This is a genomic window from Bacillus sp. LJBV19 (assembly GCF_017797845.1).
GTDB lineage: Bacteria > Bacillota > Bacilli > Bacillales > Bacillaceae > Bacillus > Bacillus velezensis.
The window spans coordinates 2,790,755-2,847,642 of sequence record NZ_CP072563.1 but is presented as its reverse complement, the minus strand read 5'-3'; the positions used below and the strand labels follow the sequence as shown (position 1 = coordinate 2,847,642).

Annotated in this window: 60 protein-coding genes and 1 pseudogene (2 of these 61 running past the window's edge); 43 read left to right on the top strand and 18 right to left on the bottom strand. The window is 45.7% G+C overall.

The annotated features are described in order from the left end of the window. Positions 1–692, bottom strand: the 5' portion of a protein-coding gene (locus J6600_RS13725) for a TrmB family transcriptional regulator (protein ID WP_007408765.1). It extends 115 nt beyond the left edge of the window; the window shows 692 of its 807 coding nt (coding positions 1–692); it begins with the start codon at positions 690–692; the stop codon falls past the left edge of the window. 222 nt (positions 693–914) lie between these two features. Between J6600_RS13725 and J6600_RS13720 the strand changes: the two genes are divergently transcribed. The 4 genes and pseudogenes from J6600_RS13720 to J6600_RS13710 all read left to right on the top strand — a co-directional run bounded on the left by J6600_RS13720 (position 915) and on the right by J6600_RS13710 (position 3,220). Continuing rightward, positions 915–1,784, top strand: a complete 870-nt coding sequence (locus J6600_RS13720) for a cation diffusion facilitator family transporter (RefSeq protein WP_151140043.1) — start codon at positions 915–917, stop codon at positions 1,782–1,784. 160 nt (positions 1,785–1,944) lie between these two features. Continuing rightward, positions 1,945–1,995 (top strand): annotated as a pseudogene (locus J6600_RS19835) (hypothetical protein); the annotation flags it as partial. A 47-nt stretch (positions 1,996–2,042) separates the two neighbouring features. Beyond that, a complete protein-coding gene (locus J6600_RS13715) occupies positions 2,043–2,288 on the top strand; it encodes a hypothetical protein (RefSeq protein ID WP_209387506.1) in 246 nt (81 codons plus the stop codon). 179 nt (positions 2,289–2,467) lie between these two features. Continuing rightward, positions 2,468–3,220 (top strand): SGNH/GDSL hydrolase family protein, encoded by a 753-nt coding sequence (locus J6600_RS13710; RefSeq protein ID WP_044801552.1) that lies wholly within the window; start codon positions 2,468–2,470, stop codon positions 3,218–3,220. A gap of 15 nt (positions 3,221–3,235) precedes the next feature. Here the strand turns inward: J6600_RS13710 and J6600_RS19710 are convergent, their stop codons facing one another. The 4 genes from J6600_RS19710 to J6600_RS19830 all read right to left on the bottom strand — a co-directional run bounded on the left by J6600_RS19710 (position 3,236) and on the right by J6600_RS19830 (position 4,489). Beyond that, positions 3,236–3,364, bottom strand: coding sequence for a hypothetical protein (locus J6600_RS19710; RefSeq protein ID WP_007408761.1), 129 nt, complete (start codon positions 3,362–3,364; stop codon positions 3,236–3,238). Positions 3,365–3,505: 141 nt separating this feature from the next. Then, complete coding sequence (locus tag J6600_RS13705; protein ID WP_065180600.1) at positions 3,506–4,015, bottom strand: type 1 glutamine amidotransferase domain-containing protein; 510 nt, start codon at positions 4,013–4,015, stop codon at positions 3,506–3,508. Between the two features lie 169 nt (positions 4,016–4,184). Further along, positions 4,185–4,412, bottom strand: a complete 228-nt coding sequence (locus tag J6600_RS13700; RefSeq protein WP_021494455.1) for a hypothetical protein — start codon at positions 4,410–4,412, stop codon at positions 4,185–4,187. 5 nt (positions 4,413–4,417) lie between these two features. Beyond that, positions 4,418–4,489 (bottom strand): SWIM zinc finger family protein, encoded by a 72-nt coding sequence (locus J6600_RS19830; protein ID WP_223204447.1) that lies wholly within the window; start codon positions 4,487–4,489, stop codon positions 4,418–4,420. 159 nt (positions 4,490–4,648) lie between these two features. Here J6600_RS19830 and hmpA point away from each other — a divergent pair, with 159 nt between their 5' ends. The 4 genes from hmpA (at position 4,649) to J6600_RS19610 (ending at position 7,930) form a co-directional block, all read left to right on the top strand. Further along, on the top strand, positions 4,649–5,839 hold the full coding sequence (hmpA, locus tag J6600_RS13690; protein WP_209387505.1) for an NO-inducible flavohemoprotein: 1,191 nt from the start codon (positions 4,649–4,651) through the stop codon (positions 5,837–5,839). Between the two features lie 387 nt (positions 5,840–6,226). Then, positions 6,227–6,346 carry an XtrA/YqaO family protein gene (locus tag J6600_RS19615; RefSeq protein ID WP_245207589.1) on the top strand — a complete coding sequence of 40 codons (120 nt, stop codon included), beginning with the start codon at positions 6,227–6,229 and terminating at the stop codon, positions 6,344–6,346. Between the two features lie 598 nt (positions 6,347–6,944). Continuing rightward, positions 6,945–7,445: a DUF4944 domain-containing protein gene (locus J6600_RS13680; protein ID WP_095272620.1), complete on the top strand. Its 501-nt coding sequence runs from the start codon at positions 6,945–6,947 to the stop codon at positions 7,443–7,445. 284 nt (positions 7,446–7,729) lie between these two features. Then, complete coding sequence (locus tag J6600_RS19610) at positions 7,730–7,930, top strand: hypothetical protein (protein ID WP_228285646.1); 201 nt, start codon at positions 7,730–7,732, stop codon at positions 7,928–7,930. A gap of 318 nt (positions 7,931–8,248) precedes the next feature. Here J6600_RS19610 and J6600_RS13670 read toward each other — a convergent pair whose 3' ends face one another. Both J6600_RS13670 and J6600_RS13665 read right to left on the bottom strand, forming a co-directional pair. Then, complete coding sequence (locus tag J6600_RS13670) at positions 8,249–8,665, bottom strand: type II toxin-antitoxin system HicB family antitoxin (RefSeq protein ID WP_061862483.1); 417 nt, start codon at positions 8,663–8,665, stop codon at positions 8,249–8,251. Between the two features lie 43 nt (positions 8,666–8,708). Then, on the bottom strand, positions 8,709–8,861 hold the full coding sequence (locus J6600_RS13665) for a type II toxin-antitoxin system HicA family toxin (protein ID WP_193392848.1): 153 nt from the start codon (positions 8,859–8,861) through the stop codon (positions 8,709–8,711). Between the two features lie 185 nt (positions 8,862–9,046). On the opposite strand from J6600_RS13665, the gene J6600_RS13660 reads away from it, so the two are divergent. The 4 genes from J6600_RS13660 (at position 9,047) to J6600_RS13645 (ending at position 12,834) form a co-directional block, all read left to right on the top strand. After that, a complete protein-coding gene (locus J6600_RS13660; protein ID WP_061860791.1) occupies positions 9,047–9,253 on the top strand; it encodes a DUF4177 domain-containing protein in 207 nt (68 codons plus the stop codon). 47 nt (positions 9,254–9,300) lie between these two features. Then, a complete protein-coding gene (locus J6600_RS13655) occupies positions 9,301–9,639 on the top strand; it encodes a hypothetical protein (protein WP_061860790.1) in 339 nt (112 codons plus the stop codon). A gap of 107 nt (positions 9,640–9,746) precedes the next feature. Next, positions 9,747–11,102, top strand: coding sequence for a PIN-like domain-containing protein (locus J6600_RS13650; RefSeq protein WP_061862482.1), 1,356 nt, complete (start codon positions 9,747–9,749; stop codon positions 11,100–11,102). 1,174 nt (positions 11,103–12,276) lie between these two features. Continuing rightward, positions 12,277–12,834, top strand: coding sequence for an SMI1/KNR4 family protein (locus J6600_RS13645; RefSeq protein WP_167408947.1), 558 nt, complete (start codon positions 12,277–12,279; stop codon positions 12,832–12,834). Between the two features lie 137 nt (positions 12,835–12,971). Here J6600_RS13645 and J6600_RS13640 read toward each other — a convergent pair whose 3' ends face one another. Both J6600_RS13640 and rpsD read right to left on the bottom strand, forming a co-directional pair. Beyond that, positions 12,972–14,342: an aldehyde dehydrogenase gene (locus J6600_RS13640; RefSeq protein WP_209387504.1), complete on the bottom strand. Its 1,371-nt coding sequence runs from the start codon at positions 14,340–14,342 to the stop codon at positions 12,972–12,974. A gap of 255 nt (positions 14,343–14,597) precedes the next feature. Then, on the bottom strand, positions 14,598–15,200 hold the full coding sequence (gene rpsD, locus J6600_RS13635) for a 30S ribosomal protein S4 (RefSeq protein ID WP_003152406.1): 603 nt from the start codon (positions 15,198–15,200) through the stop codon (positions 14,598–14,600). Positions 15,201–15,490: 290 nt separating this feature from the next. Between rpsD and J6600_RS13630 the strand changes: the two genes are divergently transcribed. Further along, positions 15,491–17,239, top strand: a complete 1,749-nt coding sequence (locus J6600_RS13630; protein ID WP_209387503.1) for a sensor domain-containing diguanylate cyclase — start codon at positions 15,491–15,493, stop codon at positions 17,237–17,239. A gap of 34 nt (positions 17,240–17,273) precedes the next feature. On the opposite strand, the gene J6600_RS13625 is transcribed toward J6600_RS13630, so the two are convergent. Continuing rightward, complete coding sequence (locus tag J6600_RS13625) at positions 17,274–17,756, bottom strand: GAF domain-containing protein (RefSeq protein ID WP_007408037.1); 483 nt, start codon at positions 17,754–17,756, stop codon at positions 17,274–17,276. A gap of 125 nt (positions 17,757–17,881) precedes the next feature. On the opposite strand from J6600_RS13625, the gene refZ reads away from it, so the two are divergent. After that, positions 17,882–18,505, top strand: a complete 624-nt coding sequence (gene refZ, locus J6600_RS13620) for a forespore capture DNA-binding protein RefZ (protein WP_007408038.1) — start codon at positions 17,882–17,884, stop codon at positions 18,503–18,505. On the opposite strand, the gene hisJ is transcribed toward refZ, so the two are convergent. Then, on the bottom strand, positions 18,495–19,307 hold the full coding sequence (gene hisJ, locus J6600_RS13615; RefSeq protein ID WP_032871696.1) for a histidinol-phosphatase HisJ: 813 nt from the start codon (positions 19,305–19,307) through the stop codon (positions 18,495–18,497). The genes refZ and hisJ overlap by 11 nt on opposite strands. A 195-nt stretch (positions 19,308–19,502) precedes the next feature. Between hisJ and ezrA the strand changes: the two genes are divergently transcribed. Further along, a complete protein-coding gene (gene ezrA / locus J6600_RS13610) occupies positions 19,503–21,194 on the top strand; it encodes a septation ring formation regulator EzrA (protein WP_209387502.1) in 1,692 nt (563 codons plus the stop codon). A gap of 113 nt (positions 21,195–21,307) precedes the next feature. Here ezrA and brnQ read toward each other — a convergent pair whose 3' ends face one another. Further along, on the bottom strand, positions 21,308–22,648 hold the full coding sequence (brnQ, locus tag J6600_RS13605; protein WP_015240382.1) for a branched-chain amino acid transport system II carrier protein: 1,341 nt from the start codon (positions 22,646–22,648) through the stop codon (positions 21,308–21,310). A 193-nt stretch (positions 22,649–22,841) separates the two neighbouring features. Here brnQ and J6600_RS13600 point away from each other — a divergent pair, with 193 nt between their 5' ends. The 5 genes from J6600_RS13600 (at position 22,842) to J6600_RS13580 (ending at position 28,891) form a co-directional block, all read left to right on the top strand. Then, positions 22,842–23,987 carry a cysteine desulfurase family protein gene (locus tag J6600_RS13600; protein WP_022552830.1) on the top strand — a complete coding sequence of 382 codons (1,146 nt, stop codon included), beginning with the start codon at positions 22,842–22,844 and terminating at the stop codon, positions 23,985–23,987. A 3-nt stretch (positions 23,988–23,990) separates the two neighbouring features. Beyond that, entirely contained in the window at positions 23,991–25,196 is a 1,206-nt protein-coding gene (gene thiI / locus J6600_RS13595) for a tRNA uracil 4-sulfurtransferase ThiI (RefSeq protein ID WP_007408042.1), read from the top strand. A gap of 80 nt (positions 25,197–25,276) precedes the next feature. Beyond that, a complete protein-coding gene (locus tag J6600_RS13590) occupies positions 25,277–25,498 on the top strand; it encodes an alpha/beta-type small acid-soluble spore protein (RefSeq protein WP_007408043.1) in 222 nt (73 codons plus the stop codon). 148 nt (positions 25,499–25,646) lie between these two features. Beyond that, positions 25,647–27,233 (top strand): acyl-CoA synthetase MbcS, encoded by a 1,587-nt coding sequence (mbcS, locus tag J6600_RS13585; protein ID WP_209387501.1) that lies wholly within the window; start codon positions 25,647–25,649, stop codon positions 27,231–27,233. A gap of 23 nt (positions 27,234–27,256) precedes the next feature. Then, a complete protein-coding gene (locus tag J6600_RS13580; protein WP_209387500.1) occupies positions 27,257–28,891 on the top strand; it encodes an amidohydrolase in 1,635 nt (544 codons plus the stop codon). On the opposite strand, the gene J6600_RS13575 is transcribed toward J6600_RS13580, so the two are convergent. After that, positions 28,800–29,633: an NAD kinase gene (locus tag J6600_RS13575; RefSeq protein ID WP_209387499.1), complete on the bottom strand. Its 834-nt coding sequence runs from the start codon at positions 29,631–29,633 to the stop codon at positions 28,800–28,802. The two genes, J6600_RS13580 and J6600_RS13575, sit on opposite strands and share 92 nt — an antisense overlap. Before the next feature lie 181 nt (positions 29,634–29,814). Between J6600_RS13575 and sppA the strand changes: the two genes are divergently transcribed. The 14 genes from sppA (at position 29,815) to J6600_RS13510 (ending at position 42,369) form a co-directional block, all read left to right on the top strand. Further along, on the top strand, positions 29,815–30,822 hold the full coding sequence (gene sppA / locus J6600_RS13570; protein WP_003152419.1) for a signal peptide peptidase SppA: 1,008 nt from the start codon (positions 29,815–29,817) through the stop codon (positions 30,820–30,822). A gap of 13 nt (positions 30,823–30,835) precedes the next feature. Beyond that, positions 30,836–31,327, top strand: coding sequence for an RDD family protein (locus J6600_RS13565; protein WP_022552833.1), 492 nt, complete (start codon positions 30,836–30,838; stop codon positions 31,325–31,327). A gap of 77 nt (positions 31,328–31,404) precedes the next feature. Beyond that, positions 31,405–32,094, top strand: coding sequence for a DUF2953 domain-containing protein (locus tag J6600_RS13560; protein WP_022552834.1), 690 nt, complete (start codon positions 31,405–31,407; stop codon positions 32,092–32,094). 12 nt (positions 32,095–32,106) lie between these two features. Further along, entirely contained in the window at positions 32,107–32,547 is a 441-nt protein-coding gene (gene ytfJ, locus J6600_RS13555; protein WP_003152423.1) for a GerW family sporulation protein, read from the top strand. 115 nt (positions 32,548–32,662) lie between these two features. Then, a complete protein-coding gene (gene tpx, locus J6600_RS13550) occupies positions 32,663–33,166 on the top strand; it encodes a thiol peroxidase (protein WP_007613091.1) in 504 nt (167 codons plus the stop codon). A 61-nt stretch (positions 33,167–33,227) separates the two neighbouring features. Then, entirely contained in the window at positions 33,228–34,214 is a 987-nt protein-coding gene (locus J6600_RS13545) for a class I SAM-dependent methyltransferase (protein WP_025649720.1), read from the top strand. A gap of 310 nt (positions 34,215–34,524) precedes the next feature. Continuing rightward, positions 34,525–35,712, top strand: a complete 1,188-nt coding sequence (locus J6600_RS13540) for an acetate kinase (protein WP_007408053.1) — start codon at positions 34,525–34,527, stop codon at positions 35,710–35,712. Positions 35,713–35,811: 99 nt separating this feature from the next. Beyond that, the gene (locus J6600_RS13535; RefSeq protein ID WP_007408054.1) at positions 35,812–36,324 is read left to right on the top strand and encodes a MogA/MoaB family molybdenum cofactor biosynthesis protein; all 513 of its coding nucleotides are present in this window, start codon (positions 35,812–35,814) and stop codon (positions 36,322–36,324) included. Between the two features lie 151 nt (positions 36,325–36,475). Next, entirely contained in the window at positions 36,476–37,687 is a 1,212-nt protein-coding gene (locus J6600_RS13530) for an argininosuccinate synthase (protein WP_003152428.1), read from the top strand. Beyond that, positions 37,684–39,060: an argininosuccinate lyase gene (argH, locus tag J6600_RS13525; RefSeq protein WP_007613085.1), complete on the top strand. Its 1,377-nt coding sequence runs from the start codon at positions 37,684–37,686 to the stop codon at positions 39,058–39,060. Before J6600_RS13530 ends, argH begins: the two co-directional genes overlap by 4 nt. 73 nt (positions 39,061–39,133) lie before the next feature. Beyond that, positions 39,134–39,262, top strand: coding sequence for a hypothetical protein (locus J6600_RS19705; RefSeq protein ID WP_007408056.1), 129 nt, complete (start codon positions 39,134–39,136; stop codon positions 39,260–39,262). A gap of 137 nt (positions 39,263–39,399) precedes the next feature. Further along, positions 39,400–40,167: an SDR family oxidoreductase gene (locus J6600_RS13520; RefSeq protein ID WP_017418355.1), complete on the top strand. Its 768-nt coding sequence runs from the start codon at positions 39,400–39,402 to the stop codon at positions 40,165–40,167. 60 nt (positions 40,168–40,227) lie between these two features. Further along, positions 40,228–40,914 (top strand): metal-dependent hydrolase, encoded by a 687-nt coding sequence (locus J6600_RS13515; RefSeq protein ID WP_053284944.1) that lies wholly within the window; start codon positions 40,228–40,230, stop codon positions 40,912–40,914. Positions 40,915–41,052: 138 nt separating this feature from the next. Next, positions 41,053–42,369, top strand: coding sequence for a CBS domain-containing protein (locus J6600_RS13510; protein WP_007408058.1), 1,317 nt, complete (start codon positions 41,053–41,055; stop codon positions 42,367–42,369). 28 nt (positions 42,370–42,397) lie between these two features. On the opposite strand, the gene J6600_RS13505 is transcribed toward J6600_RS13510, so the two are convergent. Next, positions 42,398–42,700, bottom strand: coding sequence for a YtpI family protein (locus tag J6600_RS13505; RefSeq protein ID WP_014418625.1), 303 nt, complete (start codon positions 42,698–42,700; stop codon positions 42,398–42,400). Between the two features lie 116 nt (positions 42,701–42,816). On the opposite strand from J6600_RS13505, the gene J6600_RS13500 reads away from it, so the two are divergent. Beyond that, on the top strand, positions 42,817–43,758 hold the full coding sequence (locus J6600_RS13500) for a DHH family phosphoesterase (protein WP_014418624.1): 942 nt from the start codon (positions 42,817–42,819) through the stop codon (positions 43,756–43,758). 17 nt (positions 43,759–43,775) lie between these two features. Here J6600_RS13500 and J6600_RS13495 read toward each other — a convergent pair whose 3' ends face one another. From J6600_RS13495 to ytrH, 3 genes are all read right to left on the bottom strand, one after another. Next, positions 43,776–43,967 (bottom strand): YtzJ family protein, encoded by a 192-nt coding sequence (locus J6600_RS13495; RefSeq protein WP_017418354.1) that lies wholly within the window; start codon positions 43,965–43,967, stop codon positions 43,776–43,778. A 105-nt stretch (positions 43,968–44,072) separates the two neighbouring features. Then, on the bottom strand, positions 44,073–44,576 hold the full coding sequence (gene ytrI, locus J6600_RS13490; protein WP_007408062.1) for a sporulation membrane protein YtrI: 504 nt from the start codon (positions 44,574–44,576) through the stop codon (positions 44,073–44,075). Beyond that, entirely contained in the window at positions 44,573–44,914 is a 342-nt protein-coding gene (ytrH, locus tag J6600_RS13485) for a sporulation membrane protein YtrH (protein WP_003152438.1), read from the bottom strand. The genes ytrI and ytrH overlap by 4 nt, the downstream gene beginning before the upstream one ends. 142 nt (positions 44,915–45,056) lie before the next feature. Between ytrH and dnaE the strand changes: the two genes are divergently transcribed. The 7 genes from dnaE to J6600_RS13450 all read left to right on the top strand — a co-directional run bounded on the left by dnaE (position 45,057) and on the right by J6600_RS13450 (position 55,372). Continuing rightward, positions 45,057–48,395 carry a DNA polymerase III subunit alpha gene (dnaE, locus tag J6600_RS13480; RefSeq protein ID WP_209387498.1) on the top strand — a complete coding sequence of 1,113 codons (3,339 nt, stop codon included), beginning with the start codon at positions 45,057–45,059 and terminating at the stop codon, positions 48,393–48,395. 139 nt (positions 48,396–48,534) lie between these two features. After that, on the top strand, positions 48,535–49,767 hold the full coding sequence (gene ystJ, locus J6600_RS13475) for an NADP-dependent malic enzyme (protein WP_007613079.1): 1,233 nt from the start codon (positions 48,535–48,537) through the stop codon (positions 49,765–49,767). A gap of 328 nt (positions 49,768–50,095) precedes the next feature. After that, a complete protein-coding gene (accD, locus tag J6600_RS13470; protein WP_017418350.1) occupies positions 50,096–50,968 on the top strand; it encodes an acetyl-CoA carboxylase, carboxyltransferase subunit beta in 873 nt (290 codons plus the stop codon). Next, the gene (accA, locus tag J6600_RS13465; protein WP_014418621.1) at positions 50,953–51,930 is read left to right on the top strand and encodes an acetyl-CoA carboxylase carboxyl transferase subunit alpha; all 978 of its coding nucleotides are present in this window, start codon (positions 50,953–50,955) and stop codon (positions 51,928–51,930) included. Before accD ends, accA begins: the two co-directional genes overlap by 16 nt. Positions 51,931–52,121: 191 nt before the next feature. Beyond that, positions 52,122–53,081, top strand: coding sequence for a 6-phosphofructokinase (gene pfkA / locus J6600_RS13460; RefSeq protein WP_007408068.1), 960 nt, complete (start codon positions 52,122–52,124; stop codon positions 53,079–53,081). 39 nt (positions 53,082–53,120) lie between these two features. Continuing rightward, positions 53,121–54,878 carry a pyruvate kinase gene (pyk, locus tag J6600_RS13455; RefSeq protein WP_007408069.1) on the top strand — a complete coding sequence of 586 codons (1,758 nt, stop codon included), beginning with the start codon at positions 53,121–53,123 and terminating at the stop codon, positions 54,876–54,878. Between the two features lie 110 nt (positions 54,879–54,988). After that, positions 54,989–55,372 (top strand): FxsA family protein, encoded by a 384-nt coding sequence (locus J6600_RS13450; RefSeq protein WP_012118168.1) that lies wholly within the window; start codon positions 54,989–54,991, stop codon positions 55,370–55,372. A gap of 31 nt (positions 55,373–55,403) precedes the next feature. On the opposite strand, the gene ytvI is transcribed toward J6600_RS13450, so the two are convergent. Further along, positions 55,404–56,519 carry a sporulation integral membrane protein YtvI gene (ytvI, locus tag J6600_RS13445; protein WP_106067961.1) on the bottom strand — a complete coding sequence of 372 codons (1,116 nt, stop codon included), beginning with the start codon at positions 56,517–56,519 and terminating at the stop codon, positions 55,404–55,406. Positions 56,520–56,616: 97 nt separating this feature from the next. Between ytvI and J6600_RS13440 the strand changes: the two genes are divergently transcribed. Further along, positions 56,617–56,888, top strand: the 5' portion of a protein-coding gene (locus J6600_RS13440) for a DUF441 domain-containing protein (RefSeq protein ID WP_025649717.1). The gene runs 193 nt beyond the window's last position; the window shows 272 of its 465 coding nt (coding positions 1–272); its start codon is at positions 56,617–56,619; its stop codon lies beyond the right edge, outside the window.

Genomic DNA, 56,888 nt, shown 5'->3' with positions numbered 1-56,888 from the left:
CTCATATATTCCATGGCCACGAGAACGAGAGCGGGATCTTCTGATTTAATGGCCCAGGCATTCGTCTGCGGAGAAAAATTGGCGATTAAGACTTCTTTATTATCGCGGGCAGCTATCGTTAATCTTCCGCCCATCCGCTTCTCCGCTACTTCAGGAGACATATTATGATTTGTCGTATTTCCGAGCTTCACTTCCGGAGGGCCGAACACAATCGAAAAGACGGGCAATTGTTCGGCGGCGCGTTTGTTAGCGGCTTCTTGAATAAAGGGAATCTGCTGTTCCCAGACAGACAGCCACAACTCTTCCTCGGCTTTTTCAATCATATCCTTCATCTCATTGATGACATGATCATTCGTGCTGATGCGGCGGATGACATTCATCTCCTGCTCGCTTTCCAGTGCCAATAACTTTTCCTCAAGGTAGCCGAATGAGCTCTCGAAATCGTGCCGGAGCCGGTCGATTAATTCCTTTCCGGCCAGCGGGGCATATGTAACCGGATCAGACGGCACAATATGGACAGCGCCTTTATCAACTAATTTCCCCAATACTTCATAGATCATTGAGCGGGGGACGCCTGACCTTTTGCTGATTTCATATCCGGTAACAGGCGAGTGTTTCAACAAGCCGATATATGCTTTACATTCATATTGAGAAAATCCAAACTTCTGTAATTCTTTCAGAACATCCTCCATAAACATCCTCCGTAGTGGTTATTCATGAAACTACTATAATGTAAGCGATTATATCTTGTCAATGGGACTTGAGTGCTGAAAGAAAGGTGCGCCTGTTTTGTCGCTTTCCAACTTAGTTTATGGTGAGTTACATGTATGGCTTTTGTGAAAAACGTTGCCGTAGACCCACACGAATGCCGTTTGATACGATAAATTCAAGAAGTTAAAAAGAGGAGGATCACGGTGGAAAACACCTCTAAAATCGCTTTTTTATCGGTTATAAGCAATTCCCTGGTCGTCATGCTCAAAATAGTGGTGGGGATAATAACCGGATCTGTCGCGATACTTTCTGAAGCCATTCATTCTTTTTTAGATTTGATCGCCGCCTTCATTGCCTTTATCTCCGTCAGGATTTCAAAAAAACCGGCTGATACAGGGCATCCGTACGGTCATGGAAAAGTCGAGAATCTGTCGGGGACTATCGAGACGATTCTGATTTTTGCGGCAGGGATTTGGATGATATATGAATGCGTTCAAAAACTGGTCAACCCGGCGCCGGTTCATCTGCCCGTATTGGGCATTGTTGTGATGCTTGCGGGGGCTCTCATTAATTTGATCGTTTCGAAGTTCGTAAAAAGAGAAGCCGAAAAGGTTAATTCCGTGGCAATGAAATCAAATGCCCTGCATTTACTGACTGACGTGTACACATCATTAGGCGTAGCGGCAAGCCTTTTGGTCGTTACCGTAACGGAGTGGTACATACTTGATCCCATTATAGGTATGGTGCTGGCGATGTATATCATATATGAAGCGTTTAAGTTAATGAAAGAAGCATTCCCGCCGCTGATTGATACCCGTTTGTCGGAAGAGGAAGAAAAAACAATTTTAAAGATTATTGAAACATTTCAACAGGAATTTATTGAAATTCACGATTTTCGTACAAGACGCTCCGGCCCGCAGGAGTATATTGATTTTCACCTGGTCGTAGCCTCTCACGTGACGATTAAAGACGTGCACGACCTGTGTGACCGCATTGAAAGAGATATTACGAATGAATTCAAACAAGCACAGGTAATGATTCACCCCGAGCCGGAGAGCGAGAGGAAGAAATAAATCGATCTTATGTTTGCGTTTGTTCCCGGCAAAAGGCCCGTTCCCACGGGTCTTTTTGTTGTATAAATGACTATTTCTCGCTCATATGAGAGAGAAGCTTATACACGTGAGGGGTTCATTTCATACGTTATGTTGTAAAGAAAAAGGGAGGTGAACAGAATTGAACGCTATTTCTGTTAAAGAAATTGAACATGGAGTTGCCGTTGCGGAAAGAGAAGGTTTAGGGGAGTATTTATACCAAGAACCGGTTTCTAAAAAATGTTCGCGCCGTTCCCGCAGCAGAAAACGGACACACCGTTCCCGCAGCAGAAGACGGACGCATCACCGGACACACCGTTCCCGCAGCAGAAGACGGACGCATCACCGGACACACCGCTCCCGCAGCAGAAGACGGACGCATCACCGGACACACCGCTCCCGCAGCAGAAGACGGACGCATCGCCGGACACACCGTTCCCGCAGCAGACGGTCTCATCAAAAACGCACCCGCAAACGCTGTTTTAAATGCTGACTGCAGACTCTATTACAAGTAACGGGGATCTGCTATAATGGCAAGAGAACTGCATAAAAGATCCGGTATCATCATCTGCGGACACTGAACTGACAACATGGCGCTGTTTGTTCGTGTCCGTTTTTTATGTCAAAAAAGATGCCGGAGGATAAAAAGGAAGGGATGACGCCGAATGAAGCTGAATGAGGATTTTTATAACTCTGAAGGAAAGACAGTCTCTTTGCCAAACATAAGCAGCAAGCTTTTGCATATCACGGACAGCGGGCATATCAGCGTTGACTTCATCAGCATAAGCAGGCTGCGGAAGGCTTCAAAAATCGCGATCTTAGGTGACAGCGTCGCCCGGGGGCTGCGTGCGGAATACGGCTTTGGTGACATTCTGAAAGACCGGACAAACGCTGAAATAACCAATCTGTCTGTCAGCGGCGTTAATATGAGCAACAACGGAAGCGATAACATTTATCAGCAGGCGCTTAAAACAAAGGGACATGATGTCATCATTGTCCAGGGAACAGATGATGATTGGTGCAACCACATTCCCATCGGCACAGATGAAAAGGATATCACCACATTTTACGGAGGCTTCTGCCAAGTGATTCAGCAGCTGCGGAGCGGAAATAAAGGCGCGAGCATCATTGTGGTGACCCCAACGAGACAAGCTAAAATATCAAAAGGAAAAATCGTCCGCCGTGATACTGATAAAAATAAACTGGGCCTGAAGCTGGCTGACTATGTGAAAGCCCAAAAAGAAGCCTGCACACTCCTCTCTGTACCGTATGCCGACCTGTTTGATACAGATCTCATCGACCCGTATAATCCCGCTTTCCGCAGCATGTGCATGTCAGAAGGTCTTCATCCGAACGAGAAAGGGCATCAAATCATATTTCAGGAAATCTGCCGGAATTATTATTACTATTATGGGTAACACAGCGCTAACAGATTATTTTCGGCTTTGCTTTTCTAAAAGCTCAATTATTCTTTGAGATGCGTGTTTTTGCGCTCTCAAAAGCGAGACGATATTACCGGTAAAACCGATTAAAATGATAAGCAGCAAAATGATCATCCACATAGCGAACCTCCTGTCGAGTGTCGAAAAACCCACTCTTAATTTTACTTATTATGGATGGGGAAGAGAATAGGTCTAACTATTGGTGTTTCTTTATAAATCCATAAAAAAAGCACAGACTGAACGGGTCTGTGCTTTTTTCTCTTATTTCAGCAGGTTCAATGATTCACGATTAAAGGCTTCCAAATCGTCAGGTGTTCTGCTCGTTACGATGTTATGGCTCACGACGACTTCTTCATCTTTATAATGTGCGCCGGCATTGATTAAGTCTTTGCGGATGCTGCGGAATCCCGTGATATCTTTTCCTTTAAGAAGGTCGGTATCAATCAGCAGCTGCGGGCCGTGGCAGATTGCGAAAACAGGTTTCTGATCTTCCACGAATGCTTTAGTGAATTCACCCGGGCGGTCATCTCCGCGCAGAAGATCCGGTGAAAAGCCTCCGGGAATCAATAACGCATCGAATTCCTTGGCGTCTGCGTCTGAGATCGCTTGATCGATCTTTACTTTCTCACCGTGCTTGCCCGTCACTTCTTTCCCTGCTTCCAAATCTATTGTCACCACACTGTGGCCCGCTTCTTTAAATGCGTCCGCCGGGCTTGTATATTCAATATCCTCAAATTGATCTGTCATCAGAACTGCGATTTTTTTGCTCATACATCATGCCTCCTGTGAATTTGTATATGACAAGAATATCAGGCAGATTCCCGCCTCACAACGTATTTGCTTATGAAAAAAGACCCCTCTGAAAAAGAGGAGCCAAAAGGTACGGAGGTCTGCTGAAACTTACGTGTTTAACTTGAGATAAGGCAAGAAATCGAACCAATTACTTTTTGCGTCTTTTTTTATGCTTTTTACACCCGCATTTCCCCGGATCTCCCGGATCAATGACTTCGTGAATTGTTTCTTCCTTATAAACGTGGCGGGGAACATAACGGATATGCTCTCTGTTAATGTGTTTGATGGGATGGACGTAAACCACTTCTTTGTCAGTATACTTGTCAGTCACAATATACTTAGGGTCACAGTAATACACTTTCGATTTTTTACCCATTCATCTCACCTCCCGTATTTTATTAAATGCTGGCAAGGAGGGTTTTGCATCGGACAAGTACACCGTGGCAAGTCCACAATTTTTCATATGCAATTTCGTTTTTCTGGTTTTTCCTGAATCCGCCTCAAATTGGAACGGTTAACCCTTTTTGAGCGGGGAAATCTATAAAAAAGAATTCAAAAACGATTCTTTTCTCAGGTCAATCGAGATGCATACATCTTTAGGGGGATTTCAGAATGCTCGATGAAAAAACGATTGCAATCATTAAAAGCACAGTGCCGGTCTTAGAAGAGCATGGTGAAGAAATCACAGGCCGATTTTATGACCTGCTGTTTCAGCATCACCCTGAGCTGCTGAATATCTTTAATCAGACAAATCAAAAGAAAAAAACACAGCGTACGGCCTTGTCGAATGCTGTGATCGCGGCCGCAGCCAATATTGACCGGCTGGAAAACATAGTCCCCGTCGTCAAACAAATCAGCCATAAGCACCGGAGTATCGGTGTTAAGCCCGAGCATTACCCAATCGTTGGAAAGTACTTGTTAATCGCGATAAAGGATGTGCTAAAAGACGGGGCCGCTCCTGAGGTCATTCAGGCATGGGAAAAAGCATACGGCGTCATTGCAGACGCTTTTATCGGAATTGAGAAGGACATGTATGAACAAGCGGAAACGCAAAAAGGCGGCTGGAAAGACTATAAGGCGTTTACAATTGATAAAAAGGTAAAAGAAAGCAAGGAGATAACGTCGTTTTATTTAAAACCGGAAGACGGACAAGTTCTCCCCGAATTCAAAGCGGGGCAGTATATCAGTGTAAAAGTATACATTCCGGACACGGGCTATACGCATATCCGCCAGTACAGCTTATCCGACGTGTCCGGTAAGGATTATTACCGGATTTCCGTTAAAAAAGAAGGGGTTGTTTCCTCATATCTGCATGACCAATTACACGAAAAGGATTCAATTGAGATCAGCGCTCCGGCCGGGGATTTCGTATTAGACCCTGATTCCAAAAACAATCTGGTTCTCATCAGTGCCGGTGTCGGAATTACCCCGATGATCAGCATGTTAAAGACGGTTGCCAAAACCCAGCCGCAGCGAAACGTTCTCTTTATCCATGCGGCAAGGAGCGGAGAGTATCATGCGTTGCGGCATGAAGCTGAAGAAGCCGCGGAACACTCATCCGTTGACACCCTCTTTATTTACAGCGAGCCGTCCGAACAAGACCGTTCAGAAAACATTCGTTTTCGGGAAGGCCGGATTGACAAACAGCTGTTAGAAGAAGTGATGACAGATAAAGATGCTGATTTTTACCTGTGCGGATCACCGTCGTTCATTAAAGAAATGAAAAAGCTGATTTCTGAATTCAATACACCGCCGGAATCCATTCACTATGAATTATTTGAACCCCAGCTGAGTATGGTGTGATGGAAGAAGGAAGGACGATTTTAAGCACCCGAATTGGGTGCTTTTTTATTCTCTTGCAAGGAAAGGTTGCTGCTCAACATTTTATGTTAAGCTTGCTTAATTAATGAAATAAAAGACACATGGCCCGCGCATCAAAGAGTACGGGCTTTTTGTCAACCTGGAGCGGCGATTTGACGATTAGAGATTGGTATGAGGCAGCACTGAATTTTTACTTGCAAAAAAGTTTAAAGACAGGATGAATGGTTACTTGTTTGAATACAAACAACGACTTTAAAGGAGGAAACAGTATGAGATTAATCAGTTTAGATCATATAAAGAGATAAACTTGTCATAGACACGAAATAGTACGAATGCTTTGCGGTTATTCTATCCAATGGAGCTGCAAGGATGGCTCCGCTCCCCACATACGGGGAAACAAAGATAATTATAAATCATGGCAAGGTCACCCGCGTTAAATGGGACGAAGGCTATTTCTTCTATGCATACTGCACATGGCTTTTTTTCTGATAATAAGACGCTCCCTATTTCCACGCTATCTCCTCCTCAGCGCCAACAGGCTTTCCGTCTTGGACTTGTATCCAATTAAACAATTCTGGAAAGCAGGATGAGTCCCTATTTCTTTGTGATTCCTTAATATAAAAACAATATCCCGCCAATGGCAAGCAATAGGAACGATAATTAAATTGGATTGCAGCATGCTATCCGTTAATCTTCGTCAAACAGACTGGCAGAAAGAACCAAAAAGAATATTTGCACACAGAATATTCCTCTTTTTACATCATAATAGATAGTATTCAATAATCCATCTCTAATTTGTTTTTTTAGACAAAAAAGAACCAGACACGCATCAGCAACTCGTTCAATTTTTGTTAGGATCAGAATGATTTTAAGTACTTTTGTACTTCAGTCTCCCCTTGCTTAACTGTTAAATTCTCATTTGTGGCTTCAGCCGCTTAGACATTATTAAGAAAAGTAAAACTCAAAACTGATGTTACTAAAAGACTCAATGCGATTTTTCATTTGTTTCTCCTTTTTTGGGTTTGTGGTACTATTATCCTGTAATTACTTTAAAAGGACAAGTCAATACATTTTTTGGAGGTTGTTTATGACGAACGAGTATAAAAAGCCCGTTTTATTTACAGTTTCTGCATTGGTGATCATTTTCCTAGTGTTTTTCTCATTAAAAATCTATAACTATTACAATCTCGAATATCCTAACTGGGAAGGTAAAAGTAAGGATCACAACTGGGAAGTAGTCTTTAAAAAGAATGAAGATACTCCAAAAGAGTTTAGCGGGGAAATTCTTTGGATTGGCGATAAAGATAAAACTGATAAAACTTATATAGAATCCATAACAATAATGAAAGATAATAAAGCACTTCTTGATTCTTCAGATTTTAACAGCGATATCCCTATGAAGGATTATTCAGGTGGTACCTTTAGCGATGGATCAGCTAAAGAAAAATCATTTTCATTTTTAGAACGCTTAGAAGAATCTGATCTAAAAGGATCTAAGATAACGGTTCAAGTGAAATGGAAACAAGATAACCAATCATTCAGTACGGAAAAGTTCGTTCTTTCAAAGAAAACGATATTTAATCTCTAAATTTATTGAGTTTATTCTAACCAGTTTCTAATCTGAACTGGGAGAAGATTTAATTAAATAAGTCCAAGACGGAAAAGCCTGCGGACACTGATCATTGTACAGATATACTGTGCTCTGATTGGTGTCTGTTTTTTGTTTTTCGGAAGCATCGATAAAGAAGTGCTGAATATTGCGTAGGGTTCAATCTGAGGGCTTTTCCCCAAAAGTGGGGGAGTCGGGGAATTGGCAAAGGATGAAACGAGCCAGGAGCGGCATATTTAAGAGGAAATAACAGAAGGAAACATATGCAAGATTTAATCATTGAATATAAAAGCGCATTGAAACATGTTAAAAAGATGTACCGGCAGTTATGGGCGGTTGCTGACAGTCTCTTAACCGCTGAACAAAACAGCGATAAAAAGATTATTGGCGGCATGATAAGCGACATTGAATACAATCGAATGGCTGCAGAACGGAAGACAACCCGGCGCCCGCCGTGGTGCTGATCGCAGGGATGCGTATAAAAGAACGATCCTTTCTGATCCGCGTTTGATGCGCTGCCGGAAGAATATGCAATCGTTCAGGACCCTGATGGAGAGGCAAGCGATTGGAACAGGGAAAGAATAGCGATCTTTATCTGTACTGACAGACCCCGAGAAAGATATTTTTATCATGCACGCTGTGCAAAATATGTTTATGAAGAAATAGCTGCTTTACTCAATATAAAAAAAGGAACCGTCCAAAAGAATATTGAACGATCCCTCTTAAAAATGAAAAATAGAGCAAATGACAGCCTTTTTGTTTAGCTTAACAGGCTGTCTTTTTTATGATGATCTTTTATTAATGCCAAGCCGCTCACGTAATGCAAATTGAAGAAGCTGCGAAAAGTTTACACCTTCTTTTTCTGCTGCTTCCGCCAGCCATTTAGGTACAGTAAGTGTCTTTTTCACCGCTTTGTTTTCCATTTCATCACGGACAATATCTGTCCAGGCGCTTACCATAACAACAAAACCGGTTGCCGGCACTTTGATATATTTTGGAGCGGAGGGGGAAGGGATGTCTTCGCCGTCTTCTTCCATGCCATATAGAAAGCCTTCGAGCGCATCTTTTGCCATGCTCATAGCATCATCCACGTTCTCGCCTTCTGAAATGCAGCCGGGTAAATTGGGAAAGGTAATTGTGTAGCCGTCGCTTCCGTCTTCTCCTGCATCAAAAATCGCCGGAAATAAATACTTTGTCATATATATAAAACCTCCTTACAAGGGGGTTGTTTAAGTATAGAATTTAGTGTGCTGGGTTTGAAGTCTTTTTTGGATGTGGGACTGTTACCGTGCCCGGTTTGGTTGGATGTTTAAAGTGGTTATGACTACCAACAACTCGTTTTAAATACCACCCATCTTTAGTAAGTATCTTTATGATATCTCTTGAAGACTTCATGTTTCCCTCTCTTCACATATATTATAACACGTATTATTTATACGTGTAGATACTTTTTTTGAAAAAAAAGTATTTTTTGTCTTACTTGAGACTAATTTATGAAAAGAACTTTCGTTCGACAAATTTCGTAAATGTATTTCCTTTTAGCCTTTTCTGTCGATATTTACAGCAGGAGGTGAAATGAATTGAAAAAATACTCATATAAAGTTTTCACTTATAATTTTGGTCAGATGTATAGTGACGATAATTCTTTAGAAAACAAACTCGAAAGATTTGGTAAGGAAGGATGGGAACTTGTATCTGCTTTACCTATGGTTAAAGGTCATGGTTCTGAAGGGGATGTATCAGTTTCATCAGGTGATGTGAAATTTATCTTCAAGCAGGAAATTTAATAGAGCTATTTTCCATTAACTAATAAGGTAGATTGGATGTGAATATAATGACAATTGATCCTATGTTAATCAATTGTTTGCAAAGCTATGAAAAAATTGAATTAAGCACTGACCCCGATATTTCGGGATTAGATGAAACGATAATTCATACAATAAAAGGGTACGGTAGTATAGAAACGAAGACCGGATCTATTCTGTTTGTTCATTTGGAAAATCCACAGAGTGGTGAAGAATATACATACAGTTATCCTGACGTTGTAAAAACTGAATGTGTTAGCCGTTCTGACCGTCATGATAAGTGGTATATTTACTCTTTGGATCGCTCCGAATTTAAGCATGGAACAAGAAATAAGACAATGATTTATAGGCTTATATTTAAGAAATGAAGGAAAGCATCCCTATAAGGGTGCTTTTTTTGTTCGACAAAATTTGCATATGGTTCTTTTTCCCTAACTGATATGTCATAATAAAGAAAAACAAGGGAGAAGAATCAATGAGAGATTACTTTAAAGGTTTTTACCGGCCGACAAAAAGAGAGTTTCAAAAGATGTGGTCTGATGGCTATTTTGTTTTTGATACCAATACCCTAATTAATCCTTTTCGTTTTCAAACGATTGCAAGAGAAGTAATATTAGAGGTATTAACGATTTTGCGCGATCGCTCTCGACTATGGATTCCTCATCAAGTGGGTTTAGAGTATCACCATAATATTAATGAGGAAATTTATATACAGGATAGCGCATATAAAGAACTCGAATCTTCTATCCGGGATTTAGGAACAGACCTTGAAAATGTATATAAACGTATTTCATTAAAACACTCAACTTTAATTTTAAATGACCAGATACAGGGTAAATTTAATGATATCTTAGATGAATTAATACAAGAAATAAATACACAAAAGGAACAACACCCTAATTATGAAAAATTGAGCATGCAAATTGCGCAAATATTTGAAGGAAATATCGGTGAACCTTATTCTCAAGAACAATTAAATGATATATACAAAGATGGAGAAATCCGTTTTGAGAATTTAGTACCACCAGGATTTAAGGATATTGATAAAGGTGATTCGAAGAGATATTTTGATGGTTTGCATTATACAAAAAAATATGGTGATTTAGTGTTGTGGAAGCAAATTATAGATTTTGCAAAGAGTAAAAAAACAGATATTATTTTTGTTACAGATGATAAAAAAGAGGACTGGTGGTCAATTTCACATGGAAAAACATTGGGACCACATCCGGAACTAATTCAAGAGTTCAGGAGAGAGACTGGCGGGAATAATATATATATATATAAAACAAAACAGTTCTTGGAGAATTGTAAAGAATCTAAAGGTTTTCCTATTGATTCTAAAAGAATTGATGCAGCGATAGAGAGTATTAATCAATATAAGAAAAGTGTAATAGCCAATGAAGAAGCAATACAATTAGAGAGAGAAAAAGAAGAATTAAAGTTGAAGTGGTTATATGAAGATAACAAGCCAAGGCCCTTTCCAATTCGCAGGGATACTAGGAAGTCTAAGTTGAAATTCATACATACTTATGAAATTATTGCTACAGTAACCCCAAGCGAAACTGAAGATTTAAATACTCTAACTAAAAAAATAATAATGGCTCATTCAGACCTTTATAACTCTATACCTTTATCATTTAAGGTGATTCAAGACTTGAAAGATAATAACTACAATGCTTATATGATACAATTAAGTTCTTTTGAAAAAATAAGTACAGATTTGTTCAAGGAACTAGTAAATAATCAATATATTCGTGTTTTAAGGATGACAGAGATAACTGATGAAGAAGTTAATGATTCATCTTTTGAAGAAACAGAATTAAACACGTGAAAAAGTACAATTTGCTCATTTTTTAAAAGCATCCTGTTGGGTGCTTTTTACATTCTCTGTAAACCGATTCCGGTAAACCTCAGAGAAACTATTGGCGGTTAACAGTCTGAGGACGGGGGGCAGTTTAGAAAGAATATGATTGGAGGGATTACATGAAAACAATTAATTAAGCCTTTGAGGAATTAGGAAAGAATCTGAGGTGTGCGGCTGAAAGGATGCCAACGCCCAAGCCGCTTTCCACTGAAGCTTTTATTATGTTGAGTAAAGGAGATAGAGCATGGAAACAATTTATGCGCACCCATTTGAAACGTCATGGTTTATTGCGCTCACGTTCTTCTGCTTGTCGTGTGTAGTCTGTTCAGGTGAATCAGAAAAGGAATAAGCATGGCAAGGCAACGTGACGAATTAGACAAAATCTATAATACAGCACGCTGGAAGCGAGTAAGGAAAGTCGTTCTGATAAGGGACGGCTATTTGTGTTGTGAGGACGTTGTCGTGGATTAATAACGGAGGCAAATACCAACACATTAAGAGATGATCCAAGCGTGGCATTTAATCTTGATAATCATAAAACGATCTGTTTAAAGTGCCACAACAGGAGGCACCCGGAAAGAAGCGGCGGGGAGGAGGAACAAACGATTATATGTAAGTAACACTTATAGCGGAAATATGGAAGGATTTTTCTCCATAATAGAGAATTTTTAGGGAAGGTTATTAAAGTAGGTAAATCATATTCAAAGTCGTATTATCCTAAAAAGACAAAGTTTTTTATGTCCCAACATACTTCGGTAGCCGGCTGGAATGGTTCACTTCCTGATACTTCAACTGGAACATTGGCTCCTGCTCTTGCGAATAAAATAGCAATGCTGTATCCAGAGATAATAAATACTCACAGAAAAAAACAATGCCCTTACCGGCAAATTTCCCGGTTGTACCTGTCGATAAAAGAGCTAAATGGGATAGCAGAACGGATCGAGGTAACTATATAAAGAAGTACATCGACACATACGGTGATCCGAAGTGGAATTGGAGTTCATTCGATATTCACCATGTGCTTCCGCTAAAGTATGGGGGAAAAAATAACTTTAATAATTTGTATCCTCTCCCTCGTGATATGCACCAAAATCTATTAAATCCTTGGAGGGATAAATATTAATAAGTAAGAGGTGGCTCAATGGCAGTTTTTGTTGAAAAAACGATCCAGGGTCTAAAAGAATTAATTGATGAAAAAGGCCGCTTAAAAATTTTAGGGAATGAAGGAACTCTTTTAGAAACAGAATGTACTTTCTCTAAAGGTGCAACAGATCTGGAGATTGAGAGTTTTGAGAAGAAAATAAAAGTCTCACTTCCTGAAGATTATAAAACCTTTTTAAAATTGCATAACGGAGCCAGAATATTTGATTTGTTGATTTACGGTGAGAATGTAGGTGGGGGTTTGCATATTCTTAATGTAGAAGAGATTGAAAAGTATATGCAAAATGGTTTTTTAAAGCCTCAGTTTATTCCCGTCGCACATCTGTTAGACGGATGTTATTTGTTAATTGACAAAACCAAAATATCCACAGATCCAAACTATTTATGGTTCCGCGGATTTGTCGAGTATGAACCAATGCAACTTAATTTTGAGATATTTTTAGATAGGTATATTTTATCTCAGGGATCAAGTTTTTGGGAATGGAATATCTACACTGCTGAGAATTATTATAGGACTCACCAGGGTGATGAGGATTAACCTTTCCTACAGTTGGGTTGGTTCATTTTTACTATTAGACTTCGATTTGAACTTTTAAAAATAGGTTTAATTTAAGAGACGAACCGATTAATTGGTGTATAGAGGATTTATAAAAAGCGCAGATACTCTGCGCTTTTTTATTTAAGTATTTTCCGAATCATTCGCAGCCCGTTTTTGGAAGAAGGATAACGGAAAGCGAAGTCGAAGCGGTTCGTTTGTTTGACGACGCTTTTTTTGTGCGTAAACGTGTTAAAGCTGTCAAATCCGTGATAGCTGCCGATGCCGCTTTCCCCGACGCCGCCGAATGGCAAATACGGTGTCGCAACATGCATTAACGTATCATTGACACAGCCGCCGCCAAACGACAGATTCTCTAAAACAGTTCGCTCGATTCCTTTGTTTGTTGTGAAGAGATACAGGGCGAGCGGCTTTGGGCGCGATTGGACTTTCTCAATGACTTCCCCGATATCACGGTATGTAAAGAGCGGAAGAATTGGCCCGAAAATCTCCTCCTGCATCACTGGAGAGTCATCCCTCACTTGTTCGAGAATGGTCGGCGCAATTTTATGATGAGCGGGATCAGATTGTCCGCCTGTGAGCGGGATGCCATCATTCAGAAAGCTGAGCAGCCGCTGATAGTGGCGTTCACTGACGATTTTGCCGTACTGCGGATTTTGTTCAGGCTGAGGGCCGTAAAATTCGCTGATCGCACGCTTCATTTCTTCTGTGAGCTTCGTTTTGATATCTTGGTGGACAAATAAATAATCCGGTGCGATGCAGGTTTGCCCTGCATTTGTAAATTTCCCGAAGACGAGGCGTTTGGCGGCAAGCTGTATATCAGCATCCTTATGGACAATGCAGGGACTTTTGCCGCCGAGCTCCAAGGTAACGGGAATTAATTGTTTGGCGGCGGCCTCCATGACGATTTTTCCCACGGCAACGCTTCCTGTGAAGAAAATATAGTCAAAGGGCTGCTGTAATAATACAGTGCTGACGTCGGGTCCGCCCTCCGCCATAGCGACATAGTCACTCGGAAAAACGCTGCTGATGAGTTTGGAAAGAACAGCGGAAACCGCCGGCGTATATTCTGACGGTTTAAGAACGACTGTGTTTCCGGCCGCAATGGCTCCAATCAAGGGTGAAAGCGCCAGCTGCAAGGGATAGTTCCAAGGCGCAATCACCAAAACGGTTCCATACGGCTCAGGGATGATGATGCTCTTGGAGCCTAGGTGAGTCAGAGGCGTTTTGGCTCGTTTCGGTTTGATCCATTTCCCAAGCCGCTTCATCACAAAACTGATTTCCTCCAGTACAATTCCGATTTCTGTCGTGTACGACTCCTGTTCGGATTTGTGGAGATCCTGATAGAGAGCGGCTGTTATATCGGCTTCTTGTGTTTTGATGGCTTGTTTCAGCTTTTGCAGCATGTTCAGTCTCGATTCTAGCTGTCTCGTATGCCCCGCCGCAAAATAGGCTTTGTGTTTGCTGACGATAGAGGGGATGCTGTTCATTCCGTCGCTCCTTTTTTGTAAGGTATGGTGATTTATTATGTGGAAAATTTCTTCTGCTTGTCAAATGGGGGTTTCTAATGTACATGTAGCTGAAAAGCCAGTAGGCACATAAAAAAAGCCCCGGACAGGGGCTTTTTTTAATAAAGAGAGGGAGCATCTGTCCATTATTCTGACAGCCCAAAAGAAAAACCCCGGAAACATTGTCATTACAACATGTCCGGGGTTTAATCCAATGCTCTTTAAAGAGCGTTTTACTTAACGGGAGTAGAACTCAACGATAAGCGCTTCGTTAATTTCCGGAGCAAGCTCAGAGCGCTCTGGAAGACGAGTGAATGTACCTTCAAGCTTTTCAGCGTCGAAAGTAAGGTACTCAGGAACGAAGTTGTTTACTTCTACAGATTCTTTGATGATAGAAAGGTTTCTTGATTTTTCGCGAACACCGATTGTTTGACCAGGTTTTACTTGGTAAGACGGAATGTCAACGCGGCTTCCGTCAACAAGGATGTGACCGTGGTTAACTAATTGGCGTGCTTGACGGCGAGTGCGTGCAAGACCGAGCTTGTACACAACGTTATCAAGACGTGCATCTAAAAGAATCATGAAGTTTTCGCCGTGTTTACCAGTCATTTTTGCAGCTTTGTCAAACAATGTGCGGAATTGACGTTCGTTTACACCGTACATGTGACGAAGTTTTTGCTTTTCTTGCAATTGCAAACCGTATTCTGATAGTTTTTTACGCTGTCCCGGACCGTGGGGACCTGGTGCGTAAGGGCGTTTTTCTAATTCTTTACCTGTACCGCTAAGAGAGATTCCTAAACGGCGAGACAGTTTCCAAGATGGACCTGTATAGCGAGCCATAATGTGACTCCTCCTTTGGTTTTATTTTGTGGAAAATAAAAACCGTCTGTTCGATCCGACCGTGCACATTTTGTTTTCATGTATCCTCGCTCCAGCAGCAGAGAGTTACACGATACACCTTACAGCTAAGGAACAAAATGCAAACACAGAAGCTGAACAAAAAGGCTGCAATATTTCACACAAAGAACATTATATGATTTTTCTCCGCCGCCGTCAACCATTTCTCCATGATGAGTGCCGGTTTATGATATAATGTACAAAAATGAGTAGTACATGTTTAGGTGATAAAAATGAAAAAACAAACAATTGATGAAGTGACGGCCTTTCATCAGAAAATGCTTTCTTTTTTCTTAACGAAATCTGAATCCGTCTCATTATCCGACTCGCTGTTATGGCTGGCCTCAGCTCTCGAATCCTGCTTTACATCTCTTTCATTGACCCTTTCACCGGCAGAATCAACACGTTTCACCATAAAAACAGAAGATGAACCGCATTATGCTCCGCTGAAAGAGAGTGACGGCCGTTTTATGATCAGGAATCAGACGTCCGGCAGATCCTTTTATCTGCGCTCGGAAGTCGGGCTGCCGATCCCGGAATCATTGCCTGAGCTCGTTACTCAGTTTATCAATCAATCTGTGAGACAAAGCGGGCTGTTTGACAAAACGAAGCATCAGCGGAAAATTCACAGAATGACAGAAATGTTCCATTCGCTTTTGGACCAAAATGAGGTTTTGGAAAAACTGCAGGCAAGTTTGAGTACGGCTTTCCGGTCTTTCCGTTTTTCACTGTTTATCACGCAGGATCAGGATACGGACAGACAGCTTCCCGCAAAAGAATTACATATGGACGGAAAAGATGCCGATCCGTCTGCCCTGAAGGTTTATTTATCGGGGAGACTGCTCAGAAAAGGCAGGTCATCTGCTTATCTGCCGATCAAAGGCCAGCAGGGGACATACGGGGTTCTGAAGACGGAGGGGCTGCAGGATGCCGTTCTTTCGTGCAGTACTCTCAGTGAAATGCTGCTGCTTGCGGGCGCAGCGGGAAAAGCATTTGAAAATGCGCAGCTCTATGAGCAATCGAAAAAAAGCATTGCGAATCTGGAGCTCATTAATGAAACATCGCGCCAGCTGAATCAGCGCCTCAGACTCACTGATACGATGCGGGAGCTCGCTGCCATTATGACCCAATCGTTTCATGCGGAAGAAGTGGCTTTTTTTCATATTGATCATTTTGAGACGCAAAATCTGCTTCCGGGACATACCGCTTTTTTTAAGACAGAACGTGCGAACCCCTATATCAGCATTGTAAAAGAAAAGCTGTTCGATGGAGAAAAGGGCGTGTTTATCGGCAGCGGAAAGACTGTATTCGGCGAAAACGGCTACGGCTCGCTGATGGCGGTGCCGATGATCGAAAATGACACCGTCTTCGGGTTCGCGATTTTATTGAAAAAGGATTTGTATGCTTTTACGTTTGAAATGTATAAGCTTTTTCAAGCGCTCATTCACCATGCGACATTGGCGGTCACGAACTCCATGCTGCGCGACAGGCTTGAGCATCTTGTTCAGACAGACCAGCTGACGGAGCTGTATTCAAGAACCTATTTGGATGAGAAAATTCAATACAGCATGAAAATTCATAAACGGGGTGTATTCATCCTCGTTGATATCGATAATTTCAAAAATATTAATGATACATACGGTCATCAAACGGGAGATTCGATCCTGATTCAGGTGGCCTCCGTTATGAAGAACCATATTCGTGAGCATGATGTCGCTGCGAGGTGGGGGGGCGAGGAGCTGGCTGTCTATCTGCCGAATATCAACGTGTCATCCGGAGAACGCATCGCTAAAAGGCTGGTTCGCGCCATCCGGGAAAACACCGAGCCGCGCGTGACGATTTCCTGCGGCGTTTCCTGCTGGTCAAAGTCCGGCCCGATGCCGTTGAAATTGCTCGTTCAGCAAGCGGATGAGGCGCTTTATATCGCCAAACGGAACGGCAAAAACCGGCTGATCATCCATCAAAACAGCACGACGACGTAAAAAAGGAGCCGGCCTGCCGGCCGGGCTCCTTTTTTTATCCTAATCGTTTTTCAAGCGTTTCAACGAACTTTGCTAAATAGGTTTCGTCCGTTTCATCAAAACGGTTTTTCACGGGGCTGTCAATGTCCAGCACACCGATCACTTCACCGTTTACGCGGATCGGGAGAACGATTTCTGACTGGGAAGCCGCGTCACAGGCGATGTGTCCCGGGAACGCATTCACATCGGCAATCCGCTGCACGTCGCCATTAGAGTAGGCAGTGCCGCATACGCCTCTGCCGAACGGAATGCGCACACAGGCAGGAAGTCCTTGAAACGGTCCGAGCACGAGCTCGCCCTCTTTAGCGAAGTAAAACCCCGCCCAGTTGACTTCATGTAATGAATGGTATAAAAGCGCTGACGCATTCGCGTAATTTGCGATCGCATCCGTTTCATCTTCTGTCATGGCTTCGAGCTGTTTAAGCAGAAGCTGATAACTTTTTTCTTTATCTCCGGATTGTTTTTCGACATGAAACATGGAAAACCCTCACTTTTTCTATAATATCAAACAAAGTTCCGGCCGTTCTGCCGGCATTTGTCGAGAAGTTCTTACAGGAACGGCGCCTTTCTGCTTGAATTGTTACACATAAAGGGGTGAGCCGTATGAAAGTAAGCACCAAAGACAAAATTATTAACGCCGCTGTCCAGCTGTTTAACCAAAAAGGTTATTCCGGCACGTCCGTCCGTGAAATCGCAAAGTCAGCTGATGTAAATGTTGCGCACATCTCCTACTATTTTAAAGGGAAAGGCGGATTAATGGAACATTTAGTTTCCGAGTTTTACGAAGGCTATACTGAAGCGCTGGAAAAAGCCGCCGTCAGTATGAACGGTGAAGACGCGCAGGAACGCATCCTGCGGGTGATTTTCGATATTTTATCCTATCAGCACGATAACCGTCAATTAACGCGGTTTGTATATCGGGAAGTAACGATTGATTCCGTGCTTATCAGGGAAATTATGTCTACTTACTTAATGAAAGAAAAATATATTTTCCAGCTGGTGATTGAAGAAGGGCAGTCACGCCACAGACGGCTGACGCTGCCCGTGCCGCATTTTATTCTGCAATTGAAATCCCTCTTGATGATGCCGTATCTTCAGCCTCAATACATTACGGAGGTGCTCTATATGCAGCCTCATGAACCGTACTTTTATAAAAGGTATTTTGAAGAGGTGAAGATCTGGATCGAAAGCGTGTTCCGACGGCCTGATGCGGCGCTTATGAAGTAATGATGCTTTTGTACGTTTCATAGGAACTGCCGACATCTTCCGCTTGATGGGCGTCCGACCCGAATATGAGCGGGATTTTTTTTTGCTTCGCCGTCTCAGCCATCCAATCCTCCATGTATACTTCCCCGGCAAACTTCTTTCTGAGCCCGGATGTATTCACATCCAGCTCCATTCCGTGTTCTTTCACGGCGTCAAGACAGCGGGCCGCAAGCTCTCTTATTTGAGGTGACATGCTGTAAGGGAAAAGGCGCGCGAATTTTTTGACGAGCGTGATATGGCCGACCCGTTTTGGCTTAAAGGGGCCGAGCGGTGTTACAATGGAAGAATACACAGTTTCATAGTATTGTTCATATACGGCTTCAACGCTTCCGAAGCGGTCGGCAAGCTGCTGAAAGGCGTGCTCGTCAAAATCCAGGCATATATAAGACGGACCGGTCTTCAAAAAATGAACGGATAAAATGCCGTCATCCAGTGAGGGGCCGTACGTGTTCAGAAACGCCGCGGTTTCCTCTTCATACCCTGTGATAAAATCGGTTTCTAGCCCAGTCAGAATGCTGATTTGTCCATCGTATTCCTTTTTCAGCTGTGACAGCCGCTCCAAATAAACCTCCATCTGTCTGAGATCCATCGCGCTGTCCTGAAGCGGTACGGGATCTTGAAATGACGGAGGAAGGGGGGCGTGCTCTGTAAATGTGATCGAGTCAAAACCTCTTTCCAGGGCCTTTTCGACATATTGTTTCAGCGCATCCTTCGAGCCGTGAGGGCAAAAAGGCGTGTGGATATGAGCGTCTCGTTTTTCCATTTGTGTCACTCCATTAAAAAATTGCAGAATCCTGCCGAAATTATGCAAAAAGTTTTTGATTTCTGGTCAAAAAATGTTGGTTACATGGTATCATAATAACAATGAAAACGACAGATTTTCTCAATACATATATTGAAATCTTTCTGAATACATAAAACACCCTGACAGATTAAGAGAACAACAAGGGGGCTCATTATGGAGTTAGTCATCGGATTATTGGTTATACTGCTCGCGCTCTTTGCGGCGGGCTACTTTTTCAGAAAAAAAATTTATACGGAAATTGACCGGCTGGAGTCATGGAAGATTGAAATTTTAAACCGTTCGATAGTGGAAGAAATGTCCAAGATCAAACATCTGAAAATGACCGGAGAGACGGAAGAGTTCTTTGAAAGATGGCGCGAGGAGTGGGATGAAATTGTCACAGCCCATCTGCCGAAAGTAGAAGAGCTCCTTTATGATGCCGAAGAGAACGCCGACAAATACCGCTTTAAAAAAGCGAATCAGGTGCTTGTCTACATCGACGACCTCCTCACTGCAGCCGAATCAAATATAGAAGGCATACTGCGTGAGATCAGCGACCTTGTGACGAGCGAGGAAAAAAGCCGCGGAGAGATTGAACAGGTGCGTGAGCGGTATTCAAAAGCGCGGAAAAACCTTCTGGCGTACAGCCATCTCTACGGAGAGCTTTATAACAGCCTGGAGACGGATCTCGACGAAATCTGGAGCGGCATAAAAGAGTTCGAAGAAGAGACGGAAAGCGGCAATTACATCAAAGCGAGAAAAGTGCTGCTTGAACAGGACCGCAGACTGGATCAGCTTCAGACATACATAGATGACGTTCCGAAACTGCTTGCGGACTGTAAACAGACCGTGCCGAACCAAATTGCCAAGCTGAAAGACGGCTACCGGGAAATGACGGAAAAAGGCTACAAATTGGAGCATATTCAAATCGAAAAAGAGCTGGATACACTCACAAATCAATTGAAACGGGCCGAAAACGCGCTTTTGGAAGAATTGGATGTTGACGAAGCGTCCGCCATTCTTCAGCTGATTGATGAAACCATTCAATCGATGTATGACCAGCTGGAAGGCGAAGTGGAAGCCGGACAGTCCGTATTAAGCAAAATGCCTGAGCTGATCATCGCGTATGAAAAGCTTGAGGAAGAAAAAGACCGCACAAAAACCGAAACGGAGCTCGTCAAGGAAAGCTATCAGCTGACGGCGGGTGAAATCGGCAGACAGCATGCCTTCGAAAAACAGCTGGAAACGATCGGCCGGCTCCTTGAGCAGGCGAGAGAAAAGCTTGATGGTGAGCATGTCGCTTACTCGCTGCTGATTGAAGAAGTCGAGGCCATTGAAAAGCAGATGGAAGAGGCTCAGAAAGAACATGCCGAATACCGTGAAAATCTGCAGGCGCTCAGAAAAGAAGAACTGCAGGCGCGGGAAACGCTGATGCATCTTCGGAAAACCATTTCTGACACGGCCCGAATGCTGCAAAAAAGCAACGTGCCGGGAATTCCTGAACAAGTCAAGGACAAGCTCGAGACGGCAAATCATCATATAGAAGAAACCGTCAGCCAATTGGAAGTGCTGCCGCTGAACATGGAGGAAGCCGCCAAACATCTGGCCGAAGCCGAAAAGGTGGTTGAGGAAGTCAGCGAAGAGGCGGAAGATCTTGTGATTCAGGTGAAGCTGATTGAGCGGATCATCCAGTACGGCAACCGCTTCCGAAGCCAGAATCATATTTTATCCGAACAGCTGAAAGAAGCGGAACGGCTGTTTTACGCTTACAGCTATAATGAAGCTTATGAGATGGCGGCAGCTGCTGTTGAAAAAGCAGCTCCCGGCGCCGTGAAAAAAATTAAAGCTGATCAATCTGCTTCATAGACGCACAAGCAAAAACTGCACCCTGATGGAAATCAGAGGTGCAGTTTTTTAGTTTCTCACGGAATATAAAAAGCGCCTGCGGCTGATATACGTCAAGCCGCAAGCGCTGAATGTTACGATTTTGCTTTATTTAATTCGATGGGCGGGCTGGTAAAAAACGTGATAATGCAGCCGATGATCGCTCCGGCAATGCCCGGAAGCACCCAGCCGATTCCCATGCTGTAAAGCGGAAGATTTGCGTTTAAGAATGAATCTAATGATCCGAGCGGAATGCCGGCTGCCTTCAAGCCGTCCAGGATACTGAACAGCCCCGTTCCGATCAGGCAGGCGATATAGACTTCCCGTCTTTCCTTAAAGATTTTATCAATAAAGGAAAGGACGATAATGACAATCGCCAGCGGGTAAATGGCTGATAAAATAGGAACTGAAAATGCAATAATTTCAGCAAGTCCGAAATTTGAAATCGCCAGACTGAACAGCGTGACAATCGTAACCACCATTTTGTATGATAAAGCGGGAATCAATTTTGAAAAATATTCGCCGCAAGATGTGACAAGCCCGATGCTTGTCGTTAAACACGCAACGGTGATGGCGGCGCCGAGAACGATGTTTCCCAGTGAACCGAACAGGTAATCAGATGAAGCTGATAAAATCTTTGCGCCTTCGCCGAGCGGCCCCACAGCGTCCGTGCTTGTCGCTCCCAAATAGGCCAAAGATAAATAAATGAATGTCAAACCTGCCGCTGCAATCAGACCCGCTTTAATACAAGCGGCGGCGAGCGCTTTACGCTGGGTGACGCCCCTGCTTTTAACAGCGTTGACGACAACGACGCCGAAGACGATTGAGGCGAGCGCGTCCATTGTTTTATAGCCTTCCAAAAATCCTTTGAACACCGGCGTTCCGGAATATGCCTGATGTACGGCGCCCAGCCCGCCCATCGGAGTGACAATGGCTTTTACGACGATGATTAAAATAATACCGAATTTAATAGGAGTCAAAATCTTTCCGACTCTGTCAACGATTTTGGAAGGATTAAGAGCTAAATAATACGTAATAGAAAAAAAGATCAACGTGAAAACAAATAAAGATAATCTTTCCGGAATGCCGCTTAAAAACGGAACTGCACCGATTTCATATGAAACGGTTCCGGTTCTCGGAATCGCGAAAAGCGGCCCGATTGATAAATAAAGAACAACGGTGAAAATAGTCCCGAATACCGGATGAGCTTTATCGGCAAGCCCTTTCGCGTCTTTGCCCGTTAATGCGATGGCGATAATACCCAAAAGCGGCAGACCTACGCCGGTCAGTAAGAAACCGCCCATCGCTTTCCAGACATTATGCCCCGCCGCTTGCCCGAGCTCCGGCGGATATATCATATTTCCTGCCCCGAAAAAAAGTGCGAAAAGCATGAAACCGATAATAACGGTATCTTTGACAGGTAGTGAGTGTTTCATAAAAATCCTCCTAAATACTATGTTGAAATATTCTGTCAATTAATTGTCAGATAATATAACAAAACGAACATTACTTATTATATGGCAATGTACAGATAAGTCAATACTCGATTTATTGCGAATTTATATTTACTTTTGTTATGGTAGCATAAATATCATACGATGTACCGTTTTCATTAAAGGAGTAAAAAAAATGATATATTTAGACAACAGCTCAACGACCGAGCCGTATGAAGAGGTATTGGATGTGTACAAACAGACGAGCAGCCGGTATTTCGGCAATCCTTCGTCTCTGCACCAGTTAGGAACTGAGACGGAACAGCTCCTTGAAGCGGCCGCTCAGCAAATAAAAAAAACCTTGCGTTTAAAAAATTATGATATTGTATTTACATCAGGCGCGACTGAAGCGAATAACGCTGCGTTAAAGGGAGCAGCCTGGGCAAACATGAGTAAAGGAAGACATATCATTGCTTCGGCGATTGAGCATCCTTCTGTGACGGAGACGCTTGATCAGCTGACAGAGCTGTTCGGCTTTGAAGTCACATATCTTCCGGCCGATCAAAACGGCTTCGTTTCTTTGAAAGACGTCAAATCGGCTATCAGGCCGGATACGATAATCGTCAGCGTCATGCATGTCAATAACGAAGTCGGCTCCATTCAGCCCGTAAAGGAAATCGGCGGGTTTTTGAAGCAGCACCGGAATATTCTGTTTCATGTTGATCATGTGCAGGGCATTCATAAAGTTCCTCTGTCTATAGAAGAAGCGGGCATTGACCTTTGCACCGTTTCAGGGCATAAGTTTCACGGCTTAAAAGGGACCGGAGCGCTTATCGTCAAAAAAGGAACGCGGCTCATTCCGCTTATAACGGGCGGCTCGCAGCAAAAAGGCGTCCGCGCCGGAACAGAACACACGGCAGGCGCCGTTTCCCTTGCGAAAGCGATCAATCTTTCCGCGCGTGACATGAACGAGCGGCTTTCTTCCGTGGAGGCTGCCAAGAATGCGCTCATGGAAAGGCTGAGCGGGACGGACGGGGTCGTCATCAACACCCCCGCCGAAAACAGCGCGCCGCATATCATTAATTTTTCCGTTCCGGGCGTGAAGGCGGAAGTGCTGCTGCACATGCTTGAGGAAAAAGGAATATATGTCTCCACAACCGCGGCATGTTCGGCAAGAGAGCACAAACCGAGCCGTGTTCTTCTGCAAATGAATAAAGGCGAACAGATTGCATCAAGCAGCATCAGAGTCAGCCTGAACTTCAGCCATACGGCTGACATCACGGAGCCGTTTATGGCCGCGCTGGTGCCGGCTGTTCAAAAACTAAAAAAAATGATGAGGTAGCATATGAATTACGATCATATTTTAATCCGTTTTGGTGAAATATCCACAAAAGGAAAAAACAGACGCAGTTTTATTGAAAGATTAAAACAGAATATCCGCCTGGTATTAAAGGATTATAAAAAAGTAAAATACTTTTCAAACCGGGACCGGATGTCAATTACACTTAATGGAGAAAACCCGGAGGAAATTTGTTCCTTATTAAAGAATATATTCGGCATTCAAAGCTTTAGTCTCGCAATTAAATGCGAAAGCAAGCTGGAAGACATTAAAAAAACGGCTTTAGCCGCGATAGAAGGCGAATATAAACCGGGGAATACGTTTAAGGTCGAGACCAAACGGGCTTACAAACAGTTTGAATTAGATACGAATGCGATGAACGCTGAAATCGGCGGCCATATTTTGAAAAACACGGATGGATTAACCGTCGATGTGAAACATCCCGATATTCCGCTTCGGATTGAAATCAGGGAGGAAGCGACATTCCTGACCATTCGTAACGAAAAAGGCGCCGGAGGCCTTCCTGTCGGTTCCGCGGGTAAAGCGATGCTGATGCTTTCCGGCGGCTTTGACAGTCCGGTCGCCGGTTTTTACGCGATGAAACGGGGATTATCAGTTGAAGCCGTACATTTCTTCAGTCCGCCGTATACGAGTGAACGGGCAAAGCAGAAAGTCATGGATCTCGCGGGATGCCTCGCGAAGTTCGGCGGCAGTATGACGCTTCATATCGTGCCGTTTACAAAGACGCAGGAACTCATCCAAAAACAAATCCCGGAAAACTATACGATGACGGCGACGCGGCGTCTTATGCTGCAAATCGCGGACAGAATCAGAGAAGAACGGAAAGCGCTCGCGATCATTACGGGAGAAAGCCTCGGGCAGGTAGCGAGCCAGACGCTTGAAAGCATGTATGCGATCAATGCCGTGACGGCAACGCCGATTTTACGCCCTTTAATCGGAATGGACAAAACAGAAATCATCGAGAAATCAAAAGAAATCGGCACTTATGAAACAAGCATTCAGCCGTTTGAGGACTGCTGCACCATCTTTACGCCGCCAAGTCCGAAAACACGCCCGAAAAAAGAAAAAATCGAGCACTTCGAAAGCTTCGTTGATTTTGAACCGCTGATTGCAGAGGCCGCTGCCGGCATCGAAACCATCACTGTTTACTCAGAGCAGGAAGCTCACGATAAGTTTGCCGGCCTGTTTTAAAACTGTATACAATTACCAAAGTTTTTTTGAATGAAGACATGTGTTTTATCACATTCTATACTCACAAGGAGGTGATACACATGTCACAACAATCAAACAGCGGAAACAGCAACCAGCTTTTAGTGCCAGGCGCTGCTCAAGCTATCGACCAAATGAAGTATGAAATCGCTTCTGAATTCGGTGTAAACCTTGGACCGGAAACAACTTCTCGCGCCAACGGTTCTGTCGGTGGAGAAATCACAAAACGTCTTGTCTCTTTTGCTCAGCAAAGCATGGGCGGAAGCAGCCAGCAGCAGTTTTAATCACAACTTCACATAATGGCTAAGAGAGCGGGGAATTCCCCGCTCTTTTTTCATGAGTATAGATAGAAGGCGGGAAGCAATTTATGCATATTTTTATTGTAATGGCCTATGTTTATGTATAATGGGGAAAGAAAGTGAGGAGTTGTTCGTGTTAAAACGAGAAGATTTAATCGCCCCAAAGAACTATAACCTTGTAAATGAAATCGAAAAGTTCAGCCGTTCCAAAGAGAAGAACGCGCTTATTTGGGAAGATCAAACAGGCGGCAAGAAAGTCTGGACGTATGAAAAATTGATGGAAGAAACGAATAAAATCGGAGCCCGCCTGAAAGGTCTCGGATTTGAAAAAGGCGATAAGCTGATTGTCATGGTTCCGAGAGTGCTTGAAGCGTATGCCGTTTATTTAGCGATCTTAAAAGCGGGGATGGTCGTCATTCCTTGCTCGGAAATGCTGCGCGCCAAAGACCTTGAATATCGGATCAAACACGCCGAAGTGAAAGGCGCTATCGTGTATCCTTCATTTATAAACGCGTTTGACGAGGTGAATACCGGGCAGCTGGTGACATTGTCAATCGGTGAAAATGATGCCGGCTGGAAAAACCTCCTAACGATTGAAGCGGACGGAGACAGTTTTCAAACAGCTGATACAACAAGAGAAGATATGGCGTTTTTGTCCTATACTTCAGGCACGACCGGCCAGCCTAAAGGCGTTGTACATACACACGGCTGGGCCTTTGCCCATTTAAAAACATCAGCCGGTGCATGGCTGGATATTTCTGAAGACGATACAGTGTGGGCCACCGCGGCGCCCGGCTGGCAGAAATGGGTGTGGAGCCCGCTGCTCGCCGTTCTGGGAAGCGGCGCGACAGGAGTCATTTATCACGGCAGATTCAACGCCAAGACGTATTTAGAGCTGCTGGAGCGCCATCAAGTAAATGTCTTCTGCTGTACCCCGACGGAATACCGCCTGATGGCAAAAGTGGAGGAGTTGGACAAATATGATCTTTCTGCCCTTCACAGCGCAGTTTCTGCTGGTGAGCCATTAAACCGGGAAGTCATTGACGTATTCCGGAAGCATTTCGGCATTAAAGTGAGAGACGGATACGGCCAAACGGAGAGCACCCTGTTAGTCGGCGTCCTGAAGGATATGGATATTAAGCCGGGAAGCATGGGCAAACCGACCCCTGGAAATCAAGTGGAGATTATAAACGATAAAGGCGAAATATGCGAAACTGGCGAAACGGGCGATATCGCCGTGCATTTGAGCACACCGGCCTTATTCAAGGAATATTATAAAGATCCTGAAAGAACGAAAAAGCAGATTCGCGGAGATTACTTTCTTACAGGAGATCGCGCGAAAAAAGACGAGGACGGCTACTTTTGGTTTGAAAGCCGCAATGATGACATCATCGTCAGCTCCGGATATACAATCGGGCCTTTTGAAGTAGAGGATGCGCTCGTGAAGCATCCGGAAGTGAAAGAATGTGCCGTCGTGGCGAGCCCGGATGAAATCAGAGGTTCAATCGTAAAAGCTTATGTCGTTTTACAAGACGATGAAAAGCGCAGTGACGAACTTGTCAAAGAACTGCAAAACCACGTAAAAACGATTACGGCGCCTTACAAATATCCGAGAGAAATTGAGTTTGTCGAAAGCCTGCCGAAAACGGCGTCCGCAAAAATCAGACGTGTGGAGCTGAGACAGCGTGAAGAACGGCTGAAGGCTGATAAAAAAGCATAATACAGGATAAAGGGTGAGCGGGGATGAAAGCGATTTGGCACGGCGGCACCATCTATACAATGCTGGACAAGAATCATGTCACTGAAGCTGTTTATACCGAAGAAGGTGTCGTCAGGCAGACGGGCAGCTTCCGGGAGCTCCAAGGAACATACGGTTCGCCTGATACGGAGGAAATCGATTTATATGGGGCTGTCATGTTCCCGGGTTTTACGGACAGTCATATGCATTTAATCGGACACGGGGAAAAACAGCTTCGCCTCGATTTGTCGCAGCTGACGTCAAAAGAAGCGATACTGCGGGCTGCAAAAGAAGCAGAGCGTGAATTGGAAGATGGCGAATGGCTGATCGGCGAAGGCTGGGATGAAAATCTGTTTGAACGGCCGGTTTACGTCACGAAGCATGACCTTGACCCGCTCTTTCCCGACCGCCCCGTCCTGCTGAAGCGGGTATGCCGGCACGCCGCGGCGGTTAATTCGGCCGCATTGCGCGCGGCGGGAATTACAAACGAAACACCTGATCCAAACGGCGGGATTATCGTCCGGGACGGCACCGGTCCGACAGGCCTCCTGCTTGATAAAGCCCAAGAGCTTGTGACACAGGCCCTGCCGCCCGTCTCACTTCACTATGTCAAACGCGCGCTTCAAACGGCGATTACGGACTGCTGGTCAAAAGGCCTGACCGGCGGGCATTCAGAAGATCTGGCATACTACGGAGACGCGTCCGTTCCCGTTGCCGCGTACGAGTCATTAACCGGCAGCGGCCTTTATCCTTTTCGCGCCCATCTGCTCGTTCATCACGAAGCCGTCGACAGCTGGAGCGCTCTGGATAAATCGACCGGACCTTATCTGGAATACGGAGCGATGAAAATTTTTGCTGACGGCGCGCTCGGAGGCAGAACCGCTCTATTGAAAAAGCCTTATCACGATGATCCGTCAGTTTCCGGCGTTCAGGTGCATAATGACGAAACCCTTGCCGCTCTTGTTTATAAAGCGAGAGAGAAAGGGATGGAGATCGCCGTGCACGCGATTGGCGACCTTGCATTTGAAAAGGTGCTGGATGTTATCGAAAGATACCCGGCAAAGCCCGGACAGCTAGACAGGCTCATTCATGCGCAAGTATTAGATGACGGATTGATTGAAAGAGCCGCCCGGCTGCCGATCGGACTTGATCTTCAGCCGCATTTTGTGGCCAGTGATTTTCCGTGGGTGATTGACAGGCTCGGAGAAGAGCGGATGAAAACGGCTTTCGCCTGGAAAACACTGCTGTCAAAAGGGCTGCTGTGCGCCGGAGGTTCAGATGCCCCGATTGAGCCGGCCGATCCGCTTCTGGGCATTCAATCGGCTGTGCTCCGTACAAGCAAGCAGCACCCGGAAGGTCCGGCCTATTATGAAAAAGAGTGCCTGACCGTGTACGAAGCCATTCAGCTTTACACGGAGGGAAGCGCGGCCATCATCCATAAAGAACATAGCCGCGGACGGATCGCCCCCGGCTATGATGCCGACTTTACCGTACTCAGCGGTGATCCGTTCATGACGGACCCGAAAAAGCTTCATGAATTGGAAGCTGTCAAAACCGTCGTCGGCGGCCGTATCGTATATGAAAAAATGATCGTTTTACTTTTTCCCAGAAAGAGTTGTCTTTCAGTTTCACCGTTTTGATTTTTTTATCGGATAGTCTAATCTCAACCTTTTTGACATTCCGAGTGCTGAGCGCTTCATTATCAAGCCCGATAATCGGATGCTCATTGCCGTCCTGCACCACCTGCAGTGTCAGCTTCCGGTCTGAGCTTAAAATAAACGGAGATCCGAGTGTACGGTATGTGTTGTTGTTCAACGACGCCAGTTCGGATACCTGCATGCAGGAAATCAAAGGATCAACAACGGCGCCTGAAACAGATTTATTGTAGGCGGTGCTGCCCGTCGGGGTGGAAATGATCATCCCGTCTCCTCTGAACGTCTCAAAATGAAGATCATCAATTAACACATCCATCACAAACGTTTTAATAATGCTTGAACGGATGGAAACCTCGTTTAAACAGTGAAAATGATTGCTGCCGTCCACCGTTACGTGAATGAGCGGGTATTTTCTGACCTCAAGCTGTTCCGCGGTCATGCTGGCCGCCATTTTTTCAGGCTCATCGCTGTGAAAATCACAGTACAAATGGGCTTTCCCTTTTTTAGCAATGCCGACATACAGGCAGTCATCACGGAATCCGGTTTTTCTGACGGCTTGCAGAAATGAGCCGTCGCTGCCGATGCTGGCGATAATTCCGGCATCCTCCGGTTGTGCCGCAACTGTAAAACCGTGCGATTCAGCAAGCTGCTTCAAAGAGCTGACTTGTTCTTTTGTTTCGTTGTTTTGTTTGTGAAAAAAATAAACATTGCGGCGAAGATCGGTCATATCCCCATTCCCCTTTGCTGTCATATTTACGTTTTTCTCCCAGCAGGTATTGTGTTAAAATACCTGTGGCAATAGTGTAACATGTTTCCTGTTTATCCGTTAAGGGAAAGCGCTTCATGAAAAAAATGAATCTTTTTTTACGGGGGAACGTACGAATATTGACAGAAAAGGAGGAGAACAAATGAATGCAAAAAGATGGATTGCGCTCGTCATCGCGCTCGGCATTTTCGGCGTATCAGTCATTGCAAGTGTGACCGTCGGGGTGCTGAAGAATATCGGAGATACAGGGTCTGACTTTGCATCACTGACAGATGACACAGAGGAAGTGACGCTGGATAAGGGCAGCCCCGGCAGTAAAATCGCCGTGCTTGAAGTGGACGGCACGATTGAGGATAACGGCGGGTCCGCTGGCCTGCTCAGCTCAGGCGGGTATGATCACAGATCATTTTTAAAACAGGTTGAGCGTGCGAAAGAAGACAAAAGCGTCAAAGGAATTGTGCTGAAAATCAATTCCCCTGGCGGAGGCGTGTACGAAAGCGCGGAAATACATAAAAAACTGGAAGAACTAAAGAAAGAAACGAAGAAACCGATTTATGTATCCATGGGCTCCATGGCGGCATCGGGAGGCTACTATATTTCAACGGCCGCCGATAAAATCTATGCTTCACCGGAAACGCTCACGGGTTCACTGGGCGTCATCATGGAAAGCGTCAATTATTCCAAGCTCGCCGATGAACTCGGCATCAAGTTTGAAACCATTAAAAGCGGCGCGCATAAAGACATCATGTCCCCGACCCGCGACATGACGAAGGAAGAAAGAAAGATCATGCAGACAATGGTCAACGATTCTTATGAAGGATTTGTCAATGTCATTTCAAAAGGCCGGCACATGTCAAAAGCGGATGTGAAAAAAATTGCCGACGGCCGTGTTTACGACGGCAGACAAGCGAAAAAAATCGGCCTCGTTGATGAGCTCGGTTTTTACGATGACACGATCAGCGCGATGAAAAAAGACCATAAAAATATGAAAAACGCTTCAGTCATCACATACGAGGAAGGATTCGGATTAGGCTCGCTCTTTTCCATGAGCGCAGCGAAAATGTTTAAAAGCGAAATTGATTTTCTGAATATGAAAGAACTCATTTCGCAATCCGGTTCGCCGCGGATGATGTATCTCTATGCAAAGTAGGGGGGAAGAAAGAATGGACGCGACTTACGAAGGCTTTCGCGGCAAAGAAGAGGAAGCTGAACAACAGAGGGCGCCCGAGCATGCATATGCGGGCTTTTGGATCAGGTTTTGGGCGTTTCTTCTCGATTGGCTGGTGGTCTGGGGACTTAACCATCTCATCGTTTCACCGATTTTCACGCTGATGAAGCTCCCGGCAACAAGCGGAATGTTTACAATCTCAGCTTATTCCGTCACAACCCTGATCGTCTACCTCGCCTATTTTGTGTTCATGACGAAATGGTTTCATCAGACACTCGGCAAGATGGTCTTCGGGTTAAAGGTCACTTCTTTGACGCCCGGAAAGCCGCTGACTTGGAGCACCGTCATTTTCAGAGAAGCGGTGGGGCGTTATATCGATAAAATCTGGATTCTCTATATCGTCATTGCGTTTACGCCCAAAAAGCAGGGCATTCATGATCTGATCGCCGACACAACGGTGATTCACGAAGCGCTGTACCGCAAATAAAAGCAGTAAACCCGGAATAAACGTCCGGGTTTATTTTTTTTTGTTTTGGCGATAATGCTGCTAAGGAAGTGAAGCTTATGGGATATGCCGCAGCAGCTGTTATTCTCATTCTCATTTTGGCCTGGCTGCTCATGAGGATGAAAATCCACCTGACTTTCGAATATCTTCACGATAAAGATAACGACAAACTGACGTTTAAAATCTCGGCCTTATACGGGCTGATCCGTATTAAAAAAACGCTGCCCGTCATTAAAGTAAACAGCGAAGACGCGTCAATTGATGTCAAACAGGACACGAAATCAGAAATGAAAGGTCAGAAAAAAGAGAAGAAAAAAATCACATATGAAGATGTCAAACAGAGCATTCACAGAATAGAAATGATTCTGCACCAAGTCTTTCAGATGCGCCAAATCGGCGCCTCATTTCTTGCGGGAGTCCGTGTTACGAAGTTCGAATGGGTGACGGTTATCGGAATAAAGGACGCCGCCGTTACGGGAATCGCCGCCGGCGGATTGTGGGCCGTAAAGGGAGGCCTTACGGCGATGCTGTATGATCATCTGCGTTTCATACATAAACCGGTGTGCGAAGTCATTCCGTCTTTTCAAGTGCCTGCATCCAAGACGCATTTGCAGTGTATATTCTTTTTTCGTTTTGGACATCTTATAGGTGCAGCTTTCAAATTGCTCAAATACGGGCGGAACGGACTTTCTATCATACGAAAGAAACAGCCGGTTCCGGTTGCTTCAAAGAATGATTCATCAGTTTAAGGAGGAGCGCATATGGCAGACCATCCCATTCAAGGTTTAATGAAAACCGCTATGGAAAATTTAAAAGAAATGATTGACGTGAATACAATCATCGGCGATCCTGTTGAAACGCCTGACGGCAGCGTAATCTTAACGGTTTCAAAGGTCGGATTCGGATTTGCGGCGGGCGGAAGCGAGTTTGGAGGAAAGCCGGCTGAAAAAAGAACCGATGATGATGAAAGAAAAGAGCAGAAGCTCCCGTTCGGCGGCGGAAGCGGCGGCGGAGTATCCATTACGCCGATTGCGTTTCTGATTGTCGGAACAAACGGCGTGCGTATGCTTCATTTGGACGAAAACACCCATCTGATTGATAAACTGTTAGACTCCGCGCCTCAAACGATTGAACGCATCCAGCATATGTTTAAAAAGAATGAAAAAGGCCGGAACCAAAAAAGAACGGATATCGATTTATAACAGAAAAGTTAACTGCCGCCCGCAGTTAGCTTTTTTTACGATGCGGCATAACCTTTGCAGTTTGCATAAAACTCGACTATGATAGAGCTATACATAGATAAAGGGAGGAATCAGAATGGCTGAAATTACATTTAAAGGCGGAGCCGTGACGCTGATCGGACAAGAAGTGAAACCGGGTGACCAAGCTCCTGACTTCACGGTTTTGACAAACGGATTAGAAGAGAAGACATTAGCAGATATGAAAGGGAAAGTAACGATCATATCCGTTATTCCTTCCATTGACACAGGCGTATGTGACGCACAGACACGCCGCTTCAACGAAGAAGCCGCAAAACTCGGTGATGTGAACGTTTATACAATCAGCGCCGACCTTCCGTTTGCACAAGCGCGCTGGTGCGGAGCGAACGGAATTGATAAAGTTGAAACGTTATCGGATCATAAAGAGATGTCATTTGGTGAAGCATTCGGTGTTCACATCAAAGAACTTCGTCTTTTGGCGCGTTCCGTATTCGTCCTTGATCAGGACGGAAAAGTCGTTTACGCGGAATACGTAAGCGAAGCGACAAACCACCCGAATTATGAAAAGCCTATCGAAGCTGCAAAAGCGTTAATCAAGTAAAGAGAGAAAAAGAGCTCCGGGTGCTGCCGCGGAGCTCTTTTCATGGCAAGGAGGAAACAGCATGCAACACGACCATGTCGGTCAGATTTATGAACTTTTAGATGAAGCCGCCCAAGTGATAGCAGAAGGCCTTCAGATTTCTTATATTGAGGGGCTTGCGGAAGCGGGAGAAATGTATTTTCTTGAAAAGGCCGACCAGCTTCCGCTTCAGGAAAAGCAAACCGGCGAGCTTAACAGCCTGCTCGCGAAAGCAGACTTCCGAAAATGGGAGCATGAATGGATCCGCAAGGCGTTCCAGCTCGCCATTTTAAAAGGGCTCAAAGATAAGTCCCATCCGAACAGACAGATGACGCCTGATACGATCGGCCTTTTCATCAGTTACCTCGTGAATAAATTTACGGGCGGCCGAAAAGGCCTGACATTGCTGGACCCCGCCTGCGGCACCGGAAATCTTCTGCTGACCGCGGCAAACCAGCTTTCTGACAAAGCGGGAAAAAGCTTCGGCATTGAAATCGACGATGTCCTTCTGAAGATCGCATATGCGCAGGCGAATCTGCAGGAAAAAGAAATGGAGCTGTTCTGCCAGGACAGTCTTCAGCCGTTATTTATCGAACCGGCCGATGCGGTCATCTGCGATTTGCCGGTCGGCTACTATCCGAATGACGAAGGCGCTGAAGCGTTTGAGCTGAAAGCGGATGAAGGCCACTCATTTGCCCACCACTTATTTATTGAGCAGAGCGTCAAACATACAAAACCGGGCGGATACTTATTTTTTATGATTCCGAACCATCTGTTTGACAGCGCGCAAAGCGATAAACTGAAGCGGTTTTTTGCGGAAAAAGTGTATATCAACGCCCTTCTTCAGCTGCCGGCTACTATGTTTAAAGACGAAGCGCAGGCAAAGAGCATTTTAATCTTGCAGAAAAAAGGCGAAGACGCAAAGCCGCCGAAACAAGCGCTTTTGGCGAATCTTCCTTCCTTTGCGAACCAGCAGGCGATGCGGGAGATGATGGCAAAATTGGATCAATGGATTCAAAAAGAAAAATAATGGCGAAAAAGCAGTGCGAGATGCAAAATCCCGCGCTGCTTTTGCTTTTTAAAATGAATGGAAATCAGGACGATAACACAAATTAAGGAAAGAAAATAACATTCCGTAAGGCGGTGCCGTCCATTTGTCACAAATAAAATTTATCAGAAAATATCGACTTCGTATTGTAAGCGGTACCAATGTGGATGTTGACTTGAAATGCTGAGTTGACAATGTTTAAATGGAAAAGTCAGATATTTTTTGGACTGCAATTATGGTCTGGGAAAAAAGAACGAACAAACGAAGAAGAATTTTGATAGGAGCGTCATTTATGTCTAAAATTATTGCAATTAACGCAGGAAGCTCATCTTTAAAATTTCAGTTATTCGAAATGCCTTCAGAAAAGGTGCTAACAAAAGGTTTAGTAGAACGGATCGGTATCGCCGACAGCGTTTTCACAATCTCTGTTAACGGCGAAAAAAATACAGAAGTGACAGATATTCCGGATCATGCGGTTGCGGTGAAGATGCTGCTTCACAAGCTGACTGAATTCGGTATTATAAAGGATTTAAATGAAATTGACGGAATCGGCCACCGTGTGGTTCACGGCGGAGAAAAATTCAGCGATTCTGTTTTGCTTACGGATGAAACAATCCGTGAGATTGAAGAGATTTCAGAACTTGCGCCGCTTCACAACCCGGCTAACATCGTCGGCATTAAAGCCTTTAAAGAAGTGCTTCCGAATGTGCCTGCGGTTGCAGTGTTTGATACGGCGTTCCACCAAACGATGCCTGAACAATCTTACCTGTATAGCCTACCGTACGAATACTACGAGAAATACGGCATTCGCAAATACGGTTTCCACGGCACTTCTCATAAATACGTGACACAGCGCGCAGCTGAGCTTCTCGGCCGCCCGCTTGAAGATTTGCGTCTGATTTCCTGCCACCTCGGTAACGGCGCAAGTATCGCGGCCGTAGAAGGCGGAAAATCCATTGATACATCAATGGGCTTCACACCGCTTGCGGGTGTCGCGATGGGAACACGTTCAGGAAACATCGACCCTGCATTGATTCCGTACATTATGGAAAAAACGGATCAGACGGCAGATGAAGTATTAAATACGTTAAATAAAAAGAGCGGACTGCTTGGCGTATCCGGTTTCTCCAGCGACCTCCGCGATATCGTGGAAGCTTCAAAAGAAGGAAACGAAAGAGCGGAAACGGCTCTTGAAGTGTTCGCGAGCAGAATCCATAAATACATCGGTTCTTATGCTGCGAGAATGAGCGGCGTTGACGCGATTATTTTCACTGCGGGTATCGGTGAAAACAGCGTTGAAGTCAGAGAACGCGTGCTTCGCGGCTTAGAATTCATGGGTGTATATTGGGATCCTGCGCTGAACAACGTGCGCGGCGAGGAAGCGTTTATCAGCTACCCTCACTCTCCTGTCAAAGTCATGATCATTCCGACTGACGAAGAGGTCATGATCGCACGCGACGTTGTCCGCCTTGCACAGTAATGATCGAAAAAAGCACATCCTTTAGGGTGTGCTTTTTTATTGAATGCCCCAGAATCAAACGTTACGATATGTTTATTACATAAACGATGAGGTGAAGCAATGAGTGTGCATGAACATAAACAAGAAGCCCCGTCAGCCGTGCGCTGCAAGGTGATTACAGTCAGCGACACGAGAACGAAAGAAACCGACAAAAGCGGGCGCGTCATGATGGACTTCCTCAGGGAAGCGGGATTTGAAACGGTCGCTTATGACATTGTTAAAGATGAAAAAGATGAATTGCAGAAAGCCGTTTTATCCGGCTGTATGGATGAATATACAGATGCGGTGCTGTTAAACGGAGGGACGGGCATTGCCGAAAGGGATGTCACAATTGAAGCGGTCACGCCGCTGTTTTCAAAAGAACTCCCGGGATTCGGCGAGCTGTTCCGCATGCTGAGCTATACGGAGGACATCGGTTCCGCCGCCATTTTGTCCAGAGCGGCAGCGGGTGTGATCCAAAATACCGCAGTCTTCTGCACGCCCGGCTCCTCAGGCGCCGTAAAGCTTGCGATGAGTAAACTGATTATTCCTGAACTGCCCCATGTGCTCCGGGAAATCCGAAAAGATTTATAAATGTATAAAAAGGCTCTGCTCCGCTCAAAAAATTGGGTGGGGTTTTTTTTATAAAAGGCTTGAAAAAACAGAATTTACTTGTTACAGTGTATACATACAAAATGCATTTTTATTAATTAAAACTAATTTTTATACAAAGGGAGCTTTTAACATGGCAGAACAAAAAAAGGTTGTATTGGCATACTCAGGAGGTCTTGATACTTCTGTAGCGATAAAATGGCTGCAAGAACAGGGATACGATGTTGTTGCCTGCTGCTTAGATGTAGGGGAAGGAAAGGATTTGGCATTCGTCCAGCAAAAAGCGCTGGAAGTAGGCGCCGTAAATTCCTATGTGATTGATGCGAAAGAAGAATTCGCCAGGGAGTACGCGCTTATTTCTATGCAGGCCCATACAATGTATGAAGGCAAGTATCCGCTCGTATCTGCATTATCCCGTCCGTTAATCGCGAAAAAACTCGTTGAAGTCGCGGAAAAGGAAAACGCGGTGGCCGTAGCGCACGGCTGCACGGGAAAAGGCAACGATCAGGTTCGTTTCGAAGTATCCATCAAATCATTAAATCCTGATCTGGAGGTCATTGCTCCGGTCCGTGAGTGGCAATGGTCGCGTGAAGAAGAAATTGAATATGCCGCAAGCCGGGGCATTCCGATTCCGATCAATCTTGACAGCCCTTATTCCATCGATCAGAACCTATGGGGACGCGCCAATGAATGCGGTATATTAGAAGACCCGTGGGCGGCGCCGCCTGAAGGGGCATATGACCTGACAGCATCTCTTGAAAACACGCCGGACGTTCCGGAAATCATCGAAATCGCATTTGAAGCCGGTGTTCCGGTTTCAATCGACGGCGTAACCTACCCGCTCGCTGATTTAATTCTCAAGCTGAACGAGACTGCCGGAAAACACGGCATCGGCCGGATTGACCATGTGGAAAACCGCCTGGTCGGCATTAAGTCCCGTGAAGTTTATGAGTGCCCGGGCGCCATGACTTTGATTACGGCTCACAAAGAGCTTGAGGATCTGACTTTAGTGAAAGAAGTGGCCCATTTCAAACCGGCAATTGAACAAAAACTGTCTGAAATCATCTATAACGGTTTATGGTTCTCGCCGTTAAAAGACGCGCTGCTTGCATTCTTGAAAGAAACTCAAAAACACGTCACCGGCGTCGTGCGCGTCAAGCTGTTTAAAGGCCATGCCATTGTAGAAGGACGTAAGTCGGAATATTCACTCTACGATGAAAAACTTGCGACATATACAAAAGACGATGCGTTTGACCATCACGCGGCAATCGGTTTCATTGAGCTTTGGGGGCTGCCGACAAAAGTAAACAGCATTGTGAAAAAGAAGGAGCAGATTGAAGCATGAAGAAGCTTTGGGGAGGCCGTTTTCAAAAAACACCGGAAAAGTGGGTCGATGAGTTCGGCGCATCCATCACATTCGACCAAAACTTAGTCAAAGAGGATATTACAGGGTCTCTCGCTCATGCGGCAATGCTGAAAAAATGCGGCATTCTGACGGAAGAAGAAGAAGGCGCCATCCGACAGGGGCTGCAGATCCTCCTGCAAAAAGCAGAGGAAGGGACGCTTGAATTCTCTGTTGATTATGAAGATATCCATTTGAATATTGAAAAAATGCTGATCGAAGAAATCGGACCGCTAGGCGGCAAGCTCCATACCGGCAGAAGCCGGAATGACCAGGTGGCGACCGACATGCATTTGTATTTGAAAGATCATGTCTCACATATCATCGTACTGATTGAACAGTTCCAAAAAGCGCTGATCGAAAAAGCGGAGGCCAATGTCGAGACCATTCTGCCGGGGTACACCCATTTACAGCGGGCTCAGCCGATTTCTTTCGCCCACCATCTGCTTGCTTATTTTTGGATGCTTGAACGGGATAAAGAGCGTTTTCGCGATGCTATGAAGCGGATTAACATATCGCCGCTCGGATGCGGGGCGCTTGCCGGAACTACGTTTCCGATAGACCGTAACTATTCGGCGGAGCTGCTCGGTTTTGACTCCATTTATGAGAACAGTCTTGACGGAGTCAGTGACAGAGATTTTATTCTCGAGTTTTTAAGCGGCAGCAGCATGCTGATGATGCACCTTTCACGTTTATCAGAAGAAATCATTCTATGGTGCTCGCAGGAATTCAGATTCATTGAACTGGATGATACGTATGCGACGGGAAGCAGCATGATGCCGCAGAAGAAAAACCCCGACATGGCGGAGCTGATCCGCGGTAAAACCGGACGCGTATACGGTGATATGATGGGGCTTTTCACGATTATGAAAGGGCTCCCGCTCGCTTACAACAAAGACCTGCAGGAAGATAAAGAAGGCATGTTTGACACGGTGAAAACCGTTGAAGGAAGCCTTCAGATTTTCACGGGCATGATTGAAACGATGAAAGTAAACAAAGACATCATGAAACAAGCGACAAAACAAGATTTTTCAAACGCGACGGAACTTGCCGATTATTTAGCTAAAAAAGGCATGCCGTTCAGAGAAGCGCATGAAGTGGTCGGCAAGCTTGTGTACAGCTGCATTGAAAAAGGAATCTATTTAAGTGATATGGCATTTGAAGAATTCCTTCAAGCCAGCAGTCTCTTTGAAGAAGATATCTATACCGTGCTCGATCCGCATCATGCGGTTGAAAAAAGAATGAGCGCCGGCGGAACGGGTTTTCAGCAGGTAGAACAAGCGCTCGTAAAAGCAAAAGCCTGCGCCGGCATTTAATTTGCTGAAATTTCCTTCATATTTTCCCGTCATATCAGACACCCTACATCTATAAAGATGGGAGGTAGAAGGAATGCGCAAAGAACAAGACCGTTACATCTATGATGAAAAAGAAAGTGAAGAAACGGCCAGACTCATCTCAGAGGCATACGAAAGCGGTTATGTCGGCATGGAGGAAGCCTCTGCTCCTTCAGAAAATTAAGCTGTCTGTAAAGACGGCTTTTTTTTCGTGCGGACGAAGTGCAAAAAAGTGATATTGCCGTTTGTTTATAGTAAAGTAGAGGGAGAAACGTCTTGATTTTATTGAAGCGGCAACGTTGCCTGGGGAGGGTATTCAATGTGCGACATGCTCTAATCACTGCCGGTACAAAGGGATTGGGCCGAAAAGTGACTGAAATGCTTCTGGAAAAAGGCTTTTCTGTCACAGTGAATTACAGACAAGACGAAGAAGCGGTCGCCTGTCTGAAGGCGGATTATCCCGGGTGCCATGACAGATTGCAATTCGTTAAGGGCGATGTAACCCGGAAAGAAGATCTCATGCGGATCGCCGATGCAGCCCTTCAGCGGTTTGGAAGGATTGACATACTGATTAACAATGCCGGGCCGTACATATTTGAGCGCAAAAAGCTAGCCGATTACTCCGATGACGAATGGTATGACATGCTTGAAGGGAATTTAAGCGCCGTTTTCCATCTGTTTAAAGCGGTTATCCCGGTCATGAGACAGCAGCGGTTCGGCCGGATTATTACATACGGTTTTCAAGGAGCGGACCATGCCCCCGGCTGGCTTCACCGTTCCGCTTTCGGAGCGGCTAAAGTCGGATTGGCTTCGTTAACGAAAACCATTGCGATTGAAGAAGCCGAATCAGGCATTACGGCCAATATGGTCTGCCCGGGTGATATTGTAGGAGATATGAAAGAAGCGTCTATAGAGGAAGCAAGACGGAAAATCGGCAAAGAAAAGACGCCGATCGGCAGGTCCGGAACCGGAGAGGACATTGCGAGAATCATCGCCTTTTTATGTGAGGAAGATTCCGATCTTGTAACCGGAACGGTCATTGAAGCAACAGGCGGGCTGAATGTGATTAACAGGCATCAATCCCTGTAAGTTTTTTCGTTTGTCAAAAAGGGAACTTGATAAATATTAATTTTTTATGAGGTGAAAACGATGAAAGTGACTTATCACGGACATTCTGTCATTCAAGTGGAAACGAGAACCCATAACATTATTTTTGATCCGTTTCTGACCGGAAACAGTCTGACAAATTTGAAACCGGAAGAAGTGAAAGCGGATGTCATCCTGCTTACTCACGGACACAATGACCATGTCGGAGATACAGAGCAGATCGCTAAACAAAACGATGCGCTCGTCATTGCGCCGAACGAGCTGGCCGTTTATCTCGGCTTTAAAGGTTTAAACGTCCACCCGATGCATATCGGCGGGGCGCGCCAATTTGATTTCGGCAAAGTGAAACTGACACAGGCATTCCACGGATCGGCGGTCACTGATGAAGAAAACAAAACCATTACGTACACGGGGATGCCTGCCGGGATTTTATTGACGATTGACGGCAAAACGATTTTCCACGCCGGAGACACGGCGCTGTTCTCAGATATGAAACTGATCGGGGAACTGAATCACATTGACCTGGCGTTTCTGCCGATCGGTGATAACTTCACCATGGGCCCTGAAGACGCGAAACTCGCGGCTGAATGGCTGAGAGCGAAACAGGTCGTTCCCGTCCATTACAATACATTTCCTGTCATTGAACAGGACCCTGACGCTTTCGCCGAAAGTCTGCCCGGAGGCGTCGGCAAAGTCATGGCGGTCGGCGAGACCATTGAGCTTGCCTGACATATGTGTCAAAGACCTTCTGAATCAAGCATTCAGAAGGTCTTTTTGTGATGCCGCCTTTTTTCGGGCGTCTCATTGCGAATGAATCCCCCGTACCCTTATAATAAAAGCAGAAGACTGTCCTTAGAGGTGAAACGCTTGGCAACAAAGCATGAACAAATCCTATCATACATAGATTCGCTTCCTGTCGGTGAAAAAATTTCGGTCAGAAGAATTGCGAAAGAAATGAAAGTCAGTGAAGGAACGGCTTACAGAGCCATTAAGGAAGCCGAAAACAAAGGATTCGTTTCCACTATTGAACGTGTGGGGACCATCCGGATTGAACAGAAGAAAAAAGAAAATATTGAAAAGCTGACATACGCCGAGGTCGTCAATGTGATAGACGGCCAGGTGCTCGGCGGAAAAGCCGGTCTGCATAAAACGTTGAATAAGTTTGTGATCGGCGCGATGGAGCTTGACGCGATGATGCGTTACACAGCGGCGGGGAACCTGTTAATCGTCGGGAACCGAATCAACGCCCACCGCCAGGCGCTTGAAGCGGGCGCGGCTGTTTTGGTAACGGGAGGGTTTAATACCGACGACAGCATTATCGAGCTGGCCGATATGCTTGAGCTTCCGATTCTCTCCACGAGCTACGATACCTTTACGGTAGCCGCGATGATCAACCGGGCGATCTATGATCAGCTCATAAAAAAAGAGATTGTGCTCGTGGAAGACATTTTGACGCCCGCAGATCGGACAGTGACGCTGTCCCCTAAGGATAAGCTGGAGAAATGGTACGAAAAGAACTATGAAACCGGACACGGCCGCTTCCCGGTTATCGATCAGCAGATGAAAATCCACGGAATCCTCACATCGAAAGATATCGCGGGGCATGACCGGTCAGTTCCGATTGAAAAAGTAATGACCAAAAACCCTGTCACGGTGATCGGGAAAACATCTGTCGCCTCAGCGGCTCAAATGATGGTTTGGGAAGGAATTGAAGTGCTTCCGGTGACAGACGGGCATCACAAACTGATCGGAATGATCAGCCGCCAGGATGTCTTAAAAGCGCTTCAAATGGTTCAAAAGCAGCCTCAGGTCGGTGAAAAGCTGGATGATATTGTTTCAAGGGGATTTAAAGAAGAGGAAGATGACAAAACGCCGGCCGTTTATCAATATGAAGTCACGCCGCAAATGACCAATCAGCTCGGCACGATTTCTTACGGGGTGTTTACGACGATTTTAACCCAGGCCGCCAGCCGATTTTTACGCTCCCGCAAACGCGGCGAGCTGGTCATTGAAAGCATTACGATTTTCTTCTTGAAGCCCGTACAGATGGAGTCGGTCATTGAAGTGAAACCGCGCATTTTAGAGGCGGGCCGGAAATTCGGGAAAATGGAAGTGGAAGTGTCAAGCCAAAGCGGCATCGTTTCAAAAGCGATGCTCATGGTGCAGCTGATGGAGAGAAGTTAAGGGACGCACCCGGGTCCCTTTGCATTCATTATGCGTGGTCCCTCTCCGCTTCCTTTGCATGGATGGGCTCATAATGCTTATAGGCTCTATACCCGGCCCATGCGCTGCCTGCTCCGATTAAAATGAAGACGCCGCCGATGACCAGGGTCAGGACGGAGTGAAACAGAATCATTTGGTTTACTCCGTACAAAAGCACCAGCGCCCCTAATGCCATACTTGATTTAGCCGAAAAACATTCCTTCTCCAGCGCCCGTTTCGTCTGGATTCCTTTTACTTTGTAATACACGTAAAAGCAGGCAGAAAGCCCGATGAGAAAAACAAAAACCAGCATAAATGAAATCCTCCATTATATGAGTTTGCAAAACCGTTTATACCGTTACTGAAAGATTTTCCTTTTCCATGGATAAAGAGTATGATTAAATGAATAAAAACGAAAAGGAGAAAACGATGAAATCCGAACTGATCAGAACCATATCATTATATGACACCATTATCTTACATAGACATGTGAGGCCTGACCCGGACGCCTACGGTTCACAGTGCGGCCTTACGGAAATCCTGCGGGAAACGTATCCCGAAAAAAATATTTTTGCTGTCGGACAGCCTGAGCCGTCCTTGTCTTTTTTATATTCCCTCGATGAGGTGGATGACGAAACCTATAAAGATGCTCTTGTCATCGTGTGCGACACCGCAAACCAAGGCAGGGTCGACGATCAGCGCTACCATTCCGGCGCAAAGCTCATGAAAATAGACCACCATCCAAATGAAGATCCGTATGGCGATCTGTTATGGGTCGATACGAATGCAAGCTCCGTAAGCGAAATGATCTATGAGCTGTACCTGGAAGGAAAGCAGCACGGCTGGAAACTGAATACGAAAGCAGCTGAGCTGATCTACGCGGGTATCGTCGGTGATACGGGGCGCTTCTTATTCCCGAACACCACAAAAAAGACATTAAAATACGCGGGAGAGCTCATTGAGTTCCCATTTTCATCGTCAGAGCTGTTCAATCAATTGTATGAAACAAAATTAAATGTGGTGAAGCTTAACGGCTTTATTTATCAAAATGTGTCACTGTCTGAAAACGGCGTCGCTTCCGTTTTCATTAAAAAAGACATTTTGGAGACATATGGAACCACCGCTTCTGAAGCGTCGCAGCTTGTCGGAACACTCGGAAATATTTCGGGTATCCGCGCTTGGGTGTTTTTCGTAGAAGAAGACGATCAAATCAGAGTCCGGTTCCGTTCAAAAGGTCCGGTCATCAACGGAATTGCCCGGAAATACAATGGCGGCGGACATCCGCTTGCGGCCGGCGCATCCATCTTCAGCTGGGATGAAACCGATCAGATTCTTGCTGATCTGGAAGAGATATGTAACGAACACAAGTAGAGGGGAGACCCTCTTTCTTAGTGTTCATCTGTCACGGGGATGAACCAGCAGCCGAATTCAGTCAGGTCTTCGTAGACGCGGAGATTACAGATTTGGAGTTCTTTTTTTATGAGGGAAGCGAGTGTGTTTGTTTCTGCATATGCGGAATAGCCTTGTCTGATTCGGGCTGCATGATCTTTTGCCAAGCGTCGTTCACTAAAAACCTCCATTTTCCCTTCCTCCCTTCAGAATCATTGAAAATGTCTCATCTACAGTTTATAAAAAAGCGGAGAAAAAAGCGACAGATCTATGGAAAATTTTTAAAAATGACATAATTACGTCGCAAAAGAAATATGAATTTCGACAGACAATCTCGTATAAATCGTCAGTTCCTTTACTTCAGCTTTAAATTCCTTCTCATTTATGGTGTATATTTTGTTTTCGATCGTCCGTTTTAAAAGTTCCTTTGTTTTATACACGCTTTCAATATCCTTTGTGATGACTTCAGAAATATTATCTTTCACTTGTTCCTCAAATTTCATCTTGTCAGGCTGGGCGATTCTGTATTTTTCCCCATTGATCAGCTTCACATCAACACTTTGGATGAGCAGCCTTTGCTTATTATCCTCATTTAATTTATGAAGATCTTTCTGATAGATGGAGATTTGGTTTTTTAAATCCCGCGCGTGCTCCCGCTGCTTTTCAATTAACGTCACCTGTTCTTCCTGAAACGTTCCGTATGTAAACAGAAAGAACAGCCAGCTGACGATGGCTCCGCACATCATTCCCGCAAAAAAACGCTGCCATCCCGGTTTTTTATAATACTCGGGAATTCTCATGATGACATATTCTCCTGGGTCAGCCATGAAATAATCAGCCAGCCGGTCTGCGCGCCGCCCATTGCTGAAATAATTAAAAGAAGCTGTTTGAAGATGTCGCGCGTGTTGCCTTCAAACAGCCCCCGCTCGAAACTGTATACCGCGTCAAATGTTCCCCCGATGGCCGCGACAAGCGCCCAGATCTTCAGCCTGTTCGCCAATTTTGTGATCGCCGTCAGCGGAGGCTCGCCTGATAAATAAGCTCCGAGGCCGCCGATCAGCGCGCCGCCGAGCAACACACCGAGGGCGATAAAATAACTGCTGATGAAATTCGCCATAAATCCGGCTTCCTGATCCATATATACACCACCTCACTTTTCTATCATATTGAGCGAAACGGACAAGTATGATGATGAGTCAAAAAAGAACATTTGTTTCTTAAGAAAACCCGTCTTATAATGTAGAAAGGCAAAATGAACGTATGGGAAAGGAGTGGCGGCATTGTCTTTTGTTCACCTGCAAGTACATAGCGGCTACAGTCTGTTAAACAGCGCCGCTTCTGTAAAAGAGCTTGTTGCACAAGCGAAGGAACTCGGATATTCATCATTGGCGCTGACGGACGAAAATGTGATGTACGGCGCCATTGAGTTTTATAAAGCATGCAAATCAAACGGAATTAAGCCGATTATCGGTCTGACGGCTTCTATATACACGGACGATACGGAGCTTGAAGCACACCCGCTCATTCTTTTAGCAGAGACAAACACGGGATATCAGAACCTGGTGAAAATCTCAAGTGCGCTGCAATCCATGGCAAAGGGCGGCATGAAGCGAAAATGGATGAAGAGCTATCATGAGGGGCTGATCGCCATTACGCCCGGTGAAAACGGGTACATTGAAAGCCTGCTTCAAGCCGGGAAGTTTGAAGAAGCGGTCCGGGCTGCCGAAGGATTCCGGGAGCTGTTCGGAGACGGCCGTTTTTATTTAGGGTACCAGCCGTTTAAAGGACATGAGACGTTATCAGAAGAGATTCTCCGCCTGTCAGCCGAAACGGAAATCGCTGTCTGCGCTGCGGGGGATGTCCGTTATATCAAGAAAGAAGATCAAGATGCGTACCGCTGTCTGTGCGCTATTAAAGCCGGAGAGAAATGGGAGGATCAGAGCGGGAATCTGCCGGACTTATACTTGAGGACGCCTGAAGAAATGGCAGAGTTTTACACGCGGCATCCGGAAGCGATTGAAGCAGCCGCGCGTATCGCCCGGCAATGCCGGGTCGATGTCAGCCTCGGACAGACACAGCTTCCGTCTTTTCCGGCGCCGGACGGCAAATCAGCCGATGACTATTTGGCGGAGATCTGTCATGAGGGGCTGCGCCTCCGTTTCGGCACTCCTGATGAGCGCGCTGCCCGCCGGCTTGAATATGAGCTGGACGTCATCAGGCGCATGAAATTCAGTGATTATTTTCTCATCGTATGGGACTTTATGAAGTATGCGCATGAAAAGGGCATTGTGACAGGTCCGGGAAGAGGGTCCGCGGCAGGCTCGCTTGTCGCTTACTCCCTTTTCATTACCGACGTGGATCCGCTTAAACATTCTCTGCTGTTTGAGAGGTTTCTTAATCCCGAGCGGATCAGCATGCCGGATATTGATATCGATTTCCCTGATACGAGAAGGGATGAGGTCATTCAGTATGTACAAAATAAGTACGGGGCCATGCACGTCGCCCAGATTATCACCTTCGGGACATTGGCCGCAAAGGCGGCGTTAAGGGATACCGGGAGAGTGTTCGGAATCAGCCCGAAAGAAGCCGACCAGCTTGCCCGCCTGATTCCGTCAAAGCCGGGAATGACGCTTGAGGAGGCGAGGCGGCAGTCCGCTCAGCTGAACAGGCGGCTGTCCGAATCCGCCGTTCTTCATAAAGTGTTTCAGATCGCAAGGAAAATTGAAGGTCTTCCGAGACACACGTCAACACACGCGGCGGGGGTCGTTCTCAGTAAAGAGCCGCTTTCTGAAGTTGTCCCTCTTCAAGAAGGGCATGACGGCGTATATTTAACGCAGTATGCGATGGATCACCTGGAAGATCTCGGTCTTTTAAAAATGGACTTTTTAGGTTTGCGCAACCTGACGCTTATTGAATCCATTAAAACGATGATTGAAAAAGAGACGAATACGAAAATTGATTTTTCCGAGATTTCTTATCAGGATGAAAAAACGTTCTCGCTATTGTCAAACGGTGATACGACGGGTATTTTCCAGCTGGAATCATCAGGAATGAGAAACGTGCTGAAACGCCTGAAGCCGTCAAGACTGGAAGACATTGTCGCGGTTAACGCGCTTTACAGGCCGGGACCGATGGAAAATATTCCGTTATTTATCGACCGGAAGCACGGGCGGGCGCGTGTGGAAGTACCGCACGAGGACGTAAGAAATATTCTCAGTGACACTTACGGCGTCATCGTCTATCAAGAACAGATAATGATGATCGCTTCGCGCATGGCAGGGTTTTCATTAGGTGAAGCGGATCTGCTCAGACGGGCTGTCAGCAAAAAGCAAAAGGACATTCTGGACAGAGAGCGAAGCCATTTTGTTGAAGGGTGCTTAAAAAAGGAGTATTCTGTAGTCACTGCAAACGAGGTCTACGATCTGATTGTAAAATTCGCTAACTACGGATTCAACAGAAGCCATGCTGTCGCATACAGCATGATCGGCTATCAGCTCGCCTATTTAAAAGCCCATTATCCGTTATATTTTATGTGCGGGCTGTTGACGAGCGTCATCGGCAATGAGGACAAAATATCGCAATATCTGCATGAAGCGAAGGGGAGCGGGATTCAAGTCCTTCCGCCGTCAATAAACAAAAGCGGTTTTCCGTTTGCGCCGGAAAACGGAGCCGTCAGATACAGTTTGCGGGCCGTTAAAAACGTAGGCGTCTCGGCAGTGAAAGATATTTATAAAGCAAGAACACATAAACCGTTCGAGGATCTTTTCGATTTCTGCTTTCGCGTACCTGCAAAAAGCGTGAATCGGAAAACCATCGAAGCCCTTATATTTTCTGGCGCCATGGACGAATTCAATCAAAATCGCGCAGCCTTGCTGGCCTCCGTTGATGTGGCTTTAGAGCACGCTGAACTTTTTCGTGCAGGTGATGACCAAATGGGATTGTTTTTGGAAGAATCGTTCTCCATTAAGCCAAAATATGTAGAGGCTGAGGAATTTCCGCTCGTGGACAAGCTTCGGTTCGAAAAAGAAGCTCTCGGTGTTTATTTCTCAAGCCATCCTTTGTCTGCTTTCAGGGATCTCCTGAAAAAACGGGGGGCGCAAGCGATCACAGCAGCGCGGCAGATGCCGAAGGGGCAGCTGTCAATCGGCGCTTTGCTCGCGGGCATCAAAACGATTCGGACAAAGACAGGTCAGCATATGGCGTTTCTCACATTAAGCGATGAAACGGGAGAAATGGAAGCCGTCGTGTTTCCTGACCAATATAGAAGGCTGTCTCCGCTGTTAGAAGAAGGCGCGCTTTTATTCGCCGCCGGAAAAATGGAAGAGCGTCAGGAGAAGACACAATTCATCATGTCATCCGCCTCTCTTCTTGAGCAGACGGAGGCAGACAGAGCGCCGTCTGTTTACATCAAAATCGAAGGCAGCCGGCACAATCAGGAGTTTTTGGAAAAGATGAAGCGTATTTTACTGGAGCATAAAGGGGAAACCGGCGTTTATCTTTATTATGAAAAAGACAAGCAGACGATCAGGCTGCCGCATACTTTTCATATTCAGGCGGACCATCAGGCGTTATACCGTTTAAAAGAGCTGCTGGGCCGCGAAAACGTCGTGTTAAAATAGTGGTAACAATAATCGTTTTGTTATACAATTGAAACAATTGTGCTATCTTATTTAAAGATTCTGAAATTTTTCACCTCCAGCGATTGTACCAGTCTATGCGGCAGAATATGTAACAAAGTACTTAAAAGGAGTGTTTAGAATGTCATTAAGAGAAGAAGCGTTACATTTACACAAAGTAAATCAAGGAAAGCTGGAATCAAAAGCAAAGGTAGAAGTCAGAAACGCGGACGACTTAAGCCTTGCCTACTCTCCCGGAGTAGCTGAGCCTTGTAAAGAGATTTATGACGATAAAAATAAAGTATATGATTATACAATGAAGGGGAACATGGTAGCAGTCGTAACAGACGGATCAGCCGTTCTCGGTCTCGGTAATATCGGGCCTGAAGCTTCTCTTCCGGTCATGGAAGGGAAAGCGGTGCTGTTCAAAAGTTTCGCGGGCGTGGATGCATTCCCGATCGCGCTTGACACAAACGATGTGGACAAAATCATTGACACTGTGAAGCTGCTTGCACCGACATTCGGCGGTGTCAACCTTGAAGATATTGCGGCGCCGAACTGCTTCATTATCGAAGAGCGCCTGAAAAAAGAAACAAACATTCCGGTTTTCCACGATGATCAGCACGGCACTGCCATCGTAACCGTTGCCGGACTTGTAAACGCGCTGAAATTATCAGGAAAATCCATGTCATCCATTAAAGTTGTGGCAAACGGAGCGGGAGCGGCAGGCATCGCGATCATCAAGCTTCTTTACCATTTCGGCGTACGCGACATCGTAATGTGCGACTCTAAAGGGGCGATTTACGAAGGGCGTCCGGCCGGCATGAACGCAGTGAAAAACGAAGTGGCGAAGTTTACAAACCAAGACCGCAACGACGGTTCGCTGCAGGATGTCATTAAAGATGCAGACGTCTTTATCGGCGTATCAGTCGAAGGCGCGCTGACGAAAGAAATGGTGGAAAGCATGGCGAAAGATCCGATTATCTTCGCAATGGCCAACCCGAATCCGGAAATCATGCCTGAAGACGCGCGCGCAGCCGGCGCAAGCGTAATCGGAACAGGCCGTTCTGATTTCCCGAACCAGGTCAACAACGTTCTGGCATTCCCTGGAATTTTCCGCGGGGCGCTTGACGTTCGCGCGACTCACATCAACGAAGAAATGAAAATTGCTGCGGTTGAAGCGATTGCTTCCCTCGTTTCAGAGGAAGAATTAAGCGCTGATTATGTCATCCCGGCTCCATTTGACAAACGTGTGGCTCCTGCCGTTGCGAAAGCTGTTGCGAAAGCAGCGATGGAAACGGGCGTCGCCAGAATTACGGTCGATCCTGAGGAAGTGGCTGAAAAAACAAGACAGCTCACAGTCATCGGCGAATAATAACACAAAAATGAAATGGCAGCGCGTTGGAAAAAAACAACGCGCTGCTGTTCAATATACGGACTGCTGGCATTTTTTTAAGGGCAGGTCTTAAAAAAATTTCAGCAGAATCCTTATTTCTTTTGAAAACGCTGACAGATAAGGCTGAACAACGCTTTTTACGGTATGAAATCCGTCCGTTTCCGTCTGTTTTGCAGCAAAAAATGTCGAATGGAGGATGACACCGTTTGACAAAAAAAGTACAATAGTTTCGGTAAAGTTATTATTAAGTCTATCTAATCGGAAGACATGCAGTGAAGAGAACCCTTCACAAAAGGGAGGTAATCATTTGTTAAAGGATATATTCACAAAAAAGAAAAAATATGCTTCCGTGCCGTCTGAGCAGGCAAAACATGATGTTCCGGAAGGCATTATGACAAAGTGCCCCAAATGTAAAAAAATCATGCTCACAAAAGAGTTAGATAAAAACCTGCGCGTCTGCATGAACTGCGGGCACCATTTCCCGATGAATGCAAAGCAGCGCATTGAAAGCCTCCTGGATGAAGATTCATTCGAAGAATTCAACCAGGGAATGATATCTGAAAACCCGCTCGGTTTCCCGGGATACTTAGAAAAAATCGAAAAAGACCGTGAGAAAACATCGCTGAATGAAGCGGTGGTTACCGGAAAAGGAACCATCGGCGGATTCCCTGCCGTGATCGCGATCATGGATTCAACATTCCGAATGGGCAGCATGGGTTCGGTTGTCGGCGAAAAAATCACGCTTGCAATTGAAAAAGCAAAAGAGGAAAAAGTCCCGTTTATCATCTTTACCGCTTCCGGCGGCGCACGTATGCAGGAGGGGGTCTTAAGCCTTATGCAAATGGCCAAGACAAGCTCTGCATTAAAACTGTTCAGTGAGGAGCAGGGACTGATTATTTCTGTCATGACCCATCCGACGACAGGCGGCGTATCGGCCAGTTTCGCGTCTCTCGGTGATTATAATTTCGCTGAACCGGGCGCCTTGATCGGATTTGCCGGAAGACGTATTATTGAACAGACGATCGGGGAAAAACTGCCGGAAGATTTCCAGACGGCGGAATTTTTATTAAAGCACGGCCAGCTTGATGCGGTGATTCACCGAAACGACATGAAAGACAAACTCGCATTTCTGCTGGACATGCACCAAACAGGAGGTGAGCATGAGTGGCTGCAAGATTAGAATTTGAAAAACCAGTGATTGAACTGCAGACGAAAATCGCCGAACTGAAAAAATTCACCCAAGATTCGGAGATGGATTTAAGCGCTGAAATCGCAAGGCTTGAAGACCGGCTCAGCAAGCTCCAGGATGAGATTTATAAAAACCTGAAGCCGTGGGACAGAGTGCAGATCGCACGCCTTCCCGACCGGCCGACGACGCTTGATTACATTCAATACCTGTTTACCGACTTTTTTGAGTGCCACGGAGACAGAACATACGGAGATGATGCTGCGATTGTCGGCGGAGTCGCCAAATATCACGGCATGCCGGTCACCGTCATCGGACATCAGCGCGGAAAAGACACGAAAGAAAACCTCGTCCGCAATTTCGGGATGCCTCACCCTGAGGGCTACCGCAAAGCGCTTCGTCTCATGAAGCAGGCGGATAAGTTCAACCGCCCGATTATCTGCTTCATCGACACGAAGGGAGCGTACCCGGGTAAAGCGGCGGAGGAACGGGGACAAAGTGAAGCCATCGCCAAGAACCTGTTCGAGATGGCCGGCCTGACAGTGCCTGTCGTTTGTATCGTCATCGGGGAAGGCGGCAGCGGAGGCGCGCTTGCATTAGGTGTGGGCAACCGCATGCTGATGCTTGAGAACTCGACGTATTCCGTTATTTCTCCTGAAGGAGCCGCGTCCATTTTGTGGAAAGACTCCAGCCTTGCGAAAAAAGCGGCCGAAACCATGAAGATTACTGCGCCCGATTTATTAGAATTAGGAATTATTGATGATATGATTAAAGAAGTGAAGGGCGGAGCTCACCATGATATCAAGCAGCAGGCGGGCTACATTGACGGTATTCTTAAAGAAACGTTAAAATCTCTTCTTCAAATGAACGCCGAAGAATTGATCTCACAGCGCTATGAAAAATATAAAGCAATCGGGAAAGTTTCGGTTGAAGATCAATATATCGGGGTAAACTGAATAGACGTGAAGCCTATGGCTCACGTTTATTTTTTGTGATTTTTGTGATATTCCTTAAATTTTATTTAAAAACAATTTATTTAATTGTATAATAGGTAAGGTTTCATGGGAGCTCAGGCGTCCCTTTTCATTGTTTTAGGGCAATGATCATGATATGTTTAACATATATATGTTGCTGAGGTGAATAGGAAATGAAGCGTATAGGAGTTTTAACGAGCGGCGGGGATTCCCCGGGTATGAACGCTGCGGTGCGCGCGGTTGTGCGGAAAGCTATCTACCACGACGTCGAAGTGTACGGAATTTATAACGGTTATTCAGGATTAATCAGCGGAAAAATAGAGAAACTGGAGCTTGGTTCGGTCGGTGACATCATCCACCGCGGCGGAACAAAGCTGTACACGGCCAGATGTCCTGAATTCAAAACAGTTGAAGGCCGTGAAAAAGGAATCGAAAATTTAAAGAAACTCGGCATTGAAGGTCTTGTCGTCATCGGCGGAGACGGTTCATACATGGGTGCGAAAAAATTAACGGAACACGGGTTTCCGTGTGTGGGTGTACCGGGTACGATAGATAATGACATCCCGGGAACTGATTTTACGATCGGATTTGATACGGCGCTAAATACCGTAATTGATGCGATTGATAAAATCCGTGACACCGCTACGTCTCATGAGCGTACATACGTTATTGAAGTGATGGGGCGCCATGCGGGCGATATTGCTTTATGGGCAGGTCTTGCAGGCGGAGCGGAATCAATTTTAATTCCTGAAGCGGACTACGATATGCAGGAAATTATCGGCCGTTTGAAGAGAGGGCACGACCGCGGCAAAAAACACAGTATCATCATCGTTGCAGAAGGGGTAGGCAGCGGGGTTGAATTCGGAAAACGCATCGAAGAAGAAACGAACCTTGAAACACGGGTATCCGTTTTAGGGCACATCCAGCGCGGCGGATCTCCAAGCGCTTCTGACCGGGTTCTTGCAAGCCGCCTCGGCGCTTACGCGGTTGAGCTTCTGCTTAAAGGAAAAGGCGGACGCTGCGTAGGTATACAAAACAACAAGCTTGTAGACCATGATATTATAGAAATTTTAGAATCAAAACATACTGTTGAACCAAACATGTATCAGCTTTCAAAAGAACTGTCTATTTAAGGCGGAAGAAGCTGAAGATTTCAGAAGGAAGTGAACGAGTTGAAAAAAACAAAAATCGTTTGTACAATCGGTCCGGCCAGTGAAAGTGTAGAAATGCTGACAAAATTGATGGAAGCGGGTATGAACGTTGCTCGTCTGAATTTTTCACACGGTGATTTCGAAGAGCACGGCGCAAGAATCAAAAACATCAGAGAAGCAAGCAAAAAGCTCGGCAAAAACGTGGGGATTCTCCTCGATACGAAAGGTCCGGAAATCCGCACGCACGATATGGAAAACGGCGCGCTTGAGCTTCAGGCGGGGAATGAAATTATCGTTTCTACGAAACAGGTGCTGGGAACGCTTGAAAAATTCTCAGTTTCTTATGAAGGCCTGGCAGACGACGTGTCAGCAGGGTCTATCATCCTGTTGGATGACGGTTTAATCGGATTGGAAGTGCTAGAATCAAATCCGGAAAAACACGAAATCAAAACAAAAATCTTAAACAGCGGCACGCTGAAAAATAAAAAAGGCGTAAACGTTCCCGGCGTCAGCGTCAACCTTCCCGGAATTACTGAAAAAGACGCCAAAGACATCGTATTCGGTATCGAGCAAGGCGTTGATTTCATCGCTGCGTCATTTGTACGCCGTTCTACGGATGTCTTGGAAATCCGCGAACTGCTTGAAGAGCATAACGCGTCTGACATTCAAATCATTCCTAAGATCGAGAACCAGGAAGGCGTGGACAACCTGGATGCGATCCTGGAAGTATCTGACGGCTTAATGGTAGCGCGCGGAGACCTCGGCGTAGAGATTCCGGCCGAAGAAGTGCCGCTCGTGCAAAAAGAAATGATCAAAAAATGCAACGCGCTCGGCAAACCGGTTATTACTGCGACACAAATGCTTGACAGCATGCAGCGCAACCCTCGTCCGACACGCGCTGAAGCAAGTGACGTTGCCAACGCCATTTTCGACGGCACAGACGCTATCATGCTTTCCGGTGAGACGGCTGCGGGACAATATCCTGTCGAGGCGGTTCAAACAATGTTTAACATCGCCACACGCACGGAAGAATCTCTGAACTACAAAGAAATTCTGTCTAAACGCAGAGATCAGGTCGGCATGACGATTACCGATGCGATCGGCCAATCAGTTGCGCACACGGCGATCAATCTGAGTGCGGCAGCTATCGTTACCCCTACAGAAAGCGGCCATACGGCGCGTATGATCGCGAAATACCGTCCGCAGGCTCCGATTGTAGCCGTTACGGTTAATGAGTCTGTATCACGCAAACTCGGCCTTGTATTCGGTGTATTCCCGGCAAGCGGCCAAAACGCGAATTCAACCGATGAAATGCTTGAAGACGCGGTTCAAAAATCACTTGACAGCGGCATCGTGAAACGCGGTGATCTGATTGTCATTACAGCAGGTTCTGTCGGTGAATCAGGCACGACGAATCTGATGAAAGTCCACACTGTCGGCAGCGTTATCGCGAAAGGGCAAGGCATCGGACGCAAATCTGCATTCGGTCCGGTCGTTGTTGCAAAAAATGCGAAAGAAGCTGAACAAAAAATGACAGACGGCGCAGTATTGGTTGCTTCAAGCACTGACCGCGACATGATCGCTTCACTTGAAAAAGCATCAGCGCTCATCACTGAAGAAGGCGGTCTGACAAGCCATGCAGCTGTTGTCGGTTTAAGCTTGGGCATTCCGGTTATCGTCGGTCTGGAGAACGCAACTTCAGTTTTAACAGAAGGACAGGTTATCACAGTTGACGCTGCCCGCGGCGCTGTGTATGAAGGCCGCGCAAGCGTTCTTTAAACAGCTTTAAAAAAGAGAGGGGGGTTCTCCCTTCTCTTTTGTCTTTAGGCTGATTTTCCTATTCCCATGCGGGCGGTGACACGCTTTTAGAAGGGCGGGAGGGCAGAAAAATGAGAGTGTTATTCTTACTGTTTATCGTGTGTCCGGCAATTGAAATCGGCTTGTTTCTGCTGGCGGGAAAATGGCTCGGTATTTTTCCGACCTTCCTTCTCATCATTTTGACAGGCGTGTTAGGCGCCTTGGTGGCAAAAAGACAGGGAACCGATGTGTATCATCGGGTGATGCGCGACCTGCAGCACGGCAAAATGCCGGGGGAAGCGCTTCTTGACGGAATATGCGTCTTTTTCGGAGGCCTGCTTTTGATGCTTCCGGGTTTTCTGTCCGATATTGCAGGGGCCTGTCTTCTGATTCCGTTCACTCGGAACCGCATGAAGCCGCTTTTGTTCAAATGGCTGAGAGGAATGTCAAAAAACAAGCGGATCATTATCAAATAAAAACGGCAGCCTTCTTACAGGGCTGCTGTTTTTATTTGGACTGAACAGTAATATAGGCCCATATTTCTTTTAAAGCGCCCGTTGTGATAAAGGCCTGAATGAAAACGAGCAGGGCGGGCCCCGCAGCCAGTCCTAAAATTCCGAACAGTTTAAAGCCGGCAAACAGGGCGATTAAGGTCGCAAGCGGATCAAGTCCGATTGACCTGCTTAAAATTTTCGGCTCCGTCAGCTGGCGCTGAATGAGAACCACAATATATAAAATACCGAGACCGATCGCTTGAGGAAGCTGACCGGCAATGGCCAAATACATAATCCAGGGAACAAAGACCGACCCGGCGCCGAGATACGGGAGCAGATCAACCAGGCCGATAAAAAAGGCGATGGTTGCCGCATGCTCAATCCCTAAAAGAAAAAGTCCGATAAAGACAATGATCATCGTGAAAAGGATGAGCACGGCCTGCGCCTTAATGAAACCTGCCATCGCTTTTTTCAGCTCTCCCGATACGGCCTTGGCGTTTGCTGAAACCCGTTCCGGAAGAATAGAATAAAGCAGCGCCTTCAGCTTATGCCAGTCCTTTGTCATAAAAAAAGTCGCCAGCATTGCGAAAATGAAGACGGCAGCTGTATTGGGAAGGAAGGCAATCCATTTCGGCACCAGCTCCAAAAGATGTGAAAGCATCAGCCCCGCATTTTTAGCGGCTGTATCACCGAGGGTCTGAATATGCGTCACGATGGATGCCTGCTGATTGGTTTCCAGTCCGTTAAATAAGACGGTCAGCTCGTGGTACAATGGCTGAATGCGGGAAGTGAACAGCTCTTCGCAATACGTCATAAAGGCGCTGATATGGGGAGGGAGTGTTTTGGCCAGATAGGCGGTTCCCGAAATGATTTCCGCAACGAGAAATGTCGCCGCGCCAAGAAGAATAAGCAAAAAGAAGACCAGGACAATGACAGTATTGACTGACCGGGGCAGCCCCGTCAGTTTGTCCAGCCAGTCAACTACGGGAATGATCGCTGATGACAGAATAAGGGCGATCAGAAACGGATAAGTTAACGGAAATGAGGCGTAACCGGCCGCTAAAGCGCCGCCGGCCGCAGCGAGTACAAACAGCGCGCGGAAAAAAACAGTTGCATAGTGCGGATTCACATCGATCCTCCTCTCGGTCGGCACGTCCTATTACATTAGTTTATTCGTCAGAAAAAAGGATATGAATATAGATATGATGAAAGAGGGTGCTTTCAGGATGTTTACACAGGCGAATTTATTTTTACTATTATTGCTGGCCATTGCATTGGTAGCCAAAAATCAGTCATTGCTTTTTGCCGTCGGCTTTCTCATTGTGATAAAAGCTGTCGGTCTTGATCAGAAACTGTTTCCGGTTATTCAGTCAAAAGGCATCAACTGGGGGGTCACCGTCATTACAATCGCCGTTTTAGTGCCGATTGCCACAGGTGATATCGGTTTTAAACAGCTCGCAGAAGCGATGAAATCATATTATGCGTGGATCGCTCTCGG

What these genes read in the sequence shown, in the direction of transcription:
- J6600_RS13545 (WP_025649720.1), top strand. Translation starts at nt 33,228, where the DNA reads ATGCAACACGACCATGTCGGTCAGATTTATGAACTTTTAGATGAAGCC.
- J6600_RS13710 (WP_044801552.1), top strand. Translation starts at nt 2,468, where the DNA reads ATGAAGCTGAATGAGGATTTTTATAACTCTGAAGGAAAGACAGTCTCT.
- J6600_RS13600 (WP_022552830.1), top strand. Translation starts at nt 22,842, where the DNA reads ATGATATATTTAGACAACAGCTCAACGACCGAGCCGTATGAAGAGGTA.
- rpsD (WP_003152406.1), bottom strand. Translation starts at nt 15,200, where the DNA reads ATGGCTCGCTATACAGGTCCATCTTGGAAACTGTCTCGCCGTTTAGGA.
- J6600_RS13540 (WP_007408053.1), top strand. Translation starts at nt 34,525, where the DNA reads ATGTCTAAAATTATTGCAATTAACGCAGGAAGCTCATCTTTAAAATTT.
- J6600_RS13575 (WP_209387499.1), bottom strand. Translation starts at nt 29,633, where the DNA reads ATGACCGATCTTCGCCGCAATGTTTATTTTTTTCACAAACAAAACAAC.
- brnQ (WP_015240382.1), bottom strand. Translation starts at nt 22,648, where the DNA reads ATGAAACACTCACTACCTGTCAAAGATACCGTTATTATCGGTTTCATG.
- J6600_RS13670 (WP_061862483.1), bottom strand. Translation starts at nt 8,665, where the DNA reads ATGACAAAGTATTTATTTCCGGCGATTTTTGATGCAGGAGAAGACGGA.
- J6600_RS13700 (WP_021494455.1), bottom strand. Translation starts at nt 4,412, where the DNA reads ATGGGTAAAAAATCGAAAGTGTATTACTGTGACCCTAAGTATATTGTG.
- J6600_RS13580 (WP_209387500.1), top strand. Translation starts at nt 27,257, where the DNA reads ATGAAAGCGATTTGGCACGGCGGCACCATCTATACAATGCTGGACAAG.
- J6600_RS13560 (WP_022552834.1), top strand. Translation starts at nt 31,405, where the DNA reads ATGGGATATGCCGCAGCAGCTGTTATTCTCATTCTCATTTTGGCCTGG.
- refZ (WP_007408038.1), top strand. Translation starts at nt 17,882, where the DNA reads ATGAAAGTAAGCACCAAAGACAAAATTATTAACGCCGCTGTCCAGCTG.
- J6600_RS19710 (WP_007408761.1), bottom strand. Translation starts at nt 3,364, where the DNA reads ATGTGGATGATCATTTTGCTGCTTATCATTTTAATCGGTTTTACCGGT.
- J6600_RS13680 (WP_095272620.1), top strand. Translation starts at nt 6,945, where the DNA reads ATGACGAACGAGTATAAAAAGCCCGTTTTATTTACAGTTTCTGCATTG.
- J6600_RS19705 (WP_007408056.1), top strand. Translation starts at nt 39,134, where the DNA reads ATGCGCAAAGAACAAGACCGTTACATCTATGATGAAAAAGAAAGTGAA.
- J6600_RS13500 (WP_014418624.1), top strand. Translation starts at nt 42,817, where the DNA reads ATGAAATCCGAACTGATCAGAACCATATCATTATATGACACCATTATC.
- hisJ (WP_032871696.1), bottom strand. Translation starts at nt 19,307, where the DNA reads ATGGAAAAACGAGACGCTCATATCCACACGCCTTTTTGCCCTCACGGC.
- J6600_RS13565 (WP_022552833.1), top strand. Translation starts at nt 30,836, where the DNA reads ATGGACGCGACTTACGAAGGCTTTCGCGGCAAAGAAGAGGAAGCTGAA.
- J6600_RS13495 (WP_017418354.1), bottom strand. Translation starts at nt 43,967, where the DNA reads ATGGAGGTTTTTAGTGAACGACGCTTGGCAAAAGATCATGCAGCCCGA.
- pfkA (WP_007408068.1), top strand. Translation starts at nt 52,122, where the DNA reads ATGAAGCGTATAGGAGTTTTAACGAGCGGCGGGGATTCCCCGGGTATG.
- J6600_RS19610 (WP_228285646.1), top strand. Translation starts at nt 7,730, where the DNA reads ATGCAAGATTTAATCATTGAATATAAAAGCGCATTGAAACATGTTAAA.
- J6600_RS13530 (WP_003152428.1), top strand. Translation starts at nt 36,476, where the DNA reads ATGGCAGAACAAAAAAAGGTTGTATTGGCATACTCAGGAGGTCTTGAT.
- J6600_RS13715 (WP_209387506.1), top strand. Translation starts at nt 2,043, where the DNA reads ATGTTCGCGCCGTTCCCGCAGCAGAAAACGGACACACCGTTCCCGCAG.
- J6600_RS13640 (WP_209387504.1), bottom strand. Translation starts at nt 14,342, where the DNA reads ATGAACAGCATCCCCTCTATCGTCAGCAAACACAAAGCCTATTTTGCG.
- J6600_RS13535 (WP_007408054.1), top strand. Translation starts at nt 35,812, where the DNA reads ATGAGTGTGCATGAACATAAACAAGAAGCCCCGTCAGCCGTGCGCTGC.
- ytrI (WP_007408062.1), bottom strand. Translation starts at nt 44,576, where the DNA reads ATGAGAATTCCCGAGTATTATAAAAAACCGGGATGGCAGCGTTTTTTT.
- tpx (WP_007613091.1), top strand. Translation starts at nt 32,663, where the DNA reads ATGGCTGAAATTACATTTAAAGGCGGAGCCGTGACGCTGATCGGACAA.
- J6600_RS13630 (WP_209387503.1), top strand. Translation starts at nt 15,491, where the DNA reads ATGAAAAAACAAACAATTGATGAAGTGACGGCCTTTCATCAGAAAATG.
- J6600_RS13655 (WP_061860790.1), top strand. Translation starts at nt 9,301, where the DNA reads ATGACAATTGATCCTATGTTAATCAATTGTTTGCAAAGCTATGAAAAA.
- argH (WP_007613085.1), top strand. Translation starts at nt 37,684, where the DNA reads ATGAAGAAGCTTTGGGGAGGCCGTTTTCAAAAAACACCGGAAAAGTGG.
- J6600_RS13705 (WP_065180600.1), bottom strand. Translation starts at nt 4,015, where the DNA reads ATGAGCAAAAAAATCGCAGTTCTGATGACAGATCAATTTGAGGATATT.
- J6600_RS13665 (WP_193392848.1), bottom strand. Translation starts at nt 8,861, where the DNA reads ATGAAGTCTTCAAGAGATATCATAAAGATACTTACTAAAGATGGGTGG.
- J6600_RS13450 (WP_012118168.1), top strand. Translation starts at nt 54,989, where the DNA reads ATGAGAGTGTTATTCTTACTGTTTATCGTGTGTCCGGCAATTGAAATC.
- ytrH (WP_003152438.1), bottom strand. Translation starts at nt 44,914, where the DNA reads ATGGATCAGGAAGCCGGATTTATGGCGAATTTCATCAGCAGTTATTTT.
- J6600_RS13515 (WP_053284944.1), top strand. Translation starts at nt 40,228, where the DNA reads ATGAAAGTGACTTATCACGGACATTCTGTCATTCAAGTGGAAACGAGA.
- ystJ (WP_007613079.1), top strand. Translation starts at nt 48,535, where the DNA reads ATGTCATTAAGAGAAGAAGCGTTACATTTACACAAAGTAAATCAAGGA.
- J6600_RS13590 (WP_007408043.1), top strand. Translation starts at nt 25,277, where the DNA reads ATGTCACAACAATCAAACAGCGGAAACAGCAACCAGCTTTTAGTGCCA.
- thiI (WP_007408042.1), top strand. Translation starts at nt 23,991, where the DNA reads ATGAATTACGATCATATTTTAATCCGTTTTGGTGAAATATCCACAAAA.
- J6600_RS13645 (WP_167408947.1), top strand. Translation starts at nt 12,277, where the DNA reads ATGGCAGTTTTTGTTGAAAAAACGATCCAGGGTCTAAAAGAATTAATT.
- ezrA (WP_209387502.1), top strand. Translation starts at nt 19,503, where the DNA reads ATGGAGTTAGTCATCGGATTATTGGTTATACTGCTCGCGCTCTTTGCG.
- ytfJ (WP_003152423.1), top strand. Translation starts at nt 32,107, where the DNA reads ATGGCAGACCATCCCATTCAAGGTTTAATGAAAACCGCTATGGAAAAT.
- J6600_RS19615 (WP_245207589.1), top strand. Translation starts at nt 6,227, where the DNA reads ATGGCTCCGCTCCCCACATACGGGGAAACAAAGATAATTATAAATCAT.
- J6600_RS13505 (WP_014418625.1), bottom strand. Translation starts at nt 42,700, where the DNA reads ATGCTGGTTTTTGTTTTTCTCATCGGGCTTTCTGCCTGCTTTTACGTG.
- sppA (WP_003152419.1), top strand. Translation starts at nt 29,815, where the DNA reads ATGAATGCAAAAAGATGGATTGCGCTCGTCATCGCGCTCGGCATTTTC.
- hmpA (WP_209387505.1), top strand. Translation starts at nt 4,649, where the DNA reads ATGCTCGATGAAAAAACGATTGCAATCATTAAAAGCACAGTGCCGGTC.
- J6600_RS13625 (WP_007408037.1), bottom strand. Translation starts at nt 17,756, where the DNA reads ATGTTTCATGTCGAAAAACAATCCGGAGATAAAGAAAAAAGTTATCAG.
- J6600_RS13650 (WP_061862482.1), top strand. Translation starts at nt 9,747, where the DNA reads ATGAGAGATTACTTTAAAGGTTTTTACCGGCCGACAAAAAGAGAGTTT.